The 57,542-nt window shown below is 68.1% G+C and carries 54 protein-coding genes (1 of these 54 running past the window's edge); 27 read left to right on the top strand and 27 right to left on the bottom strand.

All coding sequences use genetic code 11. The features are described from left to right. Positions 1 to 417, bottom strand: a 417-nt coding sequence (locus H289_RS0126425) for an MmpS family transport accessory protein (protein ID WP_020103866.1), incomplete at its 3' end; no start/stop codon positions are given. Positions 418 to 724: 307 nt separating this feature from the next. Here H289_RS0126425 and H289_RS0126430 point away from each other — a divergent pair. After that, positions 725 to 1,306, top strand: coding sequence for a TetR/AcrR family transcriptional regulator (locus H289_RS0126430; RefSeq protein ID WP_029105784.1), 582 nt, complete (start codon positions 725 to 727; stop codon positions 1,304 to 1,306). Here H289_RS0126430 and H289_RS0126435 read toward each other — a convergent pair. Further along, positions 1,293 to 1,712 carry a nitroreductase family deazaflavin-dependent oxidoreductase gene (locus tag H289_RS0126435; protein ID WP_020103868.1) on the bottom strand — a complete coding sequence of 140 codons (420 nt, stop codon included), beginning with the start codon at positions 1,710 to 1,712 and terminating at the stop codon, positions 1,293 to 1,295. The two genes, H289_RS0126430 and H289_RS0126435, sit on opposite strands and share 14 nt — an antisense overlap. Positions 1,713 to 1,861: 149 nt before the next feature. On the opposite strand from H289_RS0126435, the gene H289_RS31420 reads away from it, so the two are divergent. Continuing rightward, positions 1,862 to 3,268: a PPE family protein gene (locus H289_RS31420; RefSeq protein ID WP_155944274.1), complete on the top strand. Its 1,407-nt coding sequence runs from the start codon at positions 1,862 to 1,864 to the stop codon at positions 3,266 to 3,268. Here H289_RS31420 and H289_RS32075 read toward each other — a convergent pair. Next, entirely contained in the window at positions 3,265 to 4,437 is a 1,173-nt protein-coding gene (locus tag H289_RS32075) for a hypothetical protein (RefSeq protein ID WP_138158290.1), read from the bottom strand. The genes H289_RS31420 and H289_RS32075 overlap by 4 nt on opposite strands. 427 nt (positions 4,438 to 4,864) lie before the next feature. On the opposite strand from H289_RS32075, the gene H289_RS32080 reads away from it, so the two are divergent. Then, the gene (locus H289_RS32080; RefSeq protein ID WP_155944275.1) at positions 4,865 to 5,731 is read left to right on the top strand and encodes a DUF732 domain-containing protein; all 867 of its coding nucleotides are present in this window, start codon (positions 4,865 to 4,867) and stop codon (positions 5,729 to 5,731) included. A gap of 90 nt (positions 5,732 to 5,821) precedes the next feature. Here H289_RS32080 and H289_RS0126455 read toward each other — a convergent pair whose 3' ends face one another. After that, positions 5,822 to 6,976 (bottom strand): hypothetical protein, encoded by a 1,155-nt coding sequence (locus tag H289_RS0126455; RefSeq protein WP_155944276.1) that lies wholly within the window; start codon positions 6,974 to 6,976, stop codon positions 5,822 to 5,824. 416 nt (positions 6,977 to 7,392) lie between these two features. Between H289_RS0126455 and H289_RS0126460 the strand changes: the two genes are divergently transcribed. After that, positions 7,393 to 7,947 carry a hypothetical protein gene (locus H289_RS0126460; RefSeq protein WP_036421602.1) on the top strand — a complete coding sequence of 185 codons (555 nt, stop codon included), beginning with the start codon at positions 7,393 to 7,395 and terminating at the stop codon, positions 7,945 to 7,947. A 14-nt stretch (positions 7,948 to 7,961) separates the two neighbouring features. Here the strand turns inward: H289_RS0126460 and H289_RS0126465 are convergent, their stop codons facing one another. Continuing rightward, on the bottom strand, positions 7,962 to 8,363 hold the full coding sequence (locus H289_RS0126465) for a MerR family transcriptional regulator (protein WP_020103874.1): 402 nt from the start codon (positions 8,361 to 8,363) through the stop codon (positions 7,962 to 7,964). Positions 8,364 to 8,418: 55 nt separating this feature from the next. On the opposite strand from H289_RS0126465, the gene H289_RS0126470 reads away from it, so the two are divergent. After that, positions 8,419 to 8,880, top strand: coding sequence for a PPOX class F420-dependent oxidoreductase (locus H289_RS0126470; protein ID WP_020103875.1), 462 nt, complete (start codon positions 8,419 to 8,421; stop codon positions 8,878 to 8,880). Positions 8,881 to 9,070: 190 nt separating this feature from the next. On the opposite strand, the gene H289_RS0126475 is transcribed toward H289_RS0126470, so the two are convergent. Next, positions 9,071 to 9,541: an STAS domain-containing protein gene (locus H289_RS0126475; protein ID WP_036421575.1), complete on the bottom strand. Its 471-nt coding sequence runs from the start codon at positions 9,539 to 9,541 to the stop codon at positions 9,071 to 9,073. Between the two features lie 165 nt (positions 9,542 to 9,706). Further along, a complete protein-coding gene (gene ligD, locus H289_RS0126480) occupies positions 9,707 to 10,945 on the bottom strand; it encodes a non-homologous end-joining DNA ligase (RefSeq protein ID WP_020103877.1) in 1,239 nt (412 codons plus the stop codon). Positions 10,946 to 11,022: 77 nt separating this feature from the next. Between ligD and fadD2 the strand changes: the two genes are divergently transcribed. Further along, on the top strand, positions 11,023 to 12,732 hold the full coding sequence (gene fadD2, locus H289_RS0126485) for a long-chain-fatty-acid--CoA ligase FadD2 (RefSeq protein WP_020103878.1): 1,710 nt from the start codon (positions 11,023 to 11,025) through the stop codon (positions 12,730 to 12,732). Between the two features lie 10 nt (positions 12,733 to 12,742). Here the strand turns inward: fadD2 and H289_RS33205 are convergent, their stop codons facing one another. The 5 genes from H289_RS33205 to H289_RS0126510 form a co-directional block, all read right to left on the bottom strand. Then, positions 12,743 to 12,991 (bottom strand): hypothetical protein, encoded by a 249-nt coding sequence (locus H289_RS33205; RefSeq protein WP_225433645.1) that lies wholly within the window; start codon positions 12,989 to 12,991, stop codon positions 12,743 to 12,745. A gap of 173 nt (positions 12,992 to 13,164) precedes the next feature. After that, positions 13,165 to 15,345, bottom strand: a complete 2,181-nt coding sequence (locus H289_RS0126495; protein ID WP_020103880.1) for an acyl-CoA dehydrogenase family protein — start codon at positions 15,343 to 15,345, stop codon at positions 13,165 to 13,167. 90 nt (positions 15,346 to 15,435) lie between these two features. Beyond that, entirely contained in the window at positions 15,436 to 16,419 is a 984-nt protein-coding gene (locus tag H289_RS0126500) for a 2-hydroxyacid dehydrogenase (protein WP_020103881.1), read from the bottom strand. After that, positions 16,395 to 17,534 (bottom strand): alpha/beta hydrolase, encoded by a 1,140-nt coding sequence (locus H289_RS0126505; RefSeq protein WP_020103882.1) that lies wholly within the window; start codon positions 17,532 to 17,534, stop codon positions 16,395 to 16,397. Before H289_RS0126505 ends, H289_RS0126500 begins: the two co-directional genes overlap by 25 nt. Further along, positions 17,531 to 18,160, bottom strand: coding sequence for a TetR/AcrR family transcriptional regulator (locus tag H289_RS0126510; protein WP_029105786.1), 630 nt, complete (start codon positions 18,158 to 18,160; stop codon positions 17,531 to 17,533). Before H289_RS0126510 ends, H289_RS0126505 begins: the two co-directional genes overlap by 4 nt. 95 nt (positions 18,161 to 18,255) lie before the next feature. Between H289_RS0126510 and H289_RS0126515 the strand changes: the two genes are divergently transcribed. Both H289_RS0126515 and H289_RS0126520 read left to right on the top strand, forming a co-directional pair. Continuing rightward, positions 18,256 to 18,834 carry a VOC family protein gene (locus H289_RS0126515; RefSeq protein WP_020103884.1) on the top strand — a complete coding sequence of 193 codons (579 nt, stop codon included), beginning with the start codon at positions 18,256 to 18,258 and terminating at the stop codon, positions 18,832 to 18,834. Between the two features lie 119 nt (positions 18,835 to 18,953). Then, entirely contained in the window at positions 18,954 to 19,781 is an 828-nt protein-coding gene (locus H289_RS0126520) for an MBL fold metallo-hydrolase (RefSeq protein WP_029105787.1), read from the top strand. A 19-nt stretch (positions 19,782 to 19,800) separates the two neighbouring features. On the opposite strand, the gene H289_RS0126525 is transcribed toward H289_RS0126520, so the two are convergent. Genes H289_RS0126525 through H289_RS0126535 form a run of 3 tightly spaced genes read right to left on the bottom strand, consistent with a single transcriptional unit; the run spans position 19,801 to position 22,104 of the window. After that, positions 19,801 to 20,622 (bottom strand): SAM-dependent methyltransferase, encoded by an 822-nt coding sequence (locus H289_RS0126525; RefSeq protein ID WP_020103886.1) that lies wholly within the window; start codon positions 20,620 to 20,622, stop codon positions 19,801 to 19,803. A 58-nt stretch (positions 20,623 to 20,680) separates the two neighbouring features. Then, a complete protein-coding gene (locus H289_RS0126530) occupies positions 20,681 to 21,490 on the bottom strand; it encodes a helix-turn-helix domain-containing protein (protein WP_020103887.1) in 810 nt (269 codons plus the stop codon). Next, the gene (locus tag H289_RS0126535) at positions 21,487 to 22,104 is read right to left on the bottom strand and encodes a TetR/AcrR family transcriptional regulator (RefSeq protein ID WP_020103888.1); all 618 of its coding nucleotides are present in this window, start codon (positions 22,102 to 22,104) and stop codon (positions 21,487 to 21,489) included. The genes H289_RS0126530 and H289_RS0126535 overlap by 4 nt, the downstream gene beginning before the upstream one ends. 77 nt (positions 22,105 to 22,181) lie before the next feature. On the opposite strand from H289_RS0126535, the gene H289_RS0126540 reads away from it, so the two are divergent. From H289_RS0126540 to eccE, 13 genes are all read left to right on the top strand, one after another. Next, positions 22,182 to 23,060 carry an oxygenase MpaB family protein gene (locus H289_RS0126540; RefSeq protein WP_020103889.1) on the top strand — a complete coding sequence of 293 codons (879 nt, stop codon included), beginning with the start codon at positions 22,182 to 22,184 and terminating at the stop codon, positions 23,058 to 23,060. A 46-nt stretch (positions 23,061 to 23,106) separates the two neighbouring features. Beyond that, positions 23,107 to 23,994, top strand: a complete 888-nt coding sequence (locus H289_RS0126545; protein WP_020103890.1) for a class I SAM-dependent methyltransferase — start codon at positions 23,107 to 23,109, stop codon at positions 23,992 to 23,994. Positions 23,995 to 24,263: 269 nt separating this feature from the next. Then, complete coding sequence (eccA, locus tag H289_RS0126550; protein ID WP_196810093.1) at positions 24,264 to 26,165, top strand: type VII secretion AAA-ATPase EccA; 1,902 nt, start codon at positions 24,264 to 24,266, stop codon at positions 26,163 to 26,165. Continuing rightward, a complete protein-coding gene (eccB, locus tag H289_RS0126555; RefSeq protein WP_029105790.1) occupies positions 26,162 to 27,751 on the top strand; it encodes a type VII secretion protein EccB in 1,590 nt (529 codons plus the stop codon). Before eccA ends, eccB begins: the two co-directional genes overlap by 4 nt. Beyond that, positions 27,748 to 31,749 carry a type VII secretion protein EccC gene (locus H289_RS0126560; protein ID WP_020103893.1) on the top strand — a complete coding sequence of 1,334 codons (4,002 nt, stop codon included), beginning with the start codon at positions 27,748 to 27,750 and terminating at the stop codon, positions 31,747 to 31,749. The genes eccB and H289_RS0126560 overlap by 4 nt, the downstream gene beginning before the upstream one ends. Then, positions 31,749 to 32,057, top strand: a complete 309-nt coding sequence (locus H289_RS0126565) for a PE family protein (RefSeq protein WP_020103894.1) — start codon at positions 31,749 to 31,751, stop codon at positions 32,055 to 32,057. Before H289_RS0126560 ends, H289_RS0126565 begins: the two co-directional genes overlap by 1 nt. Before the next feature lies 1 nt (position 32,058). Beyond that, positions 32,059 to 33,600, top strand: coding sequence for a PPE family protein (locus H289_RS0126570; protein WP_020103895.1), 1,542 nt, complete (start codon positions 32,059 to 32,061; stop codon positions 33,598 to 33,600). A 61-nt stretch (positions 33,601 to 33,661) separates the two neighbouring features. Continuing rightward, positions 33,662 to 33,955, top strand: a complete 294-nt coding sequence (locus H289_RS0126575) for a WXG100 family type VII secretion target (RefSeq protein WP_020103896.1) — start codon at positions 33,662 to 33,664, stop codon at positions 33,953 to 33,955. A 42-nt stretch (positions 33,956 to 33,997) separates the two neighbouring features. Continuing rightward, positions 33,998 to 34,285, top strand: coding sequence for a WXG100 family type VII secretion target (locus H289_RS0126580; RefSeq protein ID WP_020103897.1), 288 nt, complete (start codon positions 33,998 to 34,000; stop codon positions 34,283 to 34,285). 23 nt (positions 34,286 to 34,308) lie between these two features. Beyond that, positions 34,309 to 35,211, top strand: a complete 903-nt coding sequence (locus tag H289_RS0126585) for an ESX secretion-associated protein EspG (protein WP_020103898.1) — start codon at positions 34,309 to 34,311, stop codon at positions 35,209 to 35,211. After that, positions 35,189 to 36,598: a type VII secretion integral membrane protein EccD gene (gene eccD / locus H289_RS0126590; RefSeq protein WP_029105792.1), complete on the top strand. Its 1,410-nt coding sequence runs from the start codon at positions 35,189 to 35,191 to the stop codon at positions 36,596 to 36,598. Before H289_RS0126585 ends, eccD begins: the two co-directional genes overlap by 23 nt. Continuing rightward, positions 36,598 to 37,977, top strand: a complete 1,380-nt coding sequence (gene mycP / locus H289_RS0126595) for a type VII secretion-associated serine protease mycosin (protein WP_020103900.1) — start codon at positions 36,598 to 36,600, stop codon at positions 37,975 to 37,977. Before eccD ends, mycP begins: the two co-directional genes overlap by 1 nt. Next, entirely contained in the window at positions 37,974 to 38,879 is a 906-nt protein-coding gene (gene eccE, locus H289_RS0126600; protein ID WP_020103901.1) for a type VII secretion protein EccE, read from the top strand. Before mycP ends, eccE begins: the two co-directional genes overlap by 4 nt. 104 nt (positions 38,880 to 38,983) lie before the next feature. On the opposite strand, the gene H289_RS0126605 is transcribed toward eccE, so the two are convergent. Beyond that, positions 38,984 to 40,213 carry an alpha/beta hydrolase family protein gene (locus tag H289_RS0126605; protein WP_020103902.1) on the bottom strand — a complete coding sequence of 410 codons (1,230 nt, stop codon included), beginning with the start codon at positions 40,211 to 40,213 and terminating at the stop codon, positions 38,984 to 38,986. Positions 40,214 to 40,222: 9 nt separating this feature from the next. Further along, positions 40,223 to 41,122 carry an amidohydrolase family protein gene (locus tag H289_RS0126610; protein WP_020103903.1) on the bottom strand — a complete coding sequence of 300 codons (900 nt, stop codon included), beginning with the start codon at positions 41,120 to 41,122 and terminating at the stop codon, positions 40,223 to 40,225. A gap of 51 nt (positions 41,123 to 41,173) precedes the next feature. Here H289_RS0126610 and H289_RS0126615 point away from each other — a divergent pair, with 51 nt between their 5' ends. Continuing rightward, entirely contained in the window at positions 41,174 to 41,935 is a 762-nt protein-coding gene (locus H289_RS0126615; RefSeq protein WP_020103904.1) for a trans-aconitate 2-methyltransferase, read from the top strand. A gap of 1 nt (position 41,936) precedes the next feature. On the opposite strand, the gene H289_RS0126620 is transcribed toward H289_RS0126615, so the two are convergent. The 8 genes from H289_RS0126620 to H289_RS0126655 form a co-directional block, all read right to left on the bottom strand. Next, positions 41,937 to 42,143 carry a hypothetical protein gene (locus H289_RS0126620; protein WP_020103905.1) on the bottom strand — a complete coding sequence of 69 codons (207 nt, stop codon included), beginning with the start codon at positions 42,141 to 42,143 and terminating at the stop codon, positions 41,937 to 41,939. A gap of 208 nt (positions 42,144 to 42,351) precedes the next feature. Further along, positions 42,352 to 44,211, bottom strand: coding sequence for an adenylyl-sulfate kinase (gene cysC / locus H289_RS0126625; protein WP_020103906.1), 1,860 nt, complete (start codon positions 44,209 to 44,211; stop codon positions 42,352 to 42,354). Then, positions 44,211 to 45,122, bottom strand: coding sequence for a sulfate adenylyltransferase subunit CysD (gene cysD / locus H289_RS0126630; protein ID WP_020103907.1), 912 nt, complete (start codon positions 45,120 to 45,122; stop codon positions 44,211 to 44,213). The genes cysC and cysD overlap by 1 nt, the downstream gene beginning before the upstream one ends. Next, complete coding sequence (gene stf0, locus H289_RS0126635) at positions 45,119 to 45,919, bottom strand: trehalose 2-sulfotransferase (RefSeq protein WP_020103908.1); 801 nt, start codon at positions 45,917 to 45,919, stop codon at positions 45,119 to 45,121. The genes cysD and stf0 overlap by 4 nt, the downstream gene beginning before the upstream one ends. 62 nt (positions 45,920 to 45,981) lie before the next feature. Continuing rightward, complete coding sequence (locus tag H289_RS0126640) at positions 45,982 to 47,355, bottom strand: sulfatase family protein (protein ID WP_020103909.1); 1,374 nt, start codon at positions 47,353 to 47,355, stop codon at positions 45,982 to 45,984. A 100-nt stretch (positions 47,356 to 47,455) separates the two neighbouring features. Continuing rightward, positions 47,456 to 48,175, bottom strand: a complete 720-nt coding sequence (locus H289_RS0126645) for an NUDIX hydrolase (RefSeq protein WP_020103910.1) — start codon at positions 48,173 to 48,175, stop codon at positions 47,456 to 47,458. A 25-nt stretch (positions 48,176 to 48,200) separates the two neighbouring features. Further along, positions 48,201 to 48,686, bottom strand: a complete 486-nt coding sequence (locus tag H289_RS0126650) for a hypothetical protein (RefSeq protein WP_020103911.1) — start codon at positions 48,684 to 48,686, stop codon at positions 48,201 to 48,203. 99 nt (positions 48,687 to 48,785) lie between these two features. Beyond that, positions 48,786 to 50,450, bottom strand: a complete 1,665-nt coding sequence (locus H289_RS0126655; RefSeq protein WP_020103912.1) for a purine-cytosine permease family protein — start codon at positions 50,448 to 50,450, stop codon at positions 48,786 to 48,788. A 98-nt stretch (positions 50,451 to 50,548) separates the two neighbouring features. Here H289_RS0126655 and H289_RS0126660 point away from each other — a divergent pair, with 98 nt between their 5' ends. From H289_RS0126660 to H289_RS0126680, 5 genes are all read left to right on the top strand, one after another. Continuing rightward, a complete protein-coding gene (locus tag H289_RS0126660; protein WP_020103913.1) occupies positions 50,549 to 51,208 on the top strand; it encodes a phosphatase PAP2 family protein in 660 nt (219 codons plus the stop codon). Between the two features lie 47 nt (positions 51,209 to 51,255). Beyond that, positions 51,256 to 51,906 carry a L,D-transpeptidase family protein gene (locus H289_RS0126665; RefSeq protein ID WP_020103914.1) on the top strand — a complete coding sequence of 217 codons (651 nt, stop codon included), beginning with the start codon at positions 51,256 to 51,258 and terminating at the stop codon, positions 51,904 to 51,906. A 224-nt stretch (positions 51,907 to 52,130) separates the two neighbouring features. After that, positions 52,131 to 54,065: an Hsp70 family protein gene (locus H289_RS0126670; RefSeq protein WP_020103915.1), complete on the top strand. Its 1,935-nt coding sequence runs from the start codon at positions 52,131 to 52,133 to the stop codon at positions 54,063 to 54,065. A 446-nt stretch (positions 54,066 to 54,511) separates the two neighbouring features. After that, positions 54,512 to 54,922 carry a PASTA domain-containing protein gene (locus tag H289_RS31435; RefSeq protein ID WP_177127420.1) on the top strand — a complete coding sequence of 137 codons (411 nt, stop codon included), beginning with the start codon at positions 54,512 to 54,514 and terminating at the stop codon, positions 54,920 to 54,922. Positions 54,923 to 55,194: 272 nt separating this feature from the next. Continuing rightward, the gene (locus H289_RS0126680; RefSeq protein ID WP_029105794.1) at positions 55,195 to 56,043 is read left to right on the top strand and encodes a glycoside hydrolase family 16 protein; all 849 of its coding nucleotides are present in this window, start codon (positions 55,195 to 55,197) and stop codon (positions 56,041 to 56,043) included. Positions 56,044 to 56,111: 68 nt separating this feature from the next. Here H289_RS0126680 and H289_RS0126685 read toward each other — a convergent pair whose 3' ends face one another. After that, positions 56,112 to 56,975 carry an MT-A70 family methyltransferase gene (locus H289_RS0126685; protein ID WP_020103918.1) on the bottom strand — a complete coding sequence of 288 codons (864 nt, stop codon included), beginning with the start codon at positions 56,973 to 56,975 and terminating at the stop codon, positions 56,112 to 56,114. A 79-nt stretch (positions 56,976 to 57,054) separates the two neighbouring features. Continuing rightward, positions 57,055 to 57,542 carry the 3' portion of a BglII/BstYI family type II restriction endonuclease gene (locus tag H289_RS0126690; RefSeq protein WP_020103919.1) on the bottom strand. 253 nt of this gene lie beyond the right edge of the window, so only the last 488 of its 741 coding nucleotides appear in the window; its start codon lies beyond the right edge, outside the window — the gene reads right to left on this strand; its stop codon occupies positions 57,055 to 57,057.

The raw sequence follows: 57,542 nt of genomic DNA on the forward strand, positions 1-57,542 counted from the left end.
CAGGCAGAAGGTCTGGGCGTGCACGCCGGTGGAGGTTCGGGTGTCTTTGAGTTCGTCGTCGACGTGGACGGTGCAGGTGATGGAGTCACCGTCGCCCTGGGCGACGATGTTGGGCGAGGCTGCCGGTGCGGTGGTGGACAGAGTGAGCTTCCACGGCAGCGGGGCGTGGTCGATGCGCTGCGGCTTGGCGTCCAGGTCGAGGTAGTTGATGTCGGCGTAGCTGCCGGTGCCGGTGATCTCGTAGGTGACGACCTTGGGCTTGAACGGTTTGGCGTCGTCGGCGAAGTTGCGCGGGGTGACGATGACGGGGTTCTGGCCGAAGTAGCCGCGCACGCGTTGCACGGTGAAGCCGGCGACCAGGGCCACGGCGAGGATGAGCAACGGGATCCACGCCTTCTTGAGCGCATTGCCGATCACGCTGCGATCTCCTTGGTCACGCTGACCCTCCCCGTCCTTCGATTGCTCGACATGCCCTGGCGGACCGTGTGAGCTGGGGCGTTGCGCACCGCTTGTGTAGCGCCGCCACCTGTGTCACATTTCAATCTGCCGATCGGCAGACTCAGCGTATCCACCAAGGTAAACTTAGACAAGTTAAGCGAATCAATTGATGCAGGTCGGTGCCCACATCGGGGCATCCCGTGTGACGCAGGTGACGTGACCGCGAGTGCGGTGACCACGGCTACACGGCGACCGATTCGGGTCGCCGGTGAACAGGGAGCGGGGATTGGCCAAATCGGTGGGGCCACGCGGATCGGCGCGGGCACGGGTGATCGAAGCCGCCCTGGCGTTGTTTGCGGACCACGGCGTGAACGGCACATCGCTGCAGATGATCGCGGATCACCTCGGGGTCAGCAAGGCTTCCGTGTACTACCAGTTCCATTCGAAGGACGACATCGTGCTCGCCGTGATCCGGCCGGTGTTCGCCGAACTCGATCAGCTGGCCACGGCGATCGAGGCGCAAGAGAACGCGGCGGCGCGCCAGGAAGCCGCGATCACCGGATTCGTCGAGCTCGCGGTCCGGCACCGGCGCGTGACGGCCGTCTTCTATCGCGACCCGGCCATCGACACCCTGGTCAAAACCCACGAGGAGTGCAGCGCCATCAACCAGCGCCTTCGCAAGGTGCTGGGAATGGACAGCGCAGATACCGAGACCCGGGTGACCATGTCGCTGGTCACCTCGGGCGTCTACGGCAGTGCGATGGATCCCGACCTACAGGACATCCCCGACGATGAACTCCACCGCATCCTGCTGCAGTCCGCGCGGCGGCTGCTTGCGGTGGAGGAGCGGGACGCTATTCGGCGATGAAGACGGGGATCAGGCGGTCGGTCTTGGTCTGGTACTCGGCGTAGGGCGGGTAGGCCTCGACGGCCCGGTCCCACCATTCCTGCCGTTCGTCACCCTCGAGCTCACGAGTCGTCAGCTCGAAGACCTTGTCGCCGTCCTGCGCCGTGATCTGCGGGTTGGCCTTGACGTTGTGGTACCACGACGGGTGCTCGGGGGCGCCTCCCTTGGACGCCACCAGGGCGTAGCGGCCGTTGTGCTCGACCCGCATCAACGGCACGAGACGCTTCTTGCCGGACTTGGCTCCGGTGGTGGTGAACAGGACCACCGGCCGATCGAGGATCTGCACCCCGTCGGTGGTGCCCTGCGCCAGAATCTGTTCGGTCTGCTTGCGCACCCAGTCGGTGGGGCTCAGTTCATGTTCGGTCACTTTGTTCCCAACGGATTGAGGAAGCCGGGTTATTCCGGTCGCGACCGATTCTTCCCGGTCTGCAGGCATCCGGGGGAGTGCTCGGCCGAAATCCCGTGGCCGCAGAGGTAGCCACCCCCAGAATCGTTAGTTAGGTTAGCCTAAGTTGTGTGTCGACGATATGGGAGACGCTGCCGCCGGAGGTGAGTTCGGCGATGCTCTCGACGGGGCCGGGGCCCGGTTCATTGCTGGCAGCCGGCGCCGCGTGGCGGGCGTTGGCTGGCCAATATGCCGACGCCGCAACGCAATTGGCGGGGATCCTGGCAACGATCCAGGGCGGGGCGTGGGACGGTCCGACCGCCCAGCAGTATGTGGCCGCGCATGGTCCTTTCCTCGACTGGCTGACCTCGATGAGCGCCGTTGCCGAGGCGATCGCCGAGCGGCACGACACCGTTGTCGCCGCCTATTCGGCGGCTGTCGCGGCGATGCCGACGTTGGCCGAACTCGCCGCCAATCACGCCGTGCACACCAGTCTGCTCGCGACGAATTTCCTTGGCCTCAACACCATTCCGATAGCGCTGAATGAAGCCGACTACGGCCGGATGTGGCTGCAGGCGGCCGCGACCATGCGGGTCTACGAGGGCGTCTCCACGGTAAGTCTCGAGTCGTCACCGACCGCATCGCCGGCGCCGGCCATCACGTCTGCGGAAGCCGGTATGTCGGCCCGTGCGGCCTCGTCGGGCTCGGGCCAATTCACGTTCCGTGATCCCGCGGGCGTCGTCGTCGAGCAGATCCGAAAGCTCGTCAACGCGCTGGCCGAGTGGGCCCGCGATCTGCCGGAACCGTTGCGCAGCATCGCCACTCAGGTGTTGGACGGCGCGGCGGCGGCGGTGAACGCCAAACTCTTCAGCATCCTGACCTACTCCGTGCTGGATCCGCTCATCTACTTCGGCCCGTTCGCCGCGATACCCGCACCCGCGGCCGCTGCTGCGGCGGCTGCCGCAGCAAGCGCCGCAGCCCCGGCCGAGCCGGCTCCGGAGCTGACGCCGGGTCCGGTCGTCGAATCAGTTCCTGTGAGCGACAACCACGTTCAGGATCGCGGCGCAGTGCCGGTGGTCGGCACTGCCGCGCCGGCGGCCACTGCGTCCGCGCCCGCGCTACAATCGGGTTCGGCGCCGATCCCGTCGTCGTCCCCCGCGCCGATGGCTCCCATGCCCGACGCGCCTTACCTGTACGCCGTCGGCGTCGGCCCGGACGGGGAGGGTTCGGCGCCGACCGTGCGCGGTGCGGCCACCCAGGCGGTATCTGCGCCGGTTCAGGAACCTGTGGCGGCAAGTGCGGCCGTCGCCGAGCGTCGCGCGGCGCGACGGCGCCGGAAATCGCGGCAACATCGGCACGAGCCGATGGCGGCCGATGGCCGGATGACGCTACCCATGCCGGGCGAGCCCGAGGTCAGCGCTTCCGGCAGCCATGCCGAACTCGATGCCACGGCACGTGGGCTGGTTGGTTCGCGGGCGACGGTGCCGAGCGAGGTGGTGCGGAAGCCGATGCTGCCGTCGACCTGGGCCAGGGCCTAGTTGACGAATCGCTGGGCGCGAGCGGGCGCCGACGAGGTGGCGCGCGCCTGCCGGTATCCGACCAACCCGCCGGCGGCGGTCAGTGTGATGATGCCGGCGAATCCGGGGACGGCGACCGCCGCGACCTCGCTGAGGCCGGCGGCCCGCAGGTAGTCCGGATAGCCCGGCCGGAAGTCCTTCGCTGCGAGGAGGTGGGTCTCGGCGGCGAAGACGTCCCGGGGCTGGACCGGCGGGACCGGTTTGTCGGTGGTGCCCGGAGCGCCCGGCGAGATGTCGCGCGGCAACGAATCAGCGCTCGCGGCAAAGGTTTTCGGCAGCTGGTTCGAGTTCTGCGGGAAGGCCCGGCTGTCCGGTGGCAACTGGATGGCGGGCATGCCCGGCGTGTATTGCAGGAACGGCAGGTTGGAAGCCGCCGTCGCCAACTCGCGGACGGTGGTCTCGATGGGGTTGATCAGCGCGTCGGCGAAGACGGGCAGGGCGGCAAGACCTGGAATCGGGACGGCGTCGACGACCGTCGGGATGGTGGTCTTGACGAGGTCGAGCGCGGTCAACGGAACCTGGGCCACGGCCAGCGGCAGCTGCGCCAACGGGGGCTTGGGATCGGTCGCGACGCCGGTGTCCTGGCTGTTCTTCGTGGGTTCCGGCGTCAGGGCGGCCGACGGTTGGGGTGTCCCGTTGTTCGCCGGCGTCGGCACTGACGCGGAGAACGTCGCCGAGCCGCCGGGCGTGAGCAGCGGAGGGTTCTGGCCGGGCTTGGGCTTGACGCCCGGCACGAGGCCGGTCAGCGGTGTGCCGCCGATGATGCTGGTCGGGTGCTGGATGATGCGGGTGAACTGGCCGACCATTCCGCCCAGGGTGGTTTGCAGGTTCGAGGACGAGCTGCTGCCGGTCGTGGAGCCGGTAGTCGACGATCCTGTCGTCGTCGTGGCGCCGGTGGTGCTGCCACCGGTCGTCGTGGACGTGTCCGAGCCGGTGGTCGTGCCGCCGGTCGACGAGCCCGTCGAAGTGCCGGTGGTGCTCGAGGTGCCAGTGGTCGAGCCGCCCGAGGTGCCAGTGCTGGAACTGCCGGTGTCGGTGTCGGCCAACGCCACGACGGCTTCGGGACCCAACGCCAGCAACCCCGCGGTAACGAGGCTGGCGGCGGCGAGGAGCCGCGCGTGGGGCATCACGCGGAGATCACCTCCCCTTTTCTGACCAAAGTGCAGTATGTCACACGCGTCTGACCATTACCTATGAACAAAGTAAGCCCTACTCCGGCGTCAATTGATGCGGCGTTTTCTCGACGTCCGACAGCGGGTTGAACCGGCCGTGGCGGGACCGGAACAGGTCGACGATCGGCCACTTATTGACGCCTCTTCCGATTTGTGTCAGAAGGTGTTAATGGGGCAAATGTGACTACTGGTGTTATTGAGTTGAAGCTCTCGTAAGAAAAGGAGACAGAATTTCAGTCTGGTCTCAGAGATCAAGGTAGCGAAACGCATAGGGTTCGAACGGTTATCGGTCCGTGTTGTATTTGTGACTTTTGTAGCCCACCGTTACCGAAGTGAAACCAGTGCCCAGTGTGGCGCCGAGCACTCAGGAACAGGGAGCGTGCTGATGACCGCAACTACTGAAGTGACGTACCGCAGACGATCGGTGGCCGCCCGCCCGGGCCGGCCGAAGACCGGGAGGACACAGGTCGGCTCGGTGGATGTCATCGCGACGTCAGCCGCGGTGCTGCGGCCTGTCGTGGTGGCCGGGGCGATCGTGGCCGCCGCCCTCATGTGGGGACCGCGCGCCCAGGCCGACGTCGTCCATGACGCGCTCAATGACGTCGGTATCGGCAACAACGGACCCGTCAGCAACGCCATCGCCGAGGTGGGTACCTCGATCTGCCCGCTGCTGGTGCAGCCGGGCAGCCAGATGGCCAGCACGGCAACCCAGATGAGCGGCAACGGCGGTATCGCGCCGCCGCTGGCCGGGTTCGCCACGCAGGTTGCGATCCAGACCCAGTGCCCCGCCTTCATGACAGCACTCGCAAACGGAAACATCCCGGCGCTGATGAACGGCGGCCTGCCGGTGACACCGCCGGGGCTGCCCGCTATGCCGTCCGTCGGGTTGCCGGACCTGTCGGGCGCGACGACCGCGGTTCCCGGCACGCTGGGGGCGGTGCCGGGCACGCTTGGTGCGGTGCCGGGCACGCTGGGCACGGCCACAACTCCCGTTTCGAGCGTCTTGGGCGCGGCCACCGCTCCGGTGCCGGGCACATTGGGCGCGGTGACGGCACCGTTGCCCGGCACGTTGGGTGCCGCGACGGCTCCGGTCTCCGGTGCGCTCGGTGCGGCGACCGCCCCGGTGGCTTCGGCGCCGGGCCTTACCGCGCCGTCGGTCGCGGTGCCCGCACCCGGTCTGCTGGCGCCCGCGACGCAGGCGCCTTTGCAGCTGGCCTCGTCGCCGGTCGTCCCGGCGATTCCCGGCTACTGAGGTCTGACCCCGCCGACGGGACATCGGCGGGAATGCATTGAGGGCTGTGGCTTCGAAAAGCCACAGCCCTCAATGTTGTTGCGCTACTTGTCAGCTGTCGTGGCTGCTGCTGCCGCCGCTGCCGCTGGTGCTCGACGCGTGCGACGCGCCGCCGCCCTCGGGCGCACGGTGCTTGCCGCCGGTCGAACCCGCGGGCACGGAGACCGAACCGCTCGCGCCTTCGGGAGCGCTGTGCTTGCCGCTCTTCGAGGACTTGTCGGCCTTCTTGGACTTGCCCGAGTCGGCCTTCGTGGACTTGTCGTCGGTCGACTTGTCGGCACCGGCCTTGTCGTCCGACTTGCTGCCGGCCTTGGTGTCCGGCTTGTCGGTGCTCTTGGTGTCGGTGTCCTTGGCGCCCGAGTCCTTGGCGTCGGTGCCCTTGGTCTCGGTCGACTTGGTGTCGGTGCCCGTGGTCTCGGTCTTCTCGTCGGTCTTGCCGGCGGGCTTGCTGGTGTCCTTGGCGTCGGTCGGACTGTCGGTGGCGGTGCTGCCCGTCGTCTTACCGGTGTCGGTACTCGTCGGCGTCGTGCCCGGCGTGCCGGTCGACGTCGCACCCGCGGCCTTCGGCGTCTCCGTCTCGGCGGAGGCGGGCTTGGCCGTCAGCGACAGCGTCTGGGTGGTCGGCAGCGTGGTGGCCGAAGCCAGCGACTTCAGCGACGTCGTGGCGGCCACCGGCGTTGCGGCCAGCGGGAACCCGGAGAGGATCGCGCCCGGCAGGGCCTGCAGTCCGGCGATGAGGGCACCCGGCAAGGCGCTGATGCCCTTGATGATGGTGGCCGGCAGGGTGGACAGGTTCTGCAACGCGGCGATCGCGGTGTTGATCGCGGTGGTGATGAGCACCGGGATTTTCGCGGTCGTGCCGTTGAAGAAGGTGGCGTTGATCGCGTTGATGCCCTTGATGATGGCGTTCGGTGCCGCGATCAGGGTGTTGACGATCGGGAGGATCGTCTGGTTGTAGATCGCCTTGTTGATGTTGTTGAGGCCCGTGATGATCGCGTTCGGCCCCTGGATCAACTGCGCGACGAACGGCCCGACGGTCTGGGCGTAGATGGCGGCGTTGAGTGTGTTGATGGCCTTGATGAACTCATTGGGGCCGGCGATGAGGTTGTTCAGGAACGTCTGGTACGCCGTGAACGGCAGCGAGATCAGCTGGAGCAGATCGGCCGGGAAGGCAGTCAGGTAGTACTTCTCCGCATAGGTGGACACGGTGGAAACGGTGGCCACTGCGGAATGTGCCGCTTGCAGGGAGTGCGGCGCGGGCAGCGGTGCCGCGGCTCCTACCGAGGCGACGACGCACACCGAGCACATTCCGGCAACGAGAGACGAAGGCAGTGCGTTGTGCCGAACAGCGATTTGCATGATGGACCCCGGATTCAGTGAGGCAGAGCGGAATTAGGCGGTCTGAAAGTAGCGGAAACCGGCATGTGCCACTAGCTGAGCAAATTCCCTCATCGGCCGCCTGACCAGGCAATACGTGCACTATTTCCCCGCCGGGGTAAATAAATCAAGCTGAAGTTTTCCAAGAATTCATCCGGGCCCGGCCGCTGTGACGGCCACATCATTTGCCAGCGGTGCGGTGTGGGCGCTCGCCGAACCGGTCACGGTGTGGTGTGGTGGTGACGATGTCCGACTTCACATTCCGTGCTGCGGGGCTGGCTGCCGCGACCCTGACGGGTGCGGTGTTGGCGCTGGCCGGAAGCCCGGTGGCGGCGGCCGATCCCACAACGGACGCCCAGGGATTCGTCGACTCGACGGCGCGCTGCCCGACCGGCGATACCGCGGTGGCGTTCGGCAGCACCGCGTCGTCACGGGTCGCCGTCTGCAAGAGCGCCGGCGGAGAGTACCAATATCGCGGCGTCCGGATCAGTGACGGCGCGAAGCTGATCGCCGCCGCAAGCGCGGACGGCCGGGGCGGCTACACCGCGACGAGCGACGGCATCACCTATACCGTCACCGCGAAATCGCTTGATATCAGCGCCGGTTCGCAGTCCGTCCGGTCCGAGCCCATGACCTTCTTCCGCGGCGGCGGGCCGTTGCCCGCAACCGCGGCCGCTGCGCCTGCCCCGGCGGGTACGCCGTCCACTCCGGTTACCGGAGCCCCCGCGCCCGTACCGACCACGCCGCTGCCGCCGCCGTTGCCGGCGGAGGTCGGCGGCACCCGTCAGAGCGGGCACTGACCTGACCGCAGGCGTCAGGCCGTCCGGGTGTCCCCGGGCTTGGCGGGGTGAATGCCGCAGCTGCACGCGCTGATCGACGGGCAGGTGCACTGCATGCCCCATTCGACGACCGCTCGCGCGAGATGCAGCTCGGCGATCTTGGCGTCGATCTCGGCCAGCTTGGTCTCTGCCAGGGCGCGGCTGGCCGGGCGCCCGGGGGCGTCGTCGGCGAACAGCAGCTGGATCTCATCGAGTGAGAACCCGGCGGTCTTGCACACCCGGATGACGTTGAGGCGATCGATGACGGTGTCGTCGTAGCGGCGTTGACCGCCGACCCGGGCCGGCGCCGGGATGAGACCGATCTGTTCGTAGTAGCGCAGCGTCGTCGCGGCGACGTCCGTGCGTGCCGACACTTCGCCGATGGTGAACGTGGCCATGACACTCCTGATTCGGCCTTGACTTGAAGCCAACTCTAAGTCGTTGACTGTACGCATGGCTACCAACACACAGCGATCAGACATCAGTGAATTGGGCAGGACCCGCTACGCGCTGCTCCGGAGCTACCGGCGTGACGGCGAGCCGGTCGATACGCCGATCTGGTTCGCCGTCGAGCAGGACGCAATCGTGTTCCGGACCAAGCGTGGTCCGAAAACCGCACGGCTGCGCGCACATCCGCGTGTCGAACTGACGGCGTGCGACTACCGAGGCCGAAAGCTGAGCGGCGCAACCGTATTCACAGGCACGGCGACGATCCTCGAGGGTGGGGCCGCGGCGGAGGCGAACCGGGTGTTGCACCGGCGCTACGGGTGGCAGTGGAATCTGGTGCCGCTGATCAGGATTCCGGGGGTGACTCAGGTGCACGCCGGGTTGCCGTTGCGGGAGAAGTGGCACAAGGCACGGAACCGCGGTGTCTGGGACGACAGCGCCATCGTGCGCATCGACTTCGGCTCCTGACGTTTGATCCTGTGCCCCAGGTAGGAGTCAACACCGACAAAAAGCACGGTGCCGACACCAGATTGGTGTCGGCACCGTGTTGGAGGTCGAAGGTGCGGTCAGAAAGCCGGCGTCGCCATGTGCGTCTTGCGACGGTGGTGGAGCAGGGCACTCAGCCAGCGGAGATCGATCAACATGTTCAGTTCCTGTCTTACGCGGACTTCTTGGTGAGGAACGGCAGCAACCGGCGACGCTCGTACATGCTGTCCGAGAAGTGGTGCAGCGCTTCGGAGACGGAGGTTGCGGTCGGGAAGGCGGACTCTGCACCGCAGGCCAGCAGTGCGGTCGAAACCGGCTGGGATGCAATGAGGGACCACTCGTTGCCTGCTGCGATGCAGCTGTCGTTGACCTTGTCGAGCAGTTCGACGCAGGACACTGCGAACGAGGTGACCCCGCTCAGGTCCAGGATGAACGGCTTCTCTGGGAGTACGCAGCGCCGTGCCTGCGCTGCAACCAGGTCCACATCGGTTTCGTCGATGACTCCGGTGACGGTGAGTACCGTCGCCAGTTGACGGCACTGGGCGCGCACCTCGGCGTCGCCGCAGGCGACCGCCGGATTGCCATAGCGGAAAGCGGCTGTCGATGCCGAGTCGCTGGTGACCTTGCCTGTCACTACAGCCATGTGATGCCTCCCTTCGATGTTGCCGAACGCCCGACAGCTGTGTCGTTTCTCCGGCTCGAGATCGAAGTTATGTGGCCAAGTTAAGGTACCGGGGAGTAAGTCCTAAATCATCGCTAAGAAGTGTGATTGCTTCAGCTAGCAAACATGGTCTCAGTGGGGTAACGGTCACGGTCGGCGCAACTGATGGCCCTGGTAGCCCACCCACGGCGAATAGTCGGCGATGAGTGGCTCCTGCGGCGGCCGCAGTTCTTCCGGCACGTGCTGCAAATTGATCCGGATGCGGTACCAGATCGAGCTGGGTCCGCGCATGCCGTCGACCAGAACATCTATGGCTTCCAGGGCAGATGCCGCCTCCGGATGCTTCGCCCGCCACTCGTCGAGCGCGGCCATCGCCTCGTCGCGCGTCTTCGTTCGAGCAACCTCGATGAGCGGCATCTGCGAGGCCCGCCGCCCATCGGCGGACGTGCCACCCTCGGTTTTCTCGGTCTTGGGCATCGGACCCAGTTCTTCGGCCAGCGCCAGCAACCCCTCCAGGCCGCCGGCGGCGTCGTCCATGCCGGCCCACGGGTCGCCGAATTGCGCGTACCGGGCGGGCACCGTCGCCACCGTGAATTCCTCCGGACGGCAGCCGGGGACCTCGTCCCAGAACAGCGGTGTCGAGACGCGGGCGTCGGGCCGCGACCGCACCGAGTACGCCGACGCGACCGTCCGGTCTTTGGCGTTCTGGTTGAAGTCGACGAACACGCCCTGGCGTTCCTCTTTCCACCACCGGCTGGTCGCGAGCTCGGGCGCTCGCCGCTCCACCTCGCGGGCCACGGTCTGGGCGGCCAACCGCACCTGCTTGTACGGCCAGTTCCGCTCGATCCGGGCGTAGATGTGGAAACCCCGCGAGCCGGACGTCTTGGGCCAGGCCGTCAGTCCGTAGTCGGTGAGCACGTCGCGGACGACGGCTGCGACGTCGAGAATCTGCGGCCACTCGACACCCGGCATCGGGTCGAGGTCCACGCGCAGCTCGTCGGGGTGTTCCAGGTCGTCGGCCCGGACCGGATGCGGATTGAAGTCGATGCAGCCCAGGCTCACCGCCCACACCAGCCCGGCGGCCTCGTCGATGACGGCTTCCTTCGCCGAGGTACCGGAGGCGTATTTCAGCTCGGCGACGTCGATCCAGTCGGGTCGCTTCTCCGGTGCGCGTTTCTGAAAGATGGCTTCCTGGGCAATGCCTTTCACGAACCGCTTCAGGATCATGGGCCGCCGCGCGACGCCGCGCAGCGCACCATCGGCGACGGCGAGGTAGTAGTTGACCAGGTCGAGCTTGGTCACTCCCGGTTCCGGAAAGATCACCTTGTCCGGGTTGCTCACGACAACCTCGCGCCCGCCCACTTCGAGGGACCGCGAGTCACCCATGAAGTCATCGTAATTGGCCCGAGAATTGGGGCCGGAGTTCTGGCCGCGTTACCCGCGGTGTCACCTATGGTTGGCTCATGGCGAAGCTGACTGACCTCCCGTCGCAGGTGGCAAACAAGGTTCAGGAAACTTTGGAGAAGTCGGTCGGTAAATACGTCGACCGCGGCGCCGCCGAACTGCACTACGCCCGGAAGATGTTCGAAGCGGGTGCGCTCAAACTCGAATCGCCACAGCACATCGCCGCGATGCTCGCCGACATCGTCCGCTGGGGTGAGATCGGTATGGTTCCGGCGCTCAACGCGCGCCGTACCCCGCACCGCACCGCCGTCATCGACGACGACGGCGACATCACTTTCCAGGAGTTCGACGACGCCGTGAACGCGACGGCCAACGCGTTGCGCGCCAAGGGCATTCAGGCCGGCGAAGGCGTGGCGATCCTGGCCCGCAACCACCGGTGGTTCCTGATCTCGGTATACGGCGCGGCGCGGGTCGGCGCGCGAATCATCCTGATGAACACCGAATTCTCAGGTCCGCAGATCAAAGAGGTCTCCGAGCGCGAGGGCGCGCAGCTCATCATCTACGACGACGAATACGCCGACGCCGTCGCGTTGTCCGAGCCGCCCCTGGGCAAGTTGCGGGCGCTGGGGTACAACCCGGACAAGCCGGAACCGTCGGGCAGCATCGACGAACCCCTGGCCGATGTCATCGCCCGGACCAGCAGCCTCGCGCCGCCGAAGGTCGCCAAGCCGGCGTCCATCATCATTCTGACCAGCGGCACCACGGGAACTCCCAAGGGCGCCAACCGAAGTGCCCCGCCGTCGCTGGCCCCGGTGGGCGGCGTGCTGTCGTCGGTGCCGTTCAAATCCGGCGAGGTCACCAGCCTGCCCGCGCCGATGTTCCACGCGCTGGGCTACCTGCATTCGACCATCGCCATGCTGCTGGGCAGCACGTTGGTGTTGCGGCGCCGCTTCAAGCCGGCCACCGTGCTCGCCGACATCGAGCGGCACCGGGTCACCGCCATGGTGGTGGTGCCGGTGATGTTGTCGCGCATCCTCGACGAACTGGACAAGACGTCGCCGAAGCCGAACCTGTCGAGCCTGCGCATCGTCTTCGTGTCGGGTTCGCAGCTGGGATCCGAGCTCGCGACGCGGGCGCTCAAGGATCTGGGTCCGGTGATCTACAACCTGTACGGGTCGACCGAGATCTCGTTCGCCACCATCGCGCGTCCACAGGATCTGTCGATCAACCCGGCGACGGTCGGCCCGGTGGTCAAGGGCGTCCGCGTGAAGATCTTCGACGACAACGGCAAGGAACTGCCCCAGGGCAGCGTCGGGCGCATCTTCGTCGGCACCACCTTCCCGTTCGAGGGGTACACCGGCGGCGGTGGCAAGGAGATCATCGACGGGATGCTGTCGTCGGGCGACGTCGGTTATTTCGACGAACGCGGACTCCTGTACGTCAGCGGCCGCGACGACGAGATGATCGTCTCCGGCGGCGAGAACGTGTTCCCCGCCGAGGTCGAGGACCTGATCAGCGGGCACCCCGAGGTGGTGGAGGCGACCGCGATCGGCGTCGACGACAAGGACTTCGGCGCGCGTCTGCGGGCCTTCGTCGTCACGACCGAGGGGGCGACGGTCAGCGAGGACGACATCAAGGCCTACGTCCGAGATCACCTGGCGCGCTACAAAGTTCCGCGCGAGGTCGTCTTCCTCGACGAGTTGCCGCGTAACCCCACCGGCAAGATCCTCAAGCGCGCGCTGCGCGACATGGAACTCGGCGCGGAGTAGCTCGCGCGGCTCAGCCGCCGTTCACATACCAGGACAGACACGCCGGCCTGCCACGGCACGCGATGATGGCGCCCGCGTCGGGCGCCGCACCGCGCACCTTCGGGGTGTTCCGGTCGGGCAGGTTGCAGTTCACGACGTACGGGTTCCACGGGACAACGCCGTTGACGCACGGATCGCCCGTGGCCTGCAGCGTCGTGGTCGGGCTGCGCAGTGTCGTCGGCAGGATCGTGAACGCGATCGCGACGGCCCCGATCAACATCGGCCGTAGCATGCGCGCCGCTCGTGTAGTCGGCTCGTGCGTGGTCATGATCATCACCACCAAAATGTGCTTTCGCCTACCTCGACGGTACACCCGTACCAGTGCTGCCGATAACGCGGAAAACCCCCATTTCTATTCCGAAATGGGGGTTCCGCGGCGCTCCGGCGAGGTGCTTACGGGTCGCGGGGCAGGCCCAGCAACCGCTCGGCGATGATGTTCAGCTGCACCTCGGAAGTGCCGCCGTAGATGGTCGTCGCGCGGCCGGCCAAAAGGTATTCGTCCCACCGGCCGGAGGGCTGCTGAGGGTCACCGACGACAGCGTCGCTGCCGAATGACGCGACCCCGAATTCGGCGTAGCCCTGGCCGGTCTTCATCGACAACAGCTTGGAGATCGCGGCGGCCGGCATCGGATCGCCACCGGCGAGCGTCAGCAGCGTCGAGCGCATGTTGAGCAGCTTGGCTGCATGGCCCTCGGCGATCAGCTTGCCGGCCTCGTGCCGTTGCAGCTCGTCGAATTCGCCGCCGCGACGGAACTCGACGAATTGATCCAGGCTGGCCAGGAACGGCGGCTCGCTGCTGCCGATCGACACCCGCTCGTTGGTCAGGGTGTTGCGGCTGACCTCCCAGCCGCGGTTCACCTCGCCGAGCACCATGTCGTCGGGGACGAACACGTCGTCGATGAAGACGGTGTTGAACATCGCGTTGCCGGTGAGTTCACGCAGCGGCTTGACCTCGACACCCGGACTCTTCATGTCGAGCAGGAAGTACGTGATGCCTTGATGTTTCGGTGCATTGGGGTCGGTTCGGGCCAGCAGCGCACCCCACGCGGAGAACTGGGCGCCCGTGGTCCAGATCTTCTGGCCGGTGATGCGCCAGCCGCCGTCGACCTTGACGGCCTTGGTGGTCAGGCTGGCCAGGTCGCTGCCGGCGCCCGGCTCGGAGAACAGCTGGCACCAGATCATGTCGCCGCGGAACGTCGGCGGCAGGAAGTCCTGCTGCTGCTTGTTGGTACCGAACGCCACGATCGACGGGATGATCCACGCCGCGATGCCCATCTGCGGGCGCCGCACCTTTCCGGTGCTGAACTCCTGGGCGATGATGATCTGCTCGATCGGTGACGCCGCCCGGCCCCACGGCGTCGGCAGGTGCGGCTGCACCCAGCCGCCCTCGGCGATAGCGGCGTTGCGCTCCGGTCCGCTCGGAAGTGCTTTCAGCGCAGCCACTTCCGCACGAATCTCGGCGCGCAGCTTCTCGGTGTCCGGGTCCAGGTCGATGTCGATGGACCGCATGCCGGAGGTGGTGGCCAGGTCCACGACCTGTCGCGGGTACTCGGCGGCGCGGCCGAACCCGGCGACCAGCGCGATGGCGTGCCGGTAGTACACGTTGGTGTCGTGCTCCCAGGTGAAGCCGATGCCGCCGTGCACCTGGATGCAGTCCTGCGCACAGTGCTGGGCGGCGACGGGCGCCAGCGTGGCGGCCACCGCGGCGGCGAACTGATAGTCGGAGTCGGCGTCTCCCGAGGCATGCTCGTCGAGCGCGCGGGCGGCATCCCAGACCGCACCCGTGGCGCGCTCGGTCTCGGCAATCATGTTGGCGCACTTGTGCTTGATGGCCTGGAACTGTCCGATGGGCCGGCCGAACTGCTCACGGATCTTGGCGTATTCGGCGGCGGTATCGGTGGCCCACCGCGCGACGCCGACGCACTCGGCCGACAGCAGCGTCGTGATCAAGGCCCGTGCGTGCGGGTGCGTCAGACCGGTGAGTACGCGGTCGGCGGCCACCTCGACGGCGTCGGCGCGCACGTGCGCGACGGGATGCAGCGGGTCGACGCTCTGGACCGGGTCGATCTGTAGCGCCGCGGTGTCGAGCACGACCCACCGGTCGTCGACGGGCACCACCAGAAGGGTGGCTTGCGCGGCCGCCGGGACGGCGCGAATCTCACCGCTGACGACGAGCCCGTCGCCCTGGGCGGTGGCGGTCAGGCCTGAGGTCAAGGCGTACGCCGCGATGGTCTCGCCGGACGCCAGGCCGGGCAGCAGGGGCGACTTGGGGTCGTGGGCGGCGATGAGCGCACTGGCGATGGCCGACGGGACGAACGGCCCGGGGACGGCCCCGTAGCCGAACTCGGCAAGGGTGATCGCGAGTTCGAGGATGCCGAAGCCCTGTCCGCCAACGGCTTCCGACAGGTGCAGGCCCTGCAGGCCCTGGTCGGCGGCGGCACTCCAGTACGGCGGTGGGTTGCTGATCGGGGTCTCGAGGGCCTCGTGCAGCACCTCGGACGGCGCGACCCGCGCCACCAGGGATCGGACCGAATCGGCCAGATCGTTGTGCTCGGACGTGATCGCGATGGGCATCGTTGCCTCCTGTGACCGGCTGCGGGCTTGTGGCGCACCCGACCAAATAACTGGTCGGTTGGTTCCGAGAGTAACCCACTTGACGGGTGTTTAGAGGTTCACTCCGTTAACCACGTTGGCCAGCTGCCGTCCGGCGGCGAATCGCTCGCAGTTGTCCACCGCTTCGGCCAGGTAGCGGCGCATGGTGTCGGCGGTGTACCAGGTGGTGTGCGGGCTGACGACGATGTTGTGCAGGGCCAGCAGCGGATTGGCGGGATCGACGGGTTCGGTGGCGAAGACGTCGAGGCCCGCGGCCTGCAACGGCCCGTCGCGCAGGGCGGCGACCAGTGCGGGTTCGTCGACGACGGCGCCGCGTGAGGTGTTGACCAGGACCGCACCCGGTTTCATCCGTCCCAGCGCAGCGGCATCGAGCAGTCCCTCGGTGTGCTCGGTGAGCGGCAGGTGCAGCGAGACGACGTCGCTGACGGCGAGCAGGTCGGGGAGCGTCCGCCAGCCGGGGTGGCCCTGTGCGCCACGGGTATTGGTGTGCACGACGGTCGCGCCCATCGCGGTGACGATGGTCTCGACACGCTTGGCGATGTTGCCGTACCCGATCAGCCCGACGGTGCAGCTGCCGATGTCCCGGACCGTCTCGCCGAGCGTCGGGTCGGTGGGCCAGCCGTCGCCGGCGCGCGTGGCGCGGTCGAGTTCCGGCAGCCGTCGCAGCGCGGCCAGCATCAGCATGACCGCGCCCTCGGCGACCGAAGGGGCGTTGGCGCCGGGCATGTTGGCCACGGCGATGCCGAGGCGGGTCGCTGCGTCGACGTCGATGGTGTTGACGCCCGCGCCCATCTTGTGGACCAGCTTGAGGCGCCGGCCCCGTTCGAGATCCTCGGCGCTGAGGGGCCGCAGGACGTGCCACAGCACGTCGGCGTCGGCCAGCTCCCGGTAGAACGTCGCGTCGTCGTCCGCCGCGCAGAACCGCACATCGACCAGATCGCCCAGCGGGGCAAGGAATTCGGTGACCCTCGGGCCGGGCGTGAAGTGCGCCAGCACCCGGACCGCCGGATTCACCGCCACCGCTTGGCGATCCATTTGGCGATGAGGTCGGCCTGTTCGCTGCGGGCGCCCGGCGTGGTGAAGTAGTGGTCGGAGTCGATGGCGTGCAGCGTCTTGTCCGTCGACGCCAGTGCGTCGAAGATGCGTTGCGCGTCAGAGGGATACACGCCCGAATCCTGCTCGGCATTGATCACCAGCGCGGGGTTGTCGATGAGGGCCAGATGCGGCTCGGCCAGGGTCTGGGCGTGCCGCAGGCTCCACATCGTCAGCCAGCTGCGCAGCGTGCACGCGGCGGCGATGCCGTTGGCCGAACGGTTGGCCTGGACGGGGGTGCCCGCATAGCACTGATTGGCCGGGCGCTTGGTGGGTTCGAGGGTGGGGTCGATCATGCGCAGGTCGGCCCAGGTCCGCATGACGGTGAAGGGGCGGTCCCGGAAGCCGGCGGCGCGAACGCGCGCGTACTCGGTTTCCACCCAGTCGGTGATCGCGTGGTTGCGGGCGACCTGCGCGTCGCGGTATCGCTGGACGAACTCCGGGGAGAAGGGCGGGCCGTTGTGCGCGGCGAAGGGGTCGAGATCGGGATCGGTTGCCAGGGCGTCGGTTTCGTCGGTCACCGAGCCGTCCATCCAATTGGTGAGCACGTCCGGTCGGCCCGGGTGGGCGGCGCTGGAGATGTAGCCGTCCGCCGGCACCAGGTCGTAGACGCCCGCGGCTGGGCGCATGCCGTCCAGCGGCGTGATGTGCGGTGAGAGCGCCTGGGCCTGGTAGGCGGCCATGAGCGAGCCGCCGCCGGAATTGCCCAGCAGAACAACGGTTTCCACGCCGGCGACCTCGCGCAGCCAGCGCACCCCGACGCCGATGTCCACAAGTGCGTGGTCGAGCAGGAAGCTGGATTCGTAGCCGCGGAATCGGGTGTTCCAGCCGAGGAACCCGATACCGCGGGTAGCCATGTAGTCGGCGAGATAGTGCTCGGCGAAATCGATCTGGTAGTGCGCGGCGATCATCGCCACCTTGGGTTTGCGGCCCATTCCTCGGTAGTAGATGCCCTGGCAGGGATGGCCACCGGACCCGGCGCGCAGCGCGGTCGGTGAGTCCATTCCGATGAATTCTCGGGTGACTCCCGCGGCGGACGAACTTCCGGGTTTGTTCATGTACGCGGATTCCCCTCGTGGTAGATGGTCCGGTAGAAGATGTTGGCCAGGGTGGTGACGCAGGCTTCGTCGTCTGCGGTGGTGGCGCCGTCGCCTGACAATTGGGTATAGCAGAACTGGTTCAGCATCGATACCAGAGCCACGGCAACGAGCCGCGGATTGTCATCCGGGCAGAAGCCTTGCTGCTGAGCGTGTTTGACCATCGACACGATGAGCGAGATGGGCAGCTCGCAGATTTCGGCCCAGTACTGCGCGAAATCGTCGTTGATCATCGCCAGTTGGTAGATGGCGATGACCTCGGCAAGCCGATGCCGATAGGTCTCCCAGTGGGCGGCGGCGGCCTGGTGGGAGCGTTCCCAATTGGTCAGCTCGGGGCCGGTGGCCGGCAGGGCCCGCTCGCGGGCCTCGTCGCGGAAGCGCTGTGCCCATTCATGGACCATCGCCTCTTTCGAGTCGTAGTAGTTGTAGAACGACGCGGTGGACCGGCCGGCCTCGGCGGCGATGTCCGAAATGGTGGTCGCCAGAATGCCTTTGCGGGCAATGACGGCGCGGGCGGCGCTGTCGATCGCCGCCTGCGTCTGGCGGCCCCGCACGGTGGGGAGCTGCTCGCGGGGCGCGACGGTCACGGTGGCGTCCTTCCGAAGAGTCATTGATCAAACCTGAACCTGATGTTAGATTCAGATTAGGTGATTGACCAGACCCTGTCGTCAGGAGTGGCACGATGATCAAGCCCGACAACCGCAACGCCGAATTCGAGCTGGGCGGCATCAACCATGTCGCGCTCGTCTGCGCGGACATGGCGCGGACCGTCGACTTCTACTCGGGCGTGCTGGGCATGCCGCTGGTGAAGTCGGTGGACCTGCCGGGCGACATGGGCCAGCACTTCTTCTTCGACGCCGGCAATGGTGACTGCGTGGCGTTCTTCTGGTTCGCGCAGGCACCCGACGGGGAGCCCGGCATCTCGCAGCCCGCGGCCATACCCGGGATCGGGGAGTTCGTGAGTGCCGTCGGTTCGTTGAACCACTTGGCTTTTCATGTGCCCGCGGAGAAGTTCGACGAGTACCGCAAGAGGCTCAAGGAAAAGGGCGTGCGGGTCGGCCCGGTGCTCAACCACGACGAGAGCCCGATGCAGGCGTCGGCGACGGTGCACCCCGGCGTGTACGTGCGGTCGTTCTACTTCCAGGACCCCGACGGCATCACGCTGGAATTCGCCTGCTGGACCAAGGAATTCACCGAGGCCGACGCCGTGACGGAACCGCGGACCGCCGCAGACCGGCGGCCGGCGGTCGCTCCGGCCTGACTCTGATGCCGGGGCCCGCCGTCGGTGATACGCAAGTGCATCCGGACCATCCCTGGCTGGAAGTGCTCTCGAACACTGCATCTTGATCTCAACCACGGTTGAGCTTGCAGGCTGGGTGCATGCCTACGTGGATTTGCGATGGATGTGGAGTCGAGCACGCCGATACCGAAACGCGGCCGCCCGAGAACAGTTGTGTTTTCACCGCTGAGGTCGTTCCCATCGAGGAACGCGGACACCTGCCACCGCATGGCACCTGGACGACTCTGGAACGCCTTGCCGCGCAGCCACATCAGACCGAATACGTCGACCATGGTCGGGGTGTGCACAGCCTGCGCAGGGCACCCCGATTCGCGATCGGCCACCGGTCATATCTGGTGCAGACCGCTGCCGGCAACATGTTGTGGGACGCGCCGAGCTACCTGGACGATTCGATCGTCGGTCTGGTGAATGCGCTCGGTGGGGTCGCGGCGATCGCGGCGAGCCACCCCCACATGTTCGGCGCGCAGTTGTCCTGGAGCAAGGCGTTCGGTGGCGTGCCGGTCTACGTCAATGCTCGTGACCAGGAATGGGTTCCGGCTCCCGATCCGGTCATCGAATACTGGGACGGCGAGATCGAGCCGCTGGCGGGACTTCGGCTGGTGCACGTGGGTGGTCACATGCGGGGTAGCGCCGTGGCGGTGTGCCCGGACGGCACGCTGCTCGTCGGGGACACCATCTCGGGCGCCTTGGCCAAAGACTGGGTGTCGTTCCAGCGCATGTACCCCAAGCACTTGCCGCTGTCGGCGGCAGTGGTTCGACGTATCGTCGACCGCCTTGATGCCTACGAATACGACCGGCTCTACACCCTGGGTGGCGACGAGATCGATCACGACGCCAAGGACGTCGTGCACCGCTCTGCCGACGCTCATATCCGCCATGTCAGCGGTGAATTCGACCACCTGACCTGACCTCACGGCGCAGGTGCGGCTACTTCGTCGCCTCGACGAAGTAGCCGCGCGGCACGTCGGGCACACCCATCGGCACCGCGGGTGCGAACCAGCGGCCCCACTCATTGCCCGGCACCGCCACGTCGGTGACGACGGCCGACCACCCGTGACGCTCCGCCAACTCACCCGGCTGGTCGGTCCCGAACAGCCACGGCGCGCCGTTGCGTGCCATCGACTGTCGTACCGCCGCGAGCAGCTGCGCGTCGAGCAGCGTCTTCCCGACGACGTCGTACAGCAGCACCGAACCGGCCGCCGACAGGGCGTCGACCCGCTCGAAGACCGTGCCGACGGCGGCTTCGTCGAGGTATTGCAGTAGGCCCTCGATCAACCACACCGTGGGCTGCCGGTCGTCAAAACCTTTGGACTGCAAGGCATCTGTCCAGTCGCCGGTGAGGTCGACGCCGACGGCAACCCGGGTGCACAACGGTTCTTCGCCTGCCAGTGCCGCGGCCTTGGCGGCGATGACCTCGGGCTGGTCCAGTTCGTAGACCGTGGTGCCATCGGGCCAGGGCAGCCGGAACGCGCGGGCGTCCATACCCGCGGCGAGAATGACGACCTGGCGGACGGACCGTGTGGCGCGCAGCAGCGCTTCGTCCCAGAACCGGGTGCGTACCACGATCTGCCGCGTCGGCCGGTCCCCGGCTTCGGCGACGGCCTCATCCAGCAGCCGGCGGCCCGTCTCACCGGCCAGGCGTTCGGCGAACGGATCGGTGAAAAGGCGGTCAGGGCGGCGGGATTCGTCGGCGCGGATGGCGGCGACCAGGAGGCCGGTGTTCGCGACGGCCTGTGCTCCTTCGTGCATGCCTCCATGCTGCCGGTCAGCCGAGCCTGGCGCTTGGATATTTTTGCCGCCCTCGCGACTACCCCGTCAGCCCGACGTGACTGGGCAGCGCGCTGCGCCGCTGGGTGTACTGGGTCGGCGTGACCGAGGTGAACCCGCGGAACTCGCGCACGAAGTGGGGTTGATCGAAATACCCGAGAGTGGCCGCGACGTCGGCGCCGTCGCCGCTGCCGGCATCGAGCAGGCGCAGCGCGGCCTGCAGCCGCCGCACGCGCAGGTAGGCCTTCGGGGTGAGCCCGATCTCGTTGCGGAACGTCGCGATCAGGCGCTTGGCGGAGAGTCCTGTCAGCTCGGCCGCCTCGGAAACCCGAAGCGACGGTTGGTGTTCGGCGGTGTGCAGGACCGGCATCAGCGTGTGGGATATCGGCCGCAACCGGGCGAGGAGGAAGTCCTCCACGATCTCGATGCGCCGCGGCCAGCCCGGTGTCGCGATCAGTTGCTCACGCAGCAACGCGGCATCGGCACCCCAGAGGTCGGTCAGGTTGACGCAGGAATTCTCCAAGTCCGCCAACGGAATTCCAAAGAACGGCAGCGCGCCGCCGGGCCGGAAATGAATGGTCAGCACCGCTTCACCTGGATCGATCCGGGTCACGTACGACAGCGTGCCCGGACCGGTGAGGAACGCCGGCTCCACCGGCATTCGGGTGGCGCCGTCGGCGGAGAAGAAGTCGACGCGATCGCGCCCGCCGACGTCGATCACCACGGTCGCCGCGCCGCGGGGAAGGGCCCGGCTGCGGTCGGAGGCGACGCCGCCATGCGCCCAGTAACCGAAGAAGTCGATGTGCTGGTTCAGCGGCGACCGGGGCCGGCGGAGCTGGGGTCCGTTCACCGGCGGACGGCCCGCTTGCCGAGCGTGTTCAGCAGCAGCGCCAGATGGTCGACCAATTCGTCTGGCGTGAAGGTGATTTCGCCTGACAGCCAGGCGCTCAGCGTCTGTGCGACGCCCCCTACCGCGAAATGAGTGCCGGCGCGGCGGCGGTCCCCGGCGGGCAGTTGAAGGGCGTCGCCCGCGTGCTGGCCGAGCAGCATGGCGAAGAAGGCCGTCGACTCGTTGCGTTTGCGTGCCACCACCTCGTTGGACAGCTGGGCGCTGAACAGCAGCCGGCCGACCCGGGGATCGCCGGCGATGGCGTGCACGATGTTGGCCATACCGGCGCGGCTCTGCTCGTCGGGCGGTGCGGCGGCGACCGCCGCCTGCGTCGTGGCGGCGAGGTCGGCGACCACATGATCGAAGACGGCTTCGACGAAAACGTCCTTGTCGGAGAAGCTTTCGTAGAAGTAGCGCATCGCCACGCCGGCTCCGCCGCAGATGGTCCGGACGGTGAGCTCCGGTGCCGGCGGCGCGGCACCCAATATCTCCAGTCCGGCGTCGATCAGCCGGGCCCGTCGTTGGGCCAGGCGTTCTGCCGCGTCGATCCCGCGGTACGGCCGTACCTGAGGCACCCCGCCATCTTGACACCTGCACCGTGCCGCGGGCAATATCAGGAATCAATCGTTCTCACTTTTGCGAGGAGTGACCAATGACGGTCGATCTGGTCGAGATGCCGGTCAACGCATGCGCGCCGGGCCGTCGGGTACGCCGGAATGTCCAGTACGCCGACGGATTGGTCGGTGCGGCACTGCTGGCGGGCCCGGCCAACGTGATCATGCAGCTGGCGCGGCCGGGCGTCGGTTACGGCGTCGTCGAGAGCCGGGTGGAAAGCGGCCGGACCGATCTGCACCCGATCAAGCGAGCTCGCACCACGTTCACGTACCTCGCCGTCGCGATCCTGGGGTCCGACGATCAGAAGGCGGCGTACCGCAGCGCGGTGAACACGGCGCACCGGCAGGTGTATTCGACCCCGGACAGCCCGGTGAAGTACAGCGCGATGGACAAGAACCTGCAGCTGTGGGTGGCGGCGTGCCTGTTCAAGGGCGCGCTCGACGTCTATCGCCTGGTGGTCGGCGAGTTGGACGACGAGACCGCCGAGGAGTTCTACCGGCAGGGCATGACGATGGGCACCACACTGCAGGTGACGCCGGAGATGTGGCCGGCCGACCGGGCCGCCTTCGACAAGTACTGGCAGGAGTCGCTGGACCAGGTGCACATCGACGACACGGTGCGCGAGTACCTGTATCCGATCGCCGCGGTGCGGATGAAGGGGCTGCAACTCCCCGGTCCGCTGCAACGCTGGTTCGAGTCGTTCTCGCTCCTGCTCACCACGGGCTTTCTGCCGCAACGTTTCCGCGACGAGATGCGGTTGCCGTGGGATGCCAAGCGGCAGAAGCGCTTCAACTCGGTGATGAAGCTCGTGAAGGCGGTCAACCGGGTCCTGCCCGGACCGCTGCGGCGCTTCCCGTTCAACTGGATGCTCAGGGATCTGGACTGGCGCATCCGCACCGGGCGTCCGTTGGTCTGAATCTCGTCCCAGTCGCCGTCCATGTTGTCGGCGTACCCTCGCGCGGGTGCGGACCGACAATGACAGCTGGGACATCAATTCGAGTGTTGGATCGACTGCGGTGATGGTTGCCGCGGCGCGAGCATTGGAGGCGGCGAAGCCCAATCCGCTTGTGGTGGACCAATATGCGGAGGTGTTCACCCGCGCGGTCGGCGGCGTCTGGGCCGACGTGCTGGACGGCGAGGCGCCGGAACACCCGTTGGCGACGCCCGAGTTCGGCGAACCGTTCATCAACTTCCAGGGCTCGCGGACCAAGTACTTCGACACCTACTTCCAGCGCGCCGTGGCGGCCGGCGTCCGCCAGATCGTGCTGCTGGCCGCGGGGCTCGACTCCCGCGCGTACCGCTTGGACTGGCCCGACGGCACCGTCGTCTACGAGCTCGATCAGCCCCAGGTACTCGAGTTCAAGCGGGAAGTGTTGGCCGGCAACGGGGCCGACCCGAAGGCGGAACGTCGCGAGATCGCCGTCGACCTGCGCGACGACTGGCGGACAGCGCTCACCGATGCCGGCTTCGACCCCGCGCGCCCTTCGGCGTGGATCGCCGAAGGCCTCCTGATCTATCTGCCCGCGACAGCGCAGGACGATCTGTTCACCGGAATCGACGAGTTGTCGGCACCCGGCAGCTGGGTGGCGATCGAAGAGGGCAAGCCGATGCCCGCCGAGGTGTTCGCGGCCAAGCGTGCCGCGGGGGACGACATGGCGGAGGGCTTCTTCAAACTGATCTACAACGAGCAGATCGCTCCCGCCGCGGACTGGTTCGGCGCGCGGGGCTGGCGAGCCGAGGCCACGGGACTCGCTGATTACTTCCGGTCGGTAGGCCGTCCGGTGCCGACGAATCCCGAAGCGGCGACCATGATCGCCTCGAACAGCCTGGTCACCGCCGTCAAGGAGTGAGCGTCGTCACCTCCTGACGCGGTGGGGTGCGTCTCGACAACTTAAGTTATGCAATGCTAACTTCGCAGGGGTTAGCTTAGGCATACTTAAGGAGATATGCGGGGACTCTAATATCCCGCGAACATCGACATGGGCACTGACACATTTGCGGTATTCGCCGCGGCGCACTTCCAGCAAGGCGCGTCCGCGCGGCGGCACAGTGCCCGTCCTTCGGCCCGTCGGGAACCAACCCGTTCCGGATGCCGACTCCTTCTTAGGACGGCCGCCAGATGAGTGGTGGATCGTCCTCTGGCGTGTCGACGACGGAAAGGACCCACGTGCGACCGAGCACCGCGGGCAGTAACACAGTGCTCGCCGAAGTTGATGCGGCGCAGCGGGTATCACGGGTCGACCGTGACGTGTTGACCCGGTTCGCCACCGGCTGTCTTGCGCTCGGCCTGACTGTCGACGGTCGCCGTCGCCCGGCTGACCTCGACGCCGCCCTGGGCGGGTTCCTGAGCTTGACGCGCATCGCCGGCGAGCACTGCGACGCCTGGACCGGCTTGGCCGCCGCGGGCGCGGCAACCCCCGACGTGGTCGAGGCCATCTGGCGGACCGTTTCGTCGGCGGGCGTGTTGCAGCAGGCCCTCGACCTCGCCGACGGCGATCTGGGCTTCACCTACGACAGCGGTCTGTACCTGCAGTTCCGCGCCGCCGACCGCGACGGTTTCCAGCTGGCCTATGCCGCCACTCTCGCCGGTGCCGGCGCCTACGAAGAGGCTGACCACCTGGTGGGCGAGCTACTCGAGCGCAAGCCGGGCTGGCTGCCGGCCCGCTGGGTGCGGGTGGCCATGCACCACCGCACCCACCGCTGGTCCGACGTCGTCCGGCAGCTGACCCCGATCGTCAACGACCCCAACCTGGACGCGAACTACGCGCATGCCGCGCGCGTGGCGCTGGGAATCGCCCTGGCACACCTGGGCATGTTCGCTCCGGCGCTGTCGCACCTCGAGGATCCCGAGGGGCCGGTTTCCGTCGCCGCCGTGGACGGCACGTTCGTCAAGGCACTGTCGCTGCGGGCGCAGGGCGAGGACGACGAGGCCACCGACGTGCTGGCCGAGTTGTACGCCGCGCACCCCGACAATGCCGCGGCCGAACATGCGTTGACCGACACCAGCTTTGGCATCGATCCGACGACCGCCGCCAGGATCGAGGCCCGGCACAACCCGTGGGATCCCGAGACCGAGCCGACCGAGGCCGACTTCGTCGACCCGGATGCCAAGTCGCGCAAGGCTCATCTGCTCGTCGAAGCCGAGGCCGAGCTGGCCGAGTTCATCGGTCTGGAAGAGGTCAAGTATCAGGTGGCCCGGCTGAAAAGCTCTGTGGCCATGTCGATTCGGCGTCAGGAGCGCGGCCTGGCCGTGGCTCAGCGCACCAATCACCTGGTGTTCGCCGGGCCTCCCGGAACCGGTAAGACGACCATCGCCCGCGTGGTCGCCAAGATCTACTGCGGCCTGGGCTTGCTGCGCAAAGAGACGGTGCGCGAAGTGCACCGCGCCGACCTGATCGGTCAGCACATCGGTGAAACCGAGGCCAAGACCAACGCCATCATCGACAGCGCGCTCGACGGCGTGCTGTTCCTCGACGAGGCGTACGCGCTGGTGTCCACCGGCGCCAAGAACGACTTCGGTCTGGTCGCCATCGACACCCTGCTGGCCCGCATGGAGAACGACCGCAGCCGTCTGGTCGTGATCATCGCCGGCTACCGCAAGGACCTGGACATGTTCCTGGACACCAACGAAGGTCTGCGCTCGCGCTTCACCCGCAGCATCGACTTCCCGTCCTACTCGGCGACCGAACTCACCGAGATCGCCATGCGGATGGCCGAAAAGCGCGACAGCGTCTTCGAACCCGCGGCGCAGACGGAGATGGAGCAGCTGTTCGGCCACCTCGCGACGGCGACGACGCCCGACGCGGCAGGTGTCGCGCGCCGCAGCCTGGACATCGCGGGTAACGGCCGCTTCGTCCGAAACCTGGTGGAGCGCTCTGAAGAAGAACGTGAATACCGGCTGGATCACCTTGCCGCACACGACTTCACCGACGACGAACTCATGACGATCACCGCTAGTGACGTCAGCAACTCGGCCGCGCCGTTGCTGCGCGGCCTCGGACTGGCGGTACCTGCACAGTGAGTAGCGAAGAGCGTAAGACATTCAGTTCCCGTACCCCGGTGAACGACAACCCGGATCAGATTCACTACCGCCGCGGATTCGTCACGCGGCACCAGGTGTCCGGTTGGCGATTCCTCATGCGGCGCATCGCATCTGGTGTCGCCATGCATGACACCCGGATGCTGGTCGACCCGTTGCGGACCCAGAGCCGCTCCGTTCTGGTCGGCGGGCTGGTGCTCGTCACCGGCCTGGCGGGCTGCTTCGTCTTCTCCCTGATCCGGCCCGCCGGCGTCGCGGGTAACAACGTGATCCTGGCGGACCGCGAGACCTCGGCGCTGTACGCTCGGGTGGGCGACCAACTGCACCCCGTGCTGAACCTGACGTCGGCCCGGCTCATCGCCGGGCGGCCCGACAACCCGACCCTGGTCCCGAGCGCCGAACTGGACAAGTTCCCGCGCGGAAGTCTCATCGGCATCCCGGGTGCCCCGGAACGCATGGTGCCCAACACTTCTCGTGACGCCGACTGGACCGTGTGCGACGCGGCCACCGGCGAGGTCGTCGGGGCCACCTTGATCACCGGCCCGCTCGCCGAAGGCGGATCCCGCGCGGCCGCGCTGGGTGCCAACGATGCCGTGCTGGTGCGCAACGACGGTGTCGGCTCCGCCGGCGTCAACGGCGGCAGCTGGCTGCTGTGGAACGGCAAGCGCAGCGCGGTCGACCTCAACAACCGCGCCGTGACGGCAGCACTCGGCCTGGGCGCCAACGGAACTGCGCTGCCCGCGCCCCGTGCGGTCGCCGACGGCCTGTTCAACGCGATCCCGGAATCGGCTCCGCTGGCCGCGCCGGTGATCGTCAACGCGGGCCAGCCGACGCCCTACCCGTTGCCGGTCCCGGCACCCGTCGGCGCCGTGGTCACCGCGGTCACCACCGAGGCCGCCACCGACAACGCGGTGCGCTACTACGCGGTTCTCGATGATGGCCTGCAACCGATTTCACAGGTCGTGGCCGCGATTCTGCGCAACACCGACTCGTACGGTCTGGAGCAGCCGCCGCGCCTGTCCGCCGACCAGGTCGCTCGCACCCCGGTCTCCACCGCGATCAACACCGCGGCGTACCCGGAGCGCCCGCTGACCGTCGTCGACGCCGCCAAGGCGCCGCTGACCTGCGCCCGCTGGACCAAACACGATGGCGCGACGACCAATTCGCTCACCCTGCTGGCGGGCGCGACGCTGCCGCTGCCCGCCGACGCGCACACCGTGGCCCTGTCGGGACCGGCAGGCACCGCGCAGCGCGTCGCGGTCACCCCGGGCACCGGTTACTTCGTCCAGGCCACCGGCCAGGGTGGAACCCCGGCGCTGTCCGGCTACTGGATCAGCGACACCGGCGTCCGCTACGGCATCTCCACCGAGGGCGATGCCACCAATGCCAACCGGAAAACCCCTGCCGCGCTGGGACTCACCGCAGCACCGCTGCCGGTGCCGTGGTCGATCCTCAGCCAGTTCGCGCCCGGCCCGACGTTGTCGCGGAGTGACGCGTTGCAGGTCCCGGCGCTCGTGCCCAACCGGACGAGCCCGGCAGTCGAAATCGCCGTGAGGGAGAACCCGTGAGCCGTCTGATCTTCGAAGCGCGGCGCCGGCTGCCCGTCCCGGCAACCCGCGCGAGCGTCATCACCATCGAGCCGCCGCCGGAGCTGCCGCGGCTGGTGCCGCCGTCGTTGCTGCGCCGGGTGCTGCCCTACCTGATCGTCATCCTGATCGTCGGCATGATCGTCGCCCTGGTGGCCACCGGCATGCGCGTCATCTCGCCGCAGACGCTGTTCTTCCCGTTCGTGCTCCTGTTGGCCGCCACCGCGTTCTACCGCGGCTCGGACAACAAGACCCGGACCGAGGAGGTCGACGCCGAGCGCGCCGACTACCTGCGCTACCTGTCGGTGGTTCGGGACAACGTGCGCGCCCAGGCTGCCGAGCAGCGTGCCGCGCGCGAGTGGTCCCACCCCGCGCCCGACCAGCTGGCCGCCATCGCGGGTACCCGCCGCCAGTGGGAGCGCGACCCGCACGACGCCGACTACCTGGTGGTGCGTGCCGGCTTGCACGACGCCCGCCTGGAGACGGTGCTGCAGGTCAAGGACACCGCGGCCGAGATCGATCTGGAGCCGGTGTCGCACAGCGCATTACGCGGACTGCTCGACGTGCAGCGGACGGTGCCCGCGGTGCCCGGCGGCATCGACCTGGCCAAGGTCTCGCGCATCACCGTGCTCGGCGATGCCGATGAGGTGCGGGGCGCGCTGCGGGCCTGGATCGCGCAAGCGGTGACGTGGCACGACCCGGCCCTGCTCGGGGTCGGCCTGGCCGCGGCGGACGCCGAGGCGCTGGAATCGGAGTCGTGGTCGTGGCTGAAGTGGCTGCCGCACAGCGATATTCCGGGTCAGATCGACGGTGTCGGCCCGGCGCGCTACCTCGCCGCCGGCGTCGCCGAGCTCGCCACCCTGCTGGCCGGTGAACTCAGTGACCGGCAGCCGTTCGGCGCCGCGGACACCACACCGCTGCGGCACCTGCTGATCGTCGTGGACGACCCGGACGCCGACCTCGGTGAGCTGCTGCTGCGGGCCGGCCTGGCCGGTGTCACGGTGCTGCAGCGCGGCACGGAACAGCCGGAGTACCCGGACCCCGACCGCCCGGTGCTGCGCGTGGCCAACGGCCGTATCGAGCGGTGGGCGGCGGCCGGCTGGCAGCCGTATTTCGATGTCGCCGATGACTTCTCGCCGCAAGCCGCGGCACACCTGGCCCGCGGTCTCGCGCGCTGGGACTCCAACCCGAACCGGGCCCGGAGCACCGGTGCCGGACTGGCCACCTTCGGCACCCTGCTGGGCATTCCGGATGCAGCCGCGCTGGACGTCGCCGGTCTGTGGGCGCCGCGCTCGCGGGCCGAAGAGCTCCGGGTGCCCATCGGTGTCACCGCCACCGGTGAGCCGCTGATGTTCGACCTGAAGGACGAGGCCGAAGGCGGCATGGGCCCGCACGGCCTGATGATAGGTATGACGGGCTCAGGCAAGTCGCAGACCCTGATGTCGATCCTGTTGTCGCTGTTGACGACTCACTCGGCCGAGCGTCTCATCGTCATCTACGCCGACTTCAAGGGCGAGGCCGGCGCCGACATCTTCCGGGACTTCCCGCAGGTCGTCGCCGTCATCTCGAACATGGCAGAGAAGCGCTCGCTGGCTGACCGGTTCGCGGACACCCTCCGCGGTGAGGTGGCCCGGCGTGAGCAGCTGCTGATGGAGGCCGGCCGCCGCGTGCAGGGCAGCGCCTTCAACTCGGTGCTGGAGTACGAACAATCGCGGGAAAAGGCAGCCGCGGCCGGCGTTGAATTGCCGCCGATCCCGACGCTGCTGGTGGTCGCCGACGAGTTCTCCCTGATGCTCGCCGACCATCCCGAATACGCCGAGCTGTTCGATTACGTTGCCCGCAAGGGCCGTTCGTTCCGCATCCACATCCTGTTCGCGTCGCAGACGCTGGACGTGGGCCGGATCAAGGACATCGACAAGAACACCTCCTACCGCATCGGTCTGAAGGTCGCGAGCCCGTCGATCAGCCGGCAGATCATCGGCGTCGAGGACGCGTACCACATCGAGGCCGGTCCGGAACACAAGGGCGAGGGCTTCCTGGTCCCCACCCCGGGCGCCGTGCCGGTCAAGTTCCGCAGCACCTACGTGGACGGCATCTATGACCCGCCACGCGCCGAGAAAGCGGTTGTGGTGCACGCGGTTCCGCAGCCGCAACTGTTCCCGGCAGGTCATGTCACGCCGGCTCCCGACACGGTGATCGTCACCGATGAGGCACCCGATCTGCGGCCGCCCCGCAAGCTGGTCACCACCATCGGCGAGCAGTTGGCGCAGTACGGCCCGCAGGCGCCGCGCCTGTGGCTGGCCCCGCTCGACGAGCCGATCGCGCTGCCGGAGCTGTTGGCCGGCACCGAGATTCCCGCCGGCCACGGCCGGTGGCCGCTGGGCGAGATCGACCGGCCGTTCCAGATGCGCCGCGACCCGCTGGTCTTCGACGCCACGTCGGCGGCCGCCAACCTGGTCATCCACGGTGGGCCGAAGTCCGGTAAATCGACTGCGCTGCAGACGTTCATCCTGTCGGCGGCCGCGACCCACTCGCCGCGCACGGTGACGTTCTACTGCCTCGACTACGGCGGCGGCGGACTGCGCTCGCTCAAGCCGCTGGCCCATGTCGGCAGCGTCGCGTCACCGCTGGAACCCGAGCGCATCCGTCGCACCTTCGGTGAGCTGGAGCAGCTGCTGGCGTCCCGTCAGGCCCGCGCCGCCGCCGGTGACGGCGACCTGCGCGACGACGGTTACGGCGACGTGTTCCTGGTGATCGACAACCTGTACGCGTTCAGCCGGGACAACACCGACACCTTCAACAGCCGGAACCCGTTGCTGTCCAAGGTGACCGAATTGGTCAACAGCGGTATGGCCTACGGCATCCACGTGGTGATCACGACGCCGAACTGGCTCGAGGTGCCGCTGGCGATGCGCGACGGCCTGGGTCTGCGGCTCGAGCTCAAGCTGGCCGACTCGCGCGACAGCAATGTGCGCTTCGCCGGCAACCCGGGAGTGGCGGCCCTGTCCCGTCCCGCCGACGGTGTCCCCGCCGACCAGCCGGGCCGCGGCCTGACCATGGCGGCCGAGCACTTCCTGTTCGCCGAACCGGATCTCGGTGCGATCGCCGCCATCAACTCCCGGTACCCGGGGCAGACGGCGCCGCCCGTGCGCCTGCTGCCGACGGACCTGGCCCCGGAAACCCTTGCGCCGCTGTATCACAACCCCGAGACTGTCGTCATCGGTCAGCGCGAGCAAGACCTGGCCCCGGTCACGGTGGACTTCGCGGCCAACCCGCTGCTGATGGTGCTGGGCGACGCCAAGTCCGGCAAGACGACGCTGCTGCGGCACCTGATCCGCACGGTCCGGGACAACTCGACGCCGGAATCGGTCGCGTTCACCGTGATCGACCGCAGGCTGCACCTGGTGGACGAACCGTTGTTCCCGGACAACGAGTACACGCCGAACGTCGACCGCGTCACCCCGGCGATGCTGGGACTGGCCGCACTGCTCGAAAAGCGCAGGCCCCCAGCGGGTCTGACGGCCGCCGAGCTGAGCGGATGGACGTACCGGAACGGGCAGGGCAACCACCTGCACTACCTGATCATCGACGACGTCGACCAGATCCCGGATGCCCCCGCGGTCAGCGGTCCGTTCGTCGGCCAGCGGCCCTGGACGGCACTGCTGGGGCTGCTGTCCCAGGCGTCCGAGCTGGGTCTGCGGGTGATCGTCACCGCCCGGGCCGCCGGCTCGGCCCACGCGGTGATGACGGCTCCGTTGCTGCGCAGGCTCAACGAGCTGCAGGCCACGACCGTCATGCTGTCCGGCAACCCGCAGGACAGCGGCCGCATCCGCGGCCACCGGTTCAACCGGCTACCGGCCGGTCGGGCCATGGTGCTCGGCGACAGCGACGAGGCCACGTACGTCCAGTTGATCAATCCGCTGGTGGCCGACCCGATCACGGGGCGGCCGACCGGAACACAACGAGGGGAGTTCCACTGATGACCTTGCGCGTCGTTCCCGAAGGACTGACCGCAGCCGGTGCCGCCGTCGAGGCGCTCACCGCTCGGCTTGCCGCGGCCCACGCCGCGGCCGCTCCCGCGGTCACCGCGGTGATCCCGCCCGCCGCGGATCCGGTGTCGTTGCAGACGGCGATCAGCCTCAGCGCCCACGGCGCCGAGCACGAGGCCGTCGCGACACAGGGCGTCACCGAGCTCGGTCGCGCCGGTGGCGGTGTCACCGAAGCCGGAATCAGCTACGCGACGGGCGACGCCGAAGCCGCCGCCACGTACGTCACGGTCCTGGGCTGACATGACCGCCCCCATCTGGATGGCGCTGCCGCCGGAGGTCCATTCGACACTGCTGTCCAGTGGACCCGGTCCGGGCTCCCTGCTGGCCGCGGCGGCTGCGTGGCAGTCGCTGAGTACCGAATATGCCTCGGCCGCAGCTGAACTCACCGCGTTGTTGGGTGAGGTCCAGGCGGGGGCCTGGGAGGGTCCGAGCGCCGAGCAGTACATCGCATCCCACGCGCCGTATCTGACGTGGCTGGCCCAGGCCAGCGCCAACAGCGCGGCCAACGCGGTCCAGCACGAGACCGCCGCCGCGGCCTACACCACCGCTCTGGCCGCGATGCCGACGCTGCCCGAACTGGCCCTCAACCACGTCGTGAACGCGGCCCTGATCGCGACGAACTTCTTCGGTATCAACACGATTCCGATCGCGCTGAACGAAGCCGACTACGCCCGCATGTGGCTGCAGGCCGCGACTGTGATGGGTACGTACCAGGCGGTGTCGGGTGCGGCGGTGGCAGCGACTCCGACGACAACGCCGGCACCGATGATGCTGGCGGCCGGCGTCGGCGAGGCGGGCACCGCATCGGCGAGCGCGACGCAGGCGGGCGCTCAGCTGCAGGCGGCGGATGCCGGTTCGTCGCTCGACACGTCGAACGCGATCACCGACTATCTGTACAACTACATCAAGACGCTGCCGGGCGGCGATCTGATCTGGAAGTTCCTGCAGGACCCGCTGGGCCAGATTCAGCAGATGATCTTCGACTTCCTGACCAACCCGTCGGAGGCGCTGACCACTTGGGGGCCACTGCTTTTCGCGCTCGGCTATCAGGCGTTCTTCCAGCCCGTCGGATGGGGCACCTGGGGCGCGATGCTATCGGCACCGTTGTGGGGGCCGGCACTGATCGCGGTCGGTCTGTCCAGCCTCGGGCTACTGGCGCTGCTGCAGCCCGACTATGTGCCGGATCCCGAAGTCGCCGATGCCTTCCCGCCGCCGCCGCAGTTGCAGGCCGCCGACCACCAGATGCCGGTCGTCAGCGTCGCCCCGACGGTGCCGGCCACCCCGGCCTCCCCGGCGAGCGCGCCTGCGCCCGCGCCGACTTCGGTCGCGGCCCCCGCACCGGCCGCACCGGCGCCGCTGATGGCGTACGCGGTGGCTGTCGACGACCCGGGCCCGGGATTCACCCCGACCCTGCGGGATGGCGCCACCGCGCCGGCACCGGCATCCGGCATCGCAGCTGCCGCCGCGGCAGCGGCCGCCGCAGCCGCCACCGAACGTCGCCGGGCCCGCCGCCGTCGCGCGGCGAAAGAGCGGGGTGTCCGCGACGAGTACATGGACATGAACTCGGAGGTCGACCCGGACTTCGGTGATGACCCAGACCGGAGACAGGAAGTGCTGGCCTCGGCCCGCGGCGCCGGACCGATCGGCTTCAGCGGCACCGTGACCCGCCACGACCAGCAGGCGACGGGCCTGAACCGCCTGACCGGCAACGGTTTCGGTGGTGGCGTGACCGAACCCATGCTGCCCGGCAGCTGGGACACGGAAGGCGGTGCCAACCGCTGAGCCTGCGGACCAGAAGACTTGACCACCAACAGAATCCGGACGAATCCCGAGAGGAATCACCATGAGCATGCTCGACGCACACATCCCCCAGCTGGTCGCATCCGAGTCGGCCTTTTCCGCGAAGGCCGCGCTGATGCGCAGCACCATCGCCCAGGCGGAGCAGGCCGCGCAGTCGGCCCAGGGCTTCCACCAGGGTGACTCGGCCCTCGCTTTTCAGGCCGCGCACGTCCGCTTCATGGCGGTCGCCGCCAAGGTCAACGCCCTGCTCGACATCGCGCAGGCCAACCTCGGCGACGCGGCAGGCACTTACGTCGCGCAGGACACCGCCGCGGCCGGCACGTACACCTCGGTCTAGCCGCCGCACCCACACCCAGACACCTAGCAGCGAGGAGATCCCATGTCTCAGATCATGTACAACTACCCGGCGATGCTGGCCCACGCCGGTGAGATGACCGGCTACGCCGGTGCCCTGCACGCCGTCGGCCTCGACATCGCCAGCGAGCAGGCCGCCCTGGCCGGCGCCTGGCAGGGTGACACCGGAACCAGCTACCAGGCGTGGCAGGCCCAGTGGAACACCGCGATGGAAGAGCTCGTCCACGCCTACCGGGCGATGGCGAGCACCCACGAGACCAACACGCTGTCGATGAGCGCACGCGACAGCGCCGAAGGCGCCAAGTGGGTTTAGGTCCAAAGGATTCGGCGCGTTCCGTGTCGCACGGCGACACGGAACGCGCCGGAATCCCGGTCTCCGCGGTCGAACTCACCGCGGAGCAAGCCTGGTTCCTCGCCGACCGTCTCGGCGCCGGGAGCTTTCCGTGGGTGCTGGCCATCACGCAGCCCTACAGCGACCCCGCCGCCAAGGACGGTTTCAATGCAGACCAGGTCACCGCGCTGACGCGGATGGGGGTGCTGTCCGCTGACGGCTCCGTCCATCCTGCTGTCGCGCAATGGATTCGGGCCGTATGCCGGCCCCGCCGCTGGCTGGAACTGCGATGGGTGTCCGGATCCGGCGCCATGCTGCGCGGAATTCTCGTGCGCAGCGGCGCCCTGACCGTGGCGGTCCTGCGCAGCGAGCACCTGATGACGTGCACTGAATTGACCGTCGCGTCCCCCGATGCGCTGGTACCGGTGCTCACGGCAGGGTTGTCCGGCCGCGCGCCGGCCCGGTTCGACGAATTCGCGATGCCCGCCCACATCGGGGCCAAGGCCGACGAACGACTGCGCCGCGGCGACTCGCTGGACGACGTGATGGATCACCTCGGCATTCCGCCGACCGCACATGCCGTTGTGCGGGCCGCCTTCGCGCCCGGCCGCAGCTACGTGGAGATCGTCGCCGGTGATCACCGTGACGGGCACCGGATCAGCACCGACGTCGGCGTCAGCATCGTCGACACCGCCGCCGGCCGCGTCGTCGTCGCGCCGGTGAAAGCCGCTGACGGCACTTGGATTTCACACTTCACCCCGGGCACGGACCTCGCCGTCACCGCTGTGGTGCAGCGGCTGACCGCGACACTGCCAGACGGTCCCTGGTTCCCCACGGCGAACCTGACCCGAGACTTCGAGACCTCGACTGGAGAACGGAAAGAACATGTCCCCCAACACGTCTGGTAGTACCGCGATGCCGATTGTGCGGGTCGCGGTGCTCGCCGCCGGCGACGAGCAGGGTGGCCGCGGGCGACTCACCGACGTCGCCCTGCCGGTGGGCCTGCCCTTGCGCGAGATCGTGCCGGCGGTGCGGCGCATCGTCGCACCCGATGCGGGCACGGGCGCCGAGCTGTCACTCGCCCCGCTGGGCGGTGCGGCGTACAGCCTCGACGCCACCCTCGACACGGTCGGTGTGGTCGACGGTGACCTGCTGGCGCTGCAGCCGGTGCCCGCCGGCCCGCCGGCGCCGCGCATCGTCGAGGACATCGCCGATGCCGCGGCCATCTTCTCCGCCGCCCGCGAAAACCCCTGGGGCAACGCGCACATCCGGCGTTTCGCGGCGTGGGCCGTCGTGGCCTTGACGGTGCTCGCCACCGCGCTCGCGACGCTGGTGCGGGTCCGCGCCGGCCAGCCGGCCGGGCTGTTCACCGTTGTGGGCGTGGCGGTACTGACCGTCGCGGCGGCCCTGCTGACCCGGCCCGCCATGCCGCGGCTGGCGACCGCCCTGAGCCTGGCGGCCCTGCTGTCGGTCGGCGCGGCCTTCGCGCTGGCGGTGCCCGGTCCGTCCGGTCCGGCCGGCCTGCTGCTCGGTGCGGCGGCGGTCGCGGCCTGGTCGATCGTCAGCATCACCGTCGGCGGGCAGGCCATCGCGGCCTTCACCGCCACGACCGTCCTCGGTCTCGCAGGCGTGATCGTCGGTGGCGCCGCGTCGATCTGGCAGCTCGACAACACCGTGATCGGCGCTGTGCTCATCGTTTTCGCGCTGCTGGTCATGGTCCAGGCCGCGCAGCTGTCGACGCTGTGGGCCCGCTTCCCGGTACCGAACATCCCGGCGCCGGGTGACCCGACGCCGTCGGCCCTGCCGTTGTCCGTGCTGGCCGATCTGCCGCGCCGGGTTCGTGTATGCGACGCACACCAGACCGGCTTCCTTGCCGGTGCCGTGCTGACCCTGACCGCTGGTTCGGTGGTTCTGGTTGCAGGGGCGCACCCGTCGCCGTGGGCGTGGTACGTCGTCGGTGCCGCCGCGCTGGCGACGGCGCTTCGTGCCCGCATCTGGGACTCGGTGCCGTGCAAGGTATGGCTGCTGAGCCAGCCCTATCTCGTTGCGGCCGTGCTTCTTACGATGTTCGCCATCGGCGGCCACTACACCAACGCGTGGTGGGCCCTGGGCGTGCTCGCGGTGCTCGTGATGGTCGGCGCGGTGGCCGCACTGAACCCTCAGGTGGCCGACCCGCAGACCTATTCGCTGCCGATGCGTCGCCTCGTCGGCTTCGCGGCGACGGCGTTGGACGCTTCGCTGATCCCGGTGCTGGCCTACCTGGTGGGTCTGTTCGCCTGGGTCATCAACCGGTGATGGTGGACATTCGGCGCGGAATCTCCGTCCTGACAGCCGCTTTCGCCGCCACCGCCGCAGTGGTGCCGACGGCGCTGGTGCCGGCCGCCGGCGCCATCGTGCCGCCGCATGTCGACGAGCATGCGGCGCCGCCGTCGGGCAGCGTCGGTCCCGTCGCAGCGATGGGTCAGCGCGGACAGTGCGTCACCGCGGGCGTGCTGCCCGGTACCGATCCGGGCGCACCGGGTCCGGGGCACACCCTGCTCAACGTGCCGGGCGCCTGGGCGTTCAGCCGCGGTGACGGACAGACGGTGGCGGTCATCGACACCGGCGTGCATCCCGGTCCGCGGTTGCCGAATGTGGACGCCGGCGGCGACTTCGTGGAGGACACCGACGGACTCACCGATTGCGATGGCCACGGCACCCTCGTCGCCGGACTGATCGCCGGTCAGCCGGGCGCGGACGGGTTCTCCGGCGTCGCGCCGGGCGCCCGCATCCTCGCCATCCGTCAGACCTCCGAGCGGTACGCGCCCCGCGGCAACGGGGGCGACCCGGCCGCGGCGTACGCGACCATCGCCGTCGAGTCACTGGCCCGGGCCGTGGTGCATGCCGCCGACCGCGGCGCCAAGGTCATCGCCATCACGGCCGTCACCTGCCTGCCCGCCGACCGGCCGGTCGACCAGACCGAACTGGGCGCGGCACTGAAATACGCTGCGCAGGAAAAGGATGCGGTGATCGTCGCCGCCGCCGGCAATGATCGGGCCGGCCTGGCCGGCGGCCCGTCGTGCGAGGCGAACCCCCTGGACAACCCCGGCAACGCGGCCGACCCGCGCAACTGGGCCGGGGTCAAGTCGGTGTCCATCCCGTCCTGGTGGCAGCCGTACGTGCTGTCGGTCGGGTCGCTCGACGCCGCCGGACAACCGTCGGACTTCACCACGCCCGGCCCGTGGGTCGGCATCGCGGCACCAGGTGAGAACGTCGCGTCGACGGGTGCGAACGGCCTGGCCAACGCGCTGCCCAACGAACGCGGCGACCTGTTCCCGTTGCGCAGCAGCAGCTACGCGGCGGCCTACGTCGCCGGCGTCGCGGCCTTGGTGCGCAGTCGATTTCCCGCACTGAACGCGGCGGACGTGACGCACCGGCTGACCGCCACCGCGCACGGTGCCGCGCGCATGCCGTCGAACCTGGTGGGCGCCGGCGTCGTCGACCCGGTTGCGGCACTGACCTGGGACCTGCCGGCGACAACGCCGGCACCGAAATCTGTTGCGGTGGCGATGCCGCCCGAGCCGGCGCCGAAGGACACCACACCCCGGACCATCGCGTTCGCGGGTGCGGGAGTGCTGGCGATCGCCGCGCTGATCGCGCTGGTCGCGTACCGAAGAAAGGACGGCGCCCGATGACGGCCCGAATCACGTTGGCATTGCTGGCGATCATCCCGGCAGCCATGACGTACCCGTGGCACACGACGCCGCAGAAGTGGATCCTGGGCATCGCGGTCGCCGTGGTGCTACTGGTGTTCGCGTGGTGGCGCGGCATGTTTCTGACCACCATGGTCGCCCGCCGATTCGCGGTGTGGCGCCGGAACCGGCGCGGCGCCGCACATCCGGCGGCGGGTCAGGTCACGGTGGTGCTGGAAGCCGACGAATTCCCTTACGACGCACTGCCTCTCGTCGCATCCTACGTGGACCGGTACGGCGTGCGGTGCGACTCGGTACGCGTCACGGAACGCCGGCTCGACGGCGCGCGCAGTGCCTGGGTCAGCGTGACCGTGGCGGCCGCGTCGAATCTTGCTGCGCTGCAGGCGCGGTCGTCGGAGCTGCCGCTCGCGGATACCGCGGAGAAGGTGGCCCGCCGGCTGGCCGACCAGCTGCGCGAAGCCGGCGTCCCGGTCGCGGTCACTGACGCCGCGCCCACACCCAGGTCGGACGGCGCGCGCGAGACGTGGCGCGCGGTCCGTGACGACGACGGCTACCTGACGGCTTACGGGCTGCCCGCCGATCAGCGGCTGCCCGAATGCCTGGCCGAACTGGCCTCGACGACCGAACTGTGGACGGTGCTCGAGTTCGCTCCCGGTGCAACCATTTCCGCGGCCTGCGCGGTGCGTACGGCCAACGCTCCCGCCGCGGCGGCTGTCGCGGGCGTGGCGCGCGAGTCGGGCCGGCAGGGGCCGCTGCTCGCGGCGATGGCCCCGGCGTCGGCCGGCGGCCTCGGCACGCGTCCGGGTGTGCTGACGGCGGAGTTGCTCGCGGGCCTGTCGGGGCTCGGCGCCCACACCGCCGCTGACTCTGCGGTGAGGGTGTAGAAGTTCGAGTAGGGAGCGCCCCACCCGCAGGGTCAACGCAACCTGGCTGTTGATTCTGCGGTGAGGGTGTAGAAGTTCGAGTAGGGAGCGCCCCACCCGCAGGGTCAACGGGCCGGGCGTACCTGGTCGGCCTGACGGTCGCCGAACATGAACGGGCTCATGAACTTGGTCATGCGGCGCAGGTAGTCGGGCTGGCTGACGTGCAGGATGTGGTTGCCGGGGAACCAGTGGAAGGCACAGCGATCCCAGTGTTCCCACAGCAATTCGGCCTGTTGCGGCGGCGCCAGGCGGTCACCCAGACCGGCGATGATCAACCGGCGATCCCGCGGCACCAGCGGCTGGTAGTTCAGCGGTGAGTGGTACTGCCCGGCCGTGGCGACCAGGTCCTCGTCGGTGTGGGCCAGCCGGTTGCTCAGCTTGACGAGCAGGTTGGCCGGGAACCACTCGTCGACCGTGCGGTCCGGCGTCACCACCGGCACATTCGGGATGACGGCCTGGATGCGGTCGTCGACCGAGGCGATCAGCGACGAGGTGTAGCCGCCCAGCGACATGCCGGTCAGGGCGATCCGATCGACCCCGGTGTGCTCCAGATAGTCCAGCACGGAACGGAAGTCGTGCACCGCCTGCGCCATGGCCTCGGCGAAGCCGGGGACGCCGTCCATGAAGAAGCCGTAGCCGCTGTACGGGGAGCCCTTCTCGGCCCGCGGTCCGTGGAACGGCAGGGTGTACAGCAGGACGTCATACCCGGACCGGAAGAACCACGGCAGCGAGAAGAACAGGCCGTTGAACAGATAGGGCGAGCCCATGAACCCGTGGATGACGCACAGCGTGGGGCGCGGACCGTCGTCGTGCCGCCAGTGCTGGGCATGCACCACGTTGTTGCGGGTATAGCCGCGTCGCCGGTCCCGCATGCCGGGATACACGGCGTCGTAATTGCTCTGGAACCAGATGTTCTGCACCTGGCCGTGCGCGACCCACTGCGCGACGGCGCCGGCGGCACGCGTGGACACCCGCGGCGGACCGCTGGGCGCCGGGAAGCACTGCCCGGGGTCCTTGGTGGCGGCGAGTTCGGCGTAGAACCGCAGGGCGTCGGGGTCGTCGCCGGTCCGGTTGCGCACCGCCGACGCTGCCATCCGCGGAATCATGCCGGCGCCGATCACCGAGGCCAGCGCCGTACGAAGACCCAGGTCAGCGACGGCCGAGGAGTCGACGATCAGCTTCTGCTGCCAGGTCAGGTCGGAACGGCGCGGCAGTCCGCGAGCGGTGGCATCCGCGCCCGGTACGTCGGGGACCGGGACGGGCGGGTTGAACGCATCGCCGTGCGGATTGTTCACGTTCGGATGCTAACCCCGGTTCTCGGCGCCCGTCAGCCGATCTTCGAGATCGAACAGCCTGGCGGCGTTGTGGTACAGCACTTTTCGCAGCCAGTCGTCGTCCGGGGCCACCTTGGTGAGCACGTCGAGGGACTCGCCGTACCGGTACGGGATGTTGGGGAAATCGCTGCCGAACAGGATCCGGGCACCGAGCTCACCCAGGCGCGGCAATTCGGCAGGCGGGAACGGCATGGACTCCTCGATGAACGGGGTGAACGCCATGGTGGTGTCCAGATGCACGCCGTCGAATCGTTCGCACAGGTCCAGGAAGTCGGTGTACTCGGGCATGCCCAGGTGCGCGATGATCAGCTTCAGACCCGGGTGACGGTCCAGCACGGTGCGGATCTGGTCGGGGCCGGTGTGCGCCCCGGGCGTCGGGCCGGAACCACAGTGGATGATCACCGGGACACCGGCGTCGCCGATGGTGCCCCACACGTCGTCGAGCAGCGGATCGGCCGGGTGATAGCCGCCGACCTGCACGTGCGCCTTGAAAACCTCGGCGCCGCCGGCGATGGCCTCGGCCACGTAAGCGCCCGCGCCGGGTTCCGGGAAGAACGTCGCCGTGGACAGGCAGTCGGGGGTTTGCGCGGCGAACTGCGCGGCCCACTGGTTCAGCCAGGCGGCCATGTCGGGCTTGTGCGGGTAGACCAGCGAGGTGAACGCCAGCACCCCGAAACCGCGCAGCGTCTCCAGCCGGTGCTGCTCCTCGGTGCGGTACGTGATCGGCCAGGTGCGGCCCGTGAGCGGCCCGGCGCTGTCGAAGTACTTCCACACCTTGTCCATCACGTTCTTGGGCATGAAATGGGTGTGCACGTCGATCAGGCCGGGAAGGCCCAGCGACTGCCAGACGTCGCGTACTGAATCGTCCATCACCCAACAGAATGGCAGGCACGCGTAAGCACCCGGCGGCAGGATGGGGATGTGTGGAATCCAGACACCTACCTCGCCTTCGCTGACCACCGCGGCCGGCCCTTCTACGACCTGCTCGCGCGCGTCGGTGCCCAGGCACCCCGGCGCGTGGCGGACGTCGGCTGTGGCCCCGGGAACCTGACCGCCACGCTGTCGGAGCGCTGGCCCGGCGCGGTGATCGAAGCGGTGGACAACTCACCGGAGATGGTCGAAGCGGCGCGGGCCCGCGGCGTTGACGCCCGGGTGGTGGCCGCCGCCGACTGGTCACCCGCGCCGGACACCGATGTGATGGTGAGCAACGCTGTGCTGCAATGGGTTCCGGAGCACCGCGAACTGTTGCGGCGGTGGGTCACCGAACTGCCGAAGGGCGCTTGGCTGGCCTTTCAGGTGCCCGGCAACTTCGACTCGCCGTCGCATCAGGCGGTGCGGGAGGTGGCACGGTATCCGGAGTTCACCGAGGCGCTGGCCGATATCCGGTTCCGCGAGACGAACGTGGTCGACGACCCGGCGGGCTACGCTGCGCTGCTGACCGCCGCGGGCTGCACCGTCGACGCCTGGGAGACGACGTATCTGCACCAATTATCCGGTGCCACACCGGTACTGGACTGGATCACCGGCACCGCGCTGACCGACGTCCGCTCCCGGCTCACCGACGACGCCTGGGAGCGGTACCGGCAGGCGATCATCCCGCTGCTGGCGCAGGCATACCCGCCCCAGCCCGACGGCACGACGTTCTTCCCGTTCCGCCGGATCTTCGTGGTCGCCCAGACGTGAATCAGTGAATCTGCTGGTACTGGTGCTGAATCGGGGTGCCGGGCAGGGGAGCGTTGTTCTGGTGCGCGAACATCTGGTGCACCGAGCTCGAGGTGGTGGACGGCGCCGCGTGGGCGGACGTGGCCAGGCCGATCGCGATCAGTCCGGGCGCGACGGTCAGACCGACGACGATGATGAAGTAGCTGACCCAGCGGGTGACGATGCTCATCTGAATTCTCCTGCTGCTGTGGACTTTTGATGTCGTATCCGGGGGAACCGGTGTTGACTCAAGAGTCCCGCACCAGGGCCCGGCCGTCTGTCCGCCAGCCGGGCCCTCAGCAGGATGAATTCACTGTCCCCCGATTGGGGGACACGGACACGGGGATTTGTGCACGTTTTTCCGCGCCGACCGCGGAAAAACGTGCACAAATCCCTGGTCAGCGCAGGTTGTTGAGCGCCCCCAGCACCTGGGCGACGAGCTTGTCGATGTCGGCGCCGGTCGTGTCGACCACGAGATCCGGGTTCTCCGGCGGCTCGTACGGGGCGTCCACGCCGGTCAGGCCGCGCAGCTCACCGGCCTTGGCCCGGGCGTACAGGCCCTTGGGGTCGCGGCGCTCGCACTCGGTGCGCGGGGTGGACACGTAGACCTCGATGAACGGCAGCTTGGCGACGCTGCTCAGCTCGCGCGCGGTGTCGCGGTCCGACTTGAGCGGCGACACCAGCGAGGCCAGTGCCACCACACCCGAGTCCGCCAGGAGCCGGGCCAGATGCCCCACCCGGCGGATGTTCTCGGCGCGGTCGCCCGCGGAGAACCCGAGGTCGTCGGACAGTCCGTGCCGGATGTTGTCGCCGTCGAGCAGGTAGGCCACCTGCCCGGACTCCACCAGCGCCCGCTCGACCGCGACGGCCAGCGTCGACTTGCCCGACGCCGGCAGCCCGGTGAACCAGATGGTCGCGCCCCGCTGCCCGGTCCGGGCCCACCGGTAGGACCGGTCCAATGACGAATGGTGCCAACGGATGTCGCTGCGTGAGTGGGTGCCGAGCTTCACCTCGCGCGGCTCGGTGATGGTGCCGGCGCCGACGGTGTCGTTGGACGTCTCGTCGATCAGGATGAAGGCGCCGCTCTCCCGGTTGTCGCGGTACGGGTCGGCGATGACGGTCGAGCTGGTGCGCAGCGTGACGGCGCCGATGTCGTTGAGTACCAACTCGACCGGCTGATCGATGTCGTCCAGCGTCTCGGGATCGAGCCGCGTGTGCAGCGCCTGCACCGTGGCGCGGACGGTGCGGGTGCCCTGCTTGAGTGCCAGACGGTCACCGGCCCGCAGCGGGGTCTCGGCGAACCAGCACACCGTGGCGTCGAGCTCGCGGGCCAGCACCGGAATCGACGCGTTCTCGGCGCTGCTGACCAGCACGTCACCGCGGCCGACGTCGATGTCGTCGGCCAGCTCGATCGAAACCGACAGTGGGGCAACGGCTGTGGTGCGGTCGTCATCGAGGGTGTCCACGGCGGTGACGGTCGAGCTGGTGCCCGCAGGCAGGCTCAGCACGGTGTCGCCGACCTGCAGGGTGCCCGCGGTCAGCCGGCCGGTGTAGCGGCGGCGCTGTTCCGCGGTGGGCCGGGACACCCACTGGATGGGCAGCCGCAGCTTGGCCGGTTCGGGTTGTGGCGCACTGAGTTCGATGCCCTCGAGGTACTCCAGCAGTGTCGGCCCCTCGTACCACGGGGTGTTCTCCGAACGGTGCACGACGTTGTCGCCGAGCTTGGCCGCGAGCGGGATCACGGTGAGGTCAACCGCACCCAGCCGGGCGGCGACCTTACCGAGCTCGTCGTGTACCGCATCGAAGCGCGCCTGGTCGAAGTCGACCAGATCGATCTTGTTGACCGCAGCCACGAAGTGCTTGATACCCAACAGCTTTGCGATCCGCGCATGGCGCAGGGTCTGGCGCAGCACACCGGCGCGGGCGTCGACCAGCAGGATGGCCACGTGCGCGTTGGAGGCGCCGGTGAACATGTTGCGGGTGTAGCGCTCATGACCCGGGGTGTCGGCCAGGATGTAGCTGCGGGATTCGGTGGAGAAGAAGCGGTAGGCCACATCGATGGTGATGCCCTGTTCGCGTTCGGCACGCAGGCCGTCGGACAGGGCCGCCAGGTCGGCCACCCCGTCGTCGTCGGTGACGGCGTCGAGGTGGTCCAGCGGCAGGCTGTCGGTATCGTGCAGCAGCCGGCCGATCAGGGTGCTCTTGCCGTCGTCGACTGAGCCCGCGGTGGCAATGCGCAGAAGTTGCCTGGTGCTCATCAGAAGTACCCCTCTCGCTTGCGGTCTTCCATCGCCGCGACCGACGTCCGGTCGTCGGCCCGGGTCTCGCCGCGTTCCGACACGGTGGCAGCGGAGATCTCGGTGATCACGCTCGCGATGTCGACGGCCTTCGACCGCACCGCACCGGTGATGGTGAGGTCGCCGACGGTGCGGTAGCGCACCCACTCGACCGCAGCCGATTCGCCAGGGCCAGGCTGGGTGTACTCGGACACGGCGAGCAGGATGCCGTCGCGCTCGAACACCTCGCGTTCGTGTGCGAAGTAAATCGGCGGCAGCTCAAGGTTTTCCAGCTCGATGTAGCGCCAGATGTCCAGCTCGGTCCAGTTGGACAGCGGGAACACCCGGACCTGCTCGCCCTTGCGGATGCGGCCGTTGTACAGCGACCAGGGCTCGGGCCGCTGGGCGCGGGGGTCCCACTGACCGAACTCGTCGCGGAAGCTCAGGATGCGTTCCTTGGCGCGGGCGCGCTCTTCGTCGCGGCGGGCGCCGCCGAACGCGGCGTCGAAGCCGCCGGCTTCCAGAGCATCGAGCAGGGTGCGGGTCTGCTGCCGGTTGCGGGACGCTCCCGGGCCCGGATCGGCGACCCGGCCGGTGTCGATGCTCTCCTGCACCGACCCGACGAGCAGCTTGTGCCCGACGCCCGTCGTGCGGCGATCCCGGAAGTCGATGACCTCCGGGAAGTTGTGGCCGGTGTCGACGTGCAGCACCGGGAACGGCAGCGGGCCAGGCCGGAAAGCCTTCTCCGCCAACCGAAGCAGCACGATGGAGTCCTTGCCCGCCGAGAACAGCAGCACCGGGCGCTCGAGCTCGGCCACCACCTCGCGAATGATGTGCACGGCTTCGGCCTCGAGCAGCCGGAGCTCGTCGACCTGAGTGTCTGTGGTGCTCATACCGGCAGCCCCTCCTTTTCGGCTTCGGCGCGATAGCGCTCCACCCATTCGTCAGAACGCTGATCGGCCTGACGTTCCAGCACCGGTTTCGGTGCGAGCCTGCGGTCCTGGCCGAGCGCCTCCAGCACATCGCCGACGACCTCGGTCAGGTTGCGCCACAACACCGGATACGGCACTTCGATCCGGTTGACGTTCTCCTCGGCGAACCAGTTCTGCCAGCCCTCTTCCTGCGCCCGCAGCATCTTCACGACGTGGGCGATGGCACCGGCGTGGTACTCCGCGCGGGCGTCGCGCACCGGGTCCGGGCGGCCCCGCCACACGCGGGTCTGCACGGCACGCCAGAACGAGACCGCCTGGGACACCACGTCGGGCCGGTGGATGTGGATGAGCACCGGATCGGAGCCGATGACGTCGCGGATGGCCGCCAGCAGTCCGTCGCCGGAGCGGTCCGGCAGGTCCTTGGCTCGTCGTTGCAGCTGCGCGGTCTGGTTCCACATGAGCTTGCCGCCCCAGATTCCGTTGGGCGTGCGGCCTGCGGTCTGGATGTAGTCGCGCCAGATGGTGGCCGGCGCCAGTTCGGGCCTGCCGTCGATCAGCGGGTCGAGGAGCCGCAGGATCGACTCGTCCTCGGTGTCGGCGAACCACTCGCGCGGCTGCGGGGACATGCTGCTGTGTGGCAGGTACTGGAAGAACTCCTGCGGTTCGCCGGCCACACCGGTGGCGCGCAGCGACTCGACCAGAAGCGTGCTGCCGCTGCGCTGTGATGCGAGGACCAGATAGGCCGTCGGTGCTGTCATGGCGCAAGAGCCTAGCCTGCGGCGAAATCCCTTGCAGAAGGGGATTTTTCGCACAATGAGTATTAGTCTTGCAACGTCGAATCCGGGTTGATTCCGCGGTCGGAGGCCGCCGCCGAGCGGCTCGTCGCGGGGCGTCCGTGGATGCTCAGATAGGTCCCGGTGTAGCGGTCCGAGATCTGTGTCCCGGTGAAATCAGAGGGTATGACATCGCCCGTCTGCTGTCGCCAGGTGTTGAGCTTGAGGGCCAATTGCGCTGCCACCGCATGATATTCGGGCTGTACGTCGAGCAGCAGATTGTGCCGCTCGGTGGGGTCGGCGTGCAGGTCGTACAGCTCGCGGGCCGGGCGCGGTTCGCCGATGGCCGGCTGCACCGCGCGGCCCGGCGGGCTGTCGGCGATGTCCCACGGCAGGTCCAAGAGCGGGCGCGATGCATAGTTCTCGATGTAACTGAAGTCTTTTGTTCGCACTGCGCGAATAGGGTCGAACGAGTCGTGGTAGGTCTTGGCGGTGTAGACCTCTTCGCGCACCACGGGCTGGGCCTCGGCCGCGGTCAGCGCCTCTGCATGCGAAAGCCCCTCGACCGCAGCCGGAACGGGCACGCCCAGAAGGTCCAGCAGCGTCGGCAGCAGGTCGACCCCACTGAACAGTTCGTCGTACACGTGCGGCGCGATGCCGGCATCGCGCGGCGGCCGCGCGATCATGGCGATGCCGGTCCCGGCGTCGTACAGCGTCGACTTGGCCCGCGGCAGCGCCGGCCCATGGTCGGTGAGGAACACGACCCACGTGTTGCGGTCCAGGCCGGCCGCCTCCAGGGCATCCAGCAGCTGCCCCACCGCGGCATCGGCGACGGCGATGGACCCGTAGAACTCGGCCAGGTCGTCCCGCACACTGTCGGTGTCGGGCAGGTAATCGGGCACGCTGACGGTGTCGCTGGCCGCGGGCTCGTAGCGCTCCCGCGGGTAGGGCCGGTGGGTCTCGAAGAACCCTGCGGTGAGCAGGAACGGCTTCTGCGGTGGTTCCTCGAGCCATCGCACCGCCCGCTCGACGACGTACTCACAGAAGGAGTTCGACACGTCGAATTCGTCGAACCCCAGGCGGGACGGGAACGATGTCTCGTGCTGCATGCCGAACAGCGCTGTGTGCCAACCGGATTCGGAGAGCAGTTGGGGTAGCGTCTGGACGCCCGCGTAGTACTCCCATCCGTGGTGCGCCAGCCCCACCAGCCCGTTGCTCTGGGGGTAGCGCCCCGTGAAGATCGAACCGCGCGACGGCGAACACAGCGGGGCGGTGGCGTGGGCCCGCGTGAAGAGGATGCCTTCGGCCGCCAGCTGGTCCAGCCGGGGACTGCTGACGTCGCGGTGGCCATACGCCCCGAGATAGCGCCCGAGGTCGTGCCAGTGCACGAACAGCACGTTCTGGCCCGGCGTGTGGGGCATGGGTCGGCTACCTCCTGGCGATCATGGTCACGAAATCAGCCATGAAACCGCGAATTGCTTTACTGTTCAACGGTTTCATGCGGCGTGATTCGTGCCCGCCTCACCGCCACGCGAACACCGGCTGCTCCAGCTCGTCGACCGGGTCCGGCCGGCCTTCCAGTCCAAGCCAGCGCAACTGCAGCAGGACCGCGCCCGTGGGCGCGTGGATGAGGTCGTTGCCCAGCGGAATCTGGACCACCGGACGGTCACTCTCGGGAATGGAGATGAACCGCGGTGAGTCGGGTCGCTGCAACTGGTGCAGGCCGACGCGGTACACCGCCAGCACCTCGTCGGGCGACGGCTGTGGGTCCAGCCGGCCGCCGCCCCACACCACCACCGGTGTGATGACGTACCCGGACCGCGTCGCGTAGTCGTCGAGCAGGCCCAGTACGGATTCCTCGGGCAGCTTGATGCCGACTTCCTCGTGCAGCTCCCGCAGCGCCGCGTCCACGACAGTCTCGCCGGGATCGAGGCGCCCGCCGGGCAGTGCCCACTGCGCGGCATGCGAGTTGAGCCGGGACGTGCGGCGGCACAGCAGGAACGCGGCGCCACCGGCGACGTCGACCATGCGTCCGTCCAGGTTCTGGTCGGGCAACGGCCGTCCGCCGATCCATTCGTCGACCGGGGCCGGGTCGATGCGGTCCTCACCGCGCTCGGAGTCCACCAGCACGATGGCCACTGCGGCATGGCGCCTGCTCGGGTCGTCGACCACGCGGCGTTGGTGGCCGGCCAGGTGCGTCCCGATCTGCTCGCGCAGTGCTTCGTCGTACCGGATCGTCATCGGCCCGACGCTACGCCCCGCCGATTCAGGTGGTCGGGGGCATCCCGCACGCGACGTACACGTACTTGTTGGGGACGTCGAAGGTGAACTTGCGGGCCGGTAGCGCCGCGAGGACGTCGGCCGGCAGTGGTGCTTTGTAGCGCAGGGACATCGAGCCCTCGAAACTCGGGTCGACGGCGGCCAGGTCGGGAGCGTCCAGCAGCAGGCCGGAGTCGTCCAGTTCGGCCTGGACCATGGTGCCTGCGGCGGTGGCCCACTCGTGGTTGACGGTCTTGACGGCCTTGTTGGGCGCCGACGACAGCGTGCCGAGCAGCCGCTTCTCGGTGATCACCAGAGCGCCCACGAGGCTGCGGAGGGTGCTCTTGGCGACCTTGCCGGGTACGTGGCCGGAGAACCGGAACGTCACCGGGACGAACTCGGCGACGTGCAGCAGCCCCTCGGCCTGGAGCTGCTCACGGATGTCATCGGGCAGGTTGCCGATGCCGAGCAGCTTGCGCAGCAGTACAGCCATGTCCTCAGCGTAGATCCCGCAAGTGTGAATCCACTACGAGAAACGGCGCCGAGCGTGACTGTCGTGTCACACCCGGCGCCGGATCGTCGAATTACTGAACTACTTCTGCGCGGGCAGGACGTGCTCTCCGGTCTTGTCCGTTGCCAGGCACAGCGAGCAGATGTAGCCGCCCTCGGCCGAGGCCAGCATGTCGGGGCGCTCGTACTCGTGGTGGCACTTCTGGCACAGCAGGTGCGCGTCGGACGGGTTGCCGTACTCGTCGTACATCGGCAGGTCGATGCCGTCGTCGGTGCGGCGCAGGTAGTACTTGCCCTTGGTCGCGATCGCGATGATGGGCGGCAGCACCACGCCGAGCCCGATCGCCACCAGCGGCGAGTAGGGCGTGAGCGCCGAGCCGAGCCCACCGAAGAACGCCACCACCGACAGGCCCGCCGCGATCAGCATCGAGCCGAAGCCCACCGGATTGAAGGCGTACAGCATGCCGCGACGGAACTCGGGCTCCTTGGGCGACAGCTTCAGCAGGAACTTGTTGAAGACGATGTCGCTGGCCACCACCACAACCCAGGCCATGCCGCAGTTGGCGTAGAAACCCAGGATGGTGCTGAGGAAGTCGAACATGTTGGCTTCCATCAGGATCAGCGCGATCAGCAGGTTCACGCCGAGGAACACCAGGCGGCCGGGGTAGTGGTTGGTGATGCGGGTGTAGGAGTTGGTCCAGGCCAGCGAACCCGAGTAGGCGTTGGTGACGTTGATCTTGATCTGGCTGATCACCACGAGCACCACGGCCAAGGTCATGGCGAGCCAGCCCGGCAGGAAGTTTTCGTAGATCGACAGGAACTGGTGCACCGGCTGGTTGGCGATGCCCGCGCTGTCGGCGACATTGGCGATCAGGTAGACGGCGAGGAACAGGCCGACGACCTGCTTGATGGCGCCGAAGAACACCCAGCCCGGGCCGGCCAGGAACATCCAGGTCCACCAGGAGCGCTTGTTCTCGGGGGTCTTCGGCGGCATGAACCGCAGGTAGTCGTTCTGCTCGGCGATCTGCGCGATCAGTGACAGACACACGCCGGCGGCCAGCAGCGTCGAGCCCATGTCGAAGCCCTGGATGTGGTCTTTGCCCTGGTAGGCGAAGAACTGCCCGACCGATTCGGGATGGCTGATCAGCAGGTAGACGAACGGCGCGACCATCAGGATCAGCCACAGCGGAGTGGTCCAGACCTGCAGTGTCGAGAGCACCTTCATGCCGTAGATGACCAGCGGGAAGATGATGAGTGTCGACACCGCGTAGCCGAGCCACAACGGCAGGCCCAGGCCCAATTTGAGGCCCTGGGCCATGATCGACCCCTCCAGCGCGAAGAAGATGAAGGTGAACGTCGCGAAGATGACGTTCGTGACCACCGAGCCGTAGTAGCCGAAGCCACTGCCGCGCGTCACGAGGTCGAGGTCGATGTTGTACCGGGCCGAGTAGTAGGCCACCGGGAATCCGGTCAGCAGGATGACGACCGCGAAGATCGCGATGCCCGCCAGCGCGTTGGTGGTGCCGTACGAGATGCCGATGTTGGCACCGATCGCGAAGTCGGCCAGGTAGGCGATGCCGCCCAGTGCCGAGATGCCGACCACGCGCGTCGACCATTTCCGGTAACTGCGTGGCGCAAAGCGGAGGGTGTAGTCCTCCAGGGTTTCGCGTGTCGCGGTCAACCGGTCCTGATCGACGTCCGGTACAGCGGCAGGCGTCACCGGCTCCTGGCTGAGGTCTTGGGTCATGGTTAGCGAAGCTATGGTCAGTTTGTTTCATGCCCGTGACAGTTATGTTCCGGGCGGTAGCGAATTTCCGGCGCGCGAGCGCATCCGAAAGGAGACCGGTGACGAACCGCAACCGCTGGCTGTTCGGGACCGCGGCCGTGATCGGTTACGCCCTGCTGTGGGTGGGCTGGGCTGCGCAGTGGCCCTGGGTGACGACCTTCGACACGTCGCTGCTCGCACCCTTGCACCGGTACGGCGCGGCACACCCGGGCTGGGTGCTGGGCTGGAAGTGGTTTTCCTTCATCTTCGGGCCGTGGACCTTCCGGATCATCGCGGTGGTGGTTGCGTTCGTCGCGCTCGCACGGCGACAGCGGCGCACCGCGCTCTTCCTATTGATAGGCGTCGCTGCGACGGGCCTCGTCACCGAGGTCGCCAAGGACATCGCGCAACGGGCGCGGCCGCTGACCGCGCTGGCGCACGAACCGTCGTGGTCGTTTCCGTCGGGACACGCGCTGGGCACCATGGCCGGTGCGCTTGGGCTGTGCGCGGTGTTCCGGCTGTGGGGTGTGGCGCGGCAGCGGCTGATCGAGGTGCTCAGCGCCGTGATCGTCGTGACCGTCGGGGTGAGCCGGGTGGTGCTCAACGTGCACAACCCGACCGACGTTCTCGCGGGGTGGTTGCTGGGTGCGCTGTGGTTCCTGGTGTGCCTGCCCTTGCTCGCGCCAGTGCTTGCATCTGCCGGGTCTCAAAGCCGAAGCCCTATCGTGCCCAAACCTTGACCCGCCCTGGCTTGACCTTCCAGAGGGCGGTTCTCGACCATGGACGGGTGCGCCGACTGTTCGCTTTGCTGTGTGCTGCCGCGCTGGCGGTGGCACTGGCGCCCGTCGGCAATGCGGTGGTCACTCCGTGGTTCGCCAACTCGGTGGGATCGGCCACGCAGGTGATTTCGGTTGTGGGCGTTGGTGGTTCGTCGGCCAAGATGGACGTGTACCAGCGCGGGCCCGCGGGGTGGGACGCCGTCGCGGTCGGTATCCCGGCGCACGTCGGTTCCCGGGGCATGGTCCCGCAGAGCCACGACGGCAACCTGCAGACCCCGATGGGCATCTTCACGCTGCCGTTCGCGTTCGGCACCGCCGCCAATCCCGGGACGGGTCTGCAATACGTCCAGACCACACCCGATCACTGGTGGGACGGCGACATGAAGAGCCCCACCTACAACACCATGCAGGTGTGCAAGAAGGCGCAGTGCCGCTTTGACACCGATCCCGCAAGTGGCACCGAAAACCTCGACATCACGCCCTACAAGTACGCCGTCGTCATGGGCGTCAATCCGCAACGGACGCCCGGTAACGGCGGCGCCTTCTTCGTCCACATCGGTGACGGCCCGACGGCCGGGTGTGTGGCGATCGACGAGGGCACCCTGGTGAAGATCATGCGGTGGCTTCAACCGGGAGCGCTGATCGCCGTTGCCAAGTGATCAGATATGAAGGGCAGTACCGGTTTCCAGCTTGAAATTCAGGTTTTCGAGCGGCATCGTCGCGTCGATACCGCTCATGCCGGACAGTGCAACACAACTGGCACTCAGACTCAGCAGGTTTGGTCCACAGGCTGGACACAGCGGACGAAAAGTAATCTGCGAGAACGCCGTTCGTACGTGTCCCAGGCTGCGGTAGCGCGGTCGCGCGTTAGGGTGGTGGGGTTATGAGCCACCAGCTGGGGTTGTCCATCGGGACGACCAACCTGGTCGCAGCGCGTGTCGGTGAACCGCCCATGGTGCGGCGCTCCGTGCTGCGCCTGTTCCGTGACCGCGCGCCCCAGATCGGGTTGTCCGCGGATGCCGTCGACGACGGCGTGACGCTCAGCGGCTTCGTCGAACGTGTCGGTGACCCGGTGCCGATGGTGGCGCCCGACGGCACGGCATATCACGCCGACCAGTTGGTGGCCGAGGCGTTGGACGCCCTGATCGAGGCGGCCGGTGGCGAGCCGCCGACGGGACAGCTGGCGATTTCTGTTCCGGCGCACTGGGATACCGCGACGCTGCGAGCGATGCGGACCGTGATGCGATCCAATCCGAGCCTGGCGCCCAATGGGGTTCCGGCGCGCCTGGTGTCCGATGCGGTGGCGGCGCTGACCGCTCTGCACGCCAATCCGGGTCTGCCTGCCACCGGCACCGCCGCGCTGCTCGATTTCGGTGGCGGTGGCACCAGCATCACGCTGGCCGCGGCGGACACGTCGTTCGAGCCCATCGAGACCGTGCGTTATACCGAATTCTCCGGTGAGGGCGTCGATCAGGCGCTGCTGTCGCACGTGCTCGACCGCGTCGGTGGCGCCGGGGGAGTGGACACCGCAGGCACCGCGGCTGTGAGTTCGCTGGAGAAACTCCGTGAATCCTGCTGTGCGGCAAAGGAACTGTTGTCCGAGGCCGAGACGGCGACGGTGCCGGTGGATATTCCGGGTCACCAGGGCGACGTCGAGGTCACCCGCGCCGAGTTGTCCGAACTGCTCGACGAACCGCTGACCGGCGTACTGGCGGAGCTCGACGAGCTGTTGCAGCGCAACAACATTGCGTGGCGATCCGTCAGCTCGGTGGTTGCGGTCGGCGGCGGCGCGCGGATCCCGATGGTCAGCACGCGGCTCGCCGCACATCTCGAGGCGCGTGGCGGCGCGGGCATCCTGGTCACGACCCCGCAACCGGCGCTCGACGCCGCGGTGGGCGCGGCCCTGTTCGCGGTGTACGGCGCCGACGCCGACGCCAAGACCGGGATGGCACCGGCCGCCTTGCTGGGCACCGCGCCGACCGCCGCGGTCGACGGTGGCTCTGCCACCGCGCCGGCGGCAATCCCCGAACTCGACGTGCTTACCGACACCGCGGCCGCCCGGGTGGTCAAGGCCACCGGTCCGTCATTGGCCTGGTCCGAGGACTCCGACGGTGGCGGTGACCTGCTGCCCTATACCGGTGACGACGTCTTCGGTGACACCACGACCACTCGCGCCATCGCGCAGTACGTGCCGCCGGCCGGAGCGGTGGCCACCGAGCCGTCCAAGGCCTGGCAGCGGCTGCCACTGGTGGTGTTCGGCGTCGCGATCTTCGCCGCGATCGCGGCCGTCGGTGGCGTGACCATCGCGCTGACCGGTGACCGCAAACCCGTCGCACCGCCGACCGCACCGCCGCCGTCGCTGAGCGAGTCGCCGACGCCACCGCCACCGGCACCGCCGGCAGAACCGCCGCCACCCAGCACCGTCACCGTCACCAACGAGGTGCCCGCGCCGCCTCCCCCGCAGCCGAGTCCGACGTACCAACCGCCGGTCACCCACGCTCCGGCACCGACGCACACCACGACGACACACGCCCCGACGACGACTCCACCGCCGGTGACGACCACCGCCACCACGACCGAGGCGCCACCGCCGCCTCCGCCGCCATCCACGACGGAGACACCGACCTCGACGACGCCGACCATGACGACGAGCTATATCCGGCTGCCGTTCGTCCCGGTGCCGATCCCGATCCAGGTGCCCAAGGGCCCGGACCAACCGGCGGAATCTCAGCCGCCGACCAACCCGTACTACCCGGGACAGCAGCAGTACCCGTACGGGCAGTACCCACAGCAGTATCCGCAGCAATACCCGTATTGATGGGCGGTATTGCAACCGATTTGGGTGATTTAAACCCGTAATGACCTATTGACGCCAGCGTCAGAGCATTGACGTGAACTGGAAATTAACTTGATCCCATACCACAACTGCGGCAATCTTGTTCTATGAATTCGACAAGAACTCGCGTCGGACTGGCAGGTGCCGCGGCAATGGTCGCTCTGGGGGTTCTCGGTGCAATCTCCTCTGGAGTGACCAATGGCGGCGCCGTCGCCGGCTCCGACCACGCCCCGACAAACACCGTTTTCAACAGCCCCGAGGTGCCTGATTTCAACAGCGGCGCCACGCAGACCTGGACTCCAGGAGCCACAACTGCCGCAACGATGAGCGCAGCGCCCGCAGTTAAGGCAGGATAGGGCCCCATGAAGACTGCATGGGGTGTTGCTGCGGCAACTTCGCTGGGTGCTGTGGCTTTGATGTGTAGTGGTGTGGCTTCCGCTGGCTCTGCACCCAATGTGGTCGGCCAGAAGTTCAGTGACGCGCGAACGGCACTGTCCAGCGCCGGGTTCAAGCCGCTGGTGTCCACGACGGTGGGCGACCAGCTGCAGTGGCCGAACTGCGTGGTGACCAACCAGGTTGCCCGCACGGTCTCGGCCCCGGCCAACAGTGGCGGTTCGAGCAGCAGTCAGGTTTTGCTGTCGCTGAACTGTGAGGCCGCGTACGCCACTGCGGGCAGCCCCGGCAACTCGCTGGGCAGCCCGGCGGGCTCGCAGGCCTACGCCTCCGCAGCGGCGTCGGCCGCAGCGGCTGCCTCGTCGGCATCGGCTGCAGCCGAGGCTGAGGCTGCCGCGGCCGCCGATTCAGGCCAGGTCTGGGAGGGCCAGAACGCCCCACGCTGAAGCCTCGACCGGTGGTAGCCGGAGGGTTTCGGTTTCTCGGCGATGTCGGATACGCGGCTGTTCGCAAGCCTGCGTATTCGATATTGCTGATCTCGGTGTTTTGGTGGGGATTCGCTGGCTGGCGTGGAGATTTATCTGAGTGCGCGTTTTGCTGACTGCTGCCTCGTGTTTGCGCGCCAATGATGAGAATGCCGCTCTGGCAGGTGATTTCGAGCGTGTCGCAAGTTGCGTCAAGTCTGTCCGAGCGGCTTGTATATCCCACTGTGCCGGAATTGGATCGTCGAAACATGATGCGCGCGTCGGGGCTCGGCCTGCTGGCCGCCGCCGCGATGCCGTCCCCCGCCGCTCTGGCGGATCCCCAACCGGGCAGTTCGCCCACTGCGCCGCTGGCCCCGCAGCCTGCCGCGCAAACGCCCACCTACATCTTCCACGATGAGTTCGACGGCCCCGCCGGGTCGCGGCCGGACCCGGCCAAGTGGAACATCTCCCCGCAGCGCGAGACCATCAAGAACCCGGTGTTCTGGGACCGCCCGGAGAACATGGGCCAGTACCGCGACGACCGGGAGCACGTCTTCCTGGACGGCAAGGGCAACCTGGTCATCCGTGCCACGCGCGACGCCAACGGGAAATACACCAGCGGCAAGGTCTTCGGCACCTTCTGGGGTGGCATCAACACCACCTGGGAAGCCCGGATCAAGTTCAACTGCCTGACCAACGGCTGCTGGCCGGCCTGGTGGCTGTCCAACGACCACCCCGTCGTCGGCGGCGAGATCGACCTGGCCGAGTGGTACGGCAACGGTGAATGGCCGTCGGGCACCACGGTGCACGCGCGGTCGGACGGCACGTCGTTCGACACGCACCCGCACCCGATCGACGGTGGCTGGCACACCTGGCGCGTCACCTGGAACGACGCCGGTATGTCGTTCTGGCAGGACTACGCCGAAGGTATGCAGCCGTACTTCTACGTGCCGGCGAACTCACTGGATGACTGGCCGTTCAACCTGCCCGGCTACTCGGTGTTCCCCGTCCTGAACCTGGCGGTGTCCGGTTCCGGTGGCGGCGACCCCAAGGGCGGCAGCTACCCGGCCGAGATGCTCGTCGACTACGTGCGGGTCTGGTAAACCTCCAACAGCTGACAATGGGCCCCGCTTCACGGCGGGGCCCATTCTCTTATCTATGGGGCCGCGGCTTACTGAGGTCCGCGACCCCGGAACGTGGTGCCCGCCCGCTCCAGCAGCCCGCGAACCCGGGTGATGCCGTAGCCGGTCTCCTCGGCGAGCTGGCGAATGCTCTCGCCGTTCTCGTAGCGGATGCGCAGTTCCTTGCCGATGCGTTCGGCCGTCGTCGGATCCAGCCGGACGTGCTTGGTCACCGGTGGCACGTCGATCGCGCCGCCGGCATAGCCCTTGTGAACCTGGCCGCGCGGCGTGACGTCGGCGGCGGACTCGTCGCCCCACGCCGTCCAACCCGGTTGCGGGTGCCGGGCGAACAGTTCCAGGTATGGGCCGGGGGAGCAGGCCTCGATGAACCCGTACTGCTCGTCGGGCTTGCGGGAATGCTCCCGCTTGCGGGTCTCGATCATGTTGACCTGGCTGCGGGCGTGCGGCAGCGTGCGCATGCTGCCGCGTACGCCGAACAGGATGATCTCGGTGACGTTGCGGAAGTAGAAGCCGACGCCGCGGCCGTCGGGCCCGCCGTCCTTGCGCCGCTTGGCCCAGATGACGTTGGAGACGTAGCGGTAGCCCCACGCTTCCATCACACGCAGCCCCTCGGGCAGCAGCGCGTTGGGCACCCACAGATACAGGTGCGAGTCACGTGCGGCGACGGTCGACACCGGGATGTCACAGATGGCGTCGAGATCGAGCGTGGAGTAGCGGTCCAGGCGCCGGTGTTCCGGTGCGACCTTGCCGGTCCGGTTGGTGAAACGCCAAGGGGGATCGGCCAATACGGTCTTCCAGCCGCCGTCGACGGTGGGCAGCGGCGGCGGCGCGGCGATATCGCGCAGGGGGGCGGCCTTCGACTCGGCGCCGGCCTGGTCGCTGCGTTTCGCCACGTTGTCACTCCTACCTTCGAATTAGATCTTTTCGAACGGAGAAGATCTTCACGAAATCGTAGGCGATGGCACCGACAGGTCAGGCCTCCCAGAGGCCGATGTCGTCGGTTGTGTCCGGAGACTCTTGATCCGGGGCGTGGTCGGCCCAGGTGCGGGCACAGATCGCGACGGCCAGCAGCGGGCAGCCACCGCTGTCGCCGCGCTGCATCCGTGGCCGCAGCTTCTCGGTATTCGTGGTGGTCGTGGTGGCCAGGATGCGGCGGGCCCGCTCGTCGTCCATGCCGGCCTCGATGCCCAGTCGGTAGCCCAGGGTGCGCAGGTCGGTCTGGGTGCGGGTGATGATGACGGCGACGTCGATCAGCGCTGCGTCGTACAGCGCGCGGTAGGCGCTCAGGTCGCGATCGAGGTTGCCGTCCTTGGCATTCCACTCCACATCCAGAGCCAGCCGGTCGACGAAGTTGTCGACCTTGTAGCCCTCGTTGAACACCTCGGTGTCCTCCAGGGTGGGGTGCATTTCGCCGGCCGGCTTGTGCGGCATCTTGCGGAGCTCGAGGCGGATGCGCGTGT

Source organism: Mycobacterium sp. 360MFTsu5.1 (genome assembly GCF_000383495.1).
Classification (GTDB): Bacteria; Actinomycetota; Actinomycetes; order Mycobacteriales; family Mycobacteriaceae; genus Mycobacterium; species Mycobacterium mucogenicum_B.

Bases quoted from the DNA above. Each gene is read 5' to 3' on its own strand.
- H289_RS0126565 (WP_020103894.1), top strand. From the start codon at position 31,749: ATGACCTTGCGCGTCGTTCCCGAAGGACTGACCGCAGCCGGTGCCGCC.
- H289_RS0126505 (WP_020103882.1), bottom strand. From the start codon at position 17,534: ATGAACAAACCCGGAAGTTCGTCCGCCGCGGGAGTCACCCGAGAATTC.
- H289_RS0126525 (WP_020103886.1), bottom strand. From the start codon at position 20,622: ATGCACGAAGGAGCACAGGCCGTCGCGAACACCGGCCTCCTGGTCGCC.
- H289_RS0126655 (WP_020103912.1), bottom strand. From the start codon at position 50,450: ATGACCCAAGACCTCAGCCAGGAGCCGGTGACGCCTGCCGCTGTACCG.
- mycP (WP_020103900.1), top strand. From the start codon at position 36,598: ATGGTGGACATTCGGCGCGGAATCTCCGTCCTGACAGCCGCTTTCGCC.
- eccA (WP_196810093.1), top strand. From the start codon at position 24,264: ATGAGTGGTGGATCGTCCTCTGGCGTGTCGACGACGGAAAGGACCCAC.
- ligD (WP_020103877.1), bottom strand. From the start codon at position 10,945: ATGGGTGACTCGCGGTCCCTCGAAGTGGGCGGGCGCGAGGTTGTCGTG.
- cysD (WP_020103907.1), bottom strand. From the start codon at position 45,122: ATGAGCACCACAGACACTCAGGTCGACGAGCTCCGGCTGCTCGAGGCC.
- H289_RS0126575 (WP_020103896.1), top strand. From the start codon at position 33,662: ATGAGCATGCTCGACGCACACATCCCCCAGCTGGTCGCATCCGAGTCG.
- H289_RS0126580 (WP_020103897.1), top strand. From the start codon at position 33,998: ATGTCTCAGATCATGTACAACTACCCGGCGATGCTGGCCCACGCCGGT.
- H289_RS0126460 (WP_036421602.1), top strand. From the start codon at position 7,393: ATGTCCGACTTCACATTCCGTGCTGCGGGGCTGGCTGCCGCGACCCTG.
- H289_RS0126570 (WP_020103895.1), top strand. From the start codon at position 32,059: ATGACCGCCCCCATCTGGATGGCGCTGCCGCCGGAGGTCCATTCGACA.
- cysC (WP_020103906.1), bottom strand. From the start codon at position 44,211: ATGAGCACCAGGCAACTTCTGCGCATTGCCACCGCGGGCTCAGTCGAC.
- H289_RS0126610 (WP_020103903.1), bottom strand. From the start codon at position 41,122: ATGGACGATTCAGTACGCGACGTCTGGCAGTCGCTGGGCCTTCCCGGC.
- H289_RS0126620 (WP_020103905.1), bottom strand. From the start codon at position 42,143: ATGAGCATCGTCACCCGCTGGGTCAGCTACTTCATCATCGTCGTCGGT.
- H289_RS0126470 (WP_020103875.1), top strand. From the start codon at position 8,419: ATGGCTACCAACACACAGCGATCAGACATCAGTGAATTGGGCAGGACC.
- H289_RS0126640 (WP_020103909.1), bottom strand. From the start codon at position 47,355: ATGCCCCACACGCCGGGCCAGAACGTGCTGTTCGTGCACTGGCACGAC.
- H289_RS0126500 (WP_020103881.1), bottom strand. From the start codon at position 16,419: ATGGATCGCCAAGCGGTGGCGGTGAATCCGGCGGTCCGGGTGCTGGCG.
- H289_RS32080 (WP_155944275.1), top strand. From the start codon at position 4,865: ATGACCGCAACTACTGAAGTGACGTACCGCAGACGATCGGTGGCCGCC.
- H289_RS33205 (WP_225433645.1), bottom strand. From the start codon at position 12,991: ATGTTGATCGGGGCCGTCGCGATCGCGTTCACGATCCTGCCGACGACA.
- H289_RS0126650 (WP_020103911.1), bottom strand. From the start codon at position 48,686: ATGGCTGTACTGCTGCGCAAGCTGCTCGGCATCGGCAACCTGCCCGAT.
- fadD2 (WP_020103878.1), top strand. From the start codon at position 11,023: ATGGCGAAGCTGACTGACCTCCCGTCGCAGGTGGCAAACAAGGTTCAG.
- H289_RS0126465 (WP_020103874.1), bottom strand. From the start codon at position 8,363: ATGGCCACGTTCACCATCGGCGAAGTGTCGGCACGCACGGACGTCGCC.
- H289_RS0126540 (WP_020103889.1), top strand. From the start codon at position 22,182: ATGACGGTCGATCTGGTCGAGATGCCGGTCAACGCATGCGCGCCGGGC.
- stf0 (WP_020103908.1), bottom strand. From the start codon at position 45,919: ATGACAGCACCGACGGCCTATCTGGTCCTCGCATCACAGCGCAGCGGC.
- eccE (WP_020103901.1), top strand. From the start codon at position 37,974: ATGACGGCCCGAATCACGTTGGCATTGCTGGCGATCATCCCGGCAGCC.
- eccD (WP_029105792.1), top strand. From the start codon at position 35,189: ATGTCCCCCAACACGTCTGGTAGTACCGCGATGCCGATTGTGCGGGTC.
- H289_RS0126475 (WP_036421575.1), bottom strand. From the start codon at position 9,541: ATGGCTGTAGTGACAGGCAAGGTCACCAGCGACTCGGCATCGACAGCC.
- H289_RS0126520 (WP_029105787.1), top strand. From the start codon at position 18,954: ATGCCTACGTGGATTTGCGATGGATGTGGAGTCGAGCACGCCGATACC.
- H289_RS0126670 (WP_020103915.1), top strand. From the start codon at position 52,131: ATGAGCCACCAGCTGGGGTTGTCCATCGGGACGACCAACCTGGTCGCA.
- H289_RS0126495 (WP_020103880.1), bottom strand. From the start codon at position 15,345: ATGCCCATCGCGATCACGTCCGAGCACAACGATCTGGCCGATTCGGTC.
- H289_RS0126515 (WP_020103884.1), top strand. From the start codon at position 18,256: ATGATCAAGCCCGACAACCGCAACGCCGAATTCGAGCTGGGCGGCATC.
- H289_RS0126645 (WP_020103910.1), bottom strand. From the start codon at position 48,175: ATGACGATCCGGTACGACGAAGCACTGCGCGAGCAGATCGGGACGCAC.